This window comes from Streptosporangium sp. NPDC006013 (assembly GCF_040614275.1).
Lineage (GTDB): Bacteria > Actinomycetota > Actinomycetes > Streptosporangiales > Streptosporangiaceae > Streptosporangium.
On sequence record NZ_JBEXUE010000014.1, the window covers coordinates 1 to 51,350 of the forward strand.

At 69.1% G+C, this 51,350-nt stretch carries 43 protein-coding genes; 22 read left to right on the forward strand and 21 right to left on the reverse strand.

Annotated elements, in window-relative coordinates; genetic code table 11:
- Positions 1 to 186 precede the first annotated feature (186 nt).
- From ABZ260_RS04085 to ABZ260_RS04110, 6 genes are read left to right on the forward strand one after another with little or no spacing between them, the layout of a single operon-like run.
- The gene (locus ABZ260_RS04085) at positions 187 to 1,449 is read left to right on the forward strand and encodes an ROK family transcriptional regulator (protein WP_350953592.1); all 1,263 of its coding nucleotides are present in this window, start codon (positions 187 to 189) and stop codon (positions 1,447 to 1,449) included.
- Complete coding sequence (locus ABZ260_RS04090) at positions 1,446 to 2,375, forward strand: sugar ABC transporter permease (protein ID WP_355612715.1); 930 nt, start codon at positions 1,446 to 1,448, stop codon at positions 2,373 to 2,375. Before ABZ260_RS04085 ends, ABZ260_RS04090 begins: the two co-directional genes overlap by 4 nt.
- Positions 2,368 to 3,174 carry a carbohydrate ABC transporter permease gene (locus ABZ260_RS04095; protein ID WP_355612718.1) on the forward strand — a complete coding sequence of 269 codons (807 nt, stop codon included), beginning with the start codon at positions 2,368 to 2,370 and terminating at the stop codon, positions 3,172 to 3,174. The genes ABZ260_RS04090 and ABZ260_RS04095 overlap by 8 nt, the downstream gene beginning before the upstream one ends.
- 12 nt (positions 3,175 to 3,186) lie before the next feature.
- Positions 3,187 to 4,449, forward strand: a complete 1,263-nt coding sequence (locus ABZ260_RS04100) for a sugar ABC transporter substrate-binding protein (RefSeq protein ID WP_355612721.1) — start codon at positions 3,187 to 3,189, stop codon at positions 4,447 to 4,449.
- Between the two features lie 28 nt (positions 4,450 to 4,477).
- Entirely contained in the window at positions 4,478 to 5,560 is a 1,083-nt protein-coding gene (locus tag ABZ260_RS04105; protein WP_355612724.1) for a glycoside hydrolase family 15 protein, read from the forward strand.
- Entirely contained in the window at positions 5,557 to 7,872 is a 2,316-nt protein-coding gene (locus ABZ260_RS04110; RefSeq protein ID WP_355612727.1) for a TIM-barrel domain-containing protein, read from the forward strand. The genes ABZ260_RS04105 and ABZ260_RS04110 overlap by 4 nt, the downstream gene beginning before the upstream one ends.
- 87 nt (positions 7,873 to 7,959) lie before the next feature.
- Here ABZ260_RS04110 and ABZ260_RS04115 read toward each other — a convergent pair whose 3' ends face one another.
- From ABZ260_RS04115 to ABZ260_RS04130, 4 genes are all read right to left on the reverse strand, one after another.
- On the reverse strand, positions 7,960 to 10,452 hold the full coding sequence (locus ABZ260_RS04115) for an ATP-binding cassette domain-containing protein (protein WP_355612730.1): 2,493 nt from the start codon (positions 10,450 to 10,452) through the stop codon (positions 7,960 to 7,962).
- A gap of 71 nt (positions 10,453 to 10,523) precedes the next feature.
- Positions 10,524 to 11,693 (reverse strand): substrate-binding domain-containing protein, encoded by a 1,170-nt coding sequence (locus tag ABZ260_RS04120; RefSeq protein WP_355612732.1) that lies wholly within the window; start codon positions 11,691 to 11,693, stop codon positions 10,524 to 10,526.
- Between the two features lie 25 nt (positions 11,694 to 11,718).
- Entirely contained in the window at positions 11,719 to 12,765 is a 1,047-nt protein-coding gene (locus ABZ260_RS04125; RefSeq protein WP_355612735.1) for an ABC transporter permease, read from the reverse strand.
- A gap of 29 nt (positions 12,766 to 12,794) precedes the next feature.
- Positions 12,795 to 13,550: an SDR family oxidoreductase gene (locus ABZ260_RS04130; RefSeq protein ID WP_355612739.1), complete on the reverse strand. Its 756-nt coding sequence runs from the start codon at positions 13,548 to 13,550 to the stop codon at positions 12,795 to 12,797.
- 153 nt (positions 13,551 to 13,703) lie between these two features.
- Here ABZ260_RS04130 and ABZ260_RS04135 point away from each other — a divergent pair, with 153 nt between their 5' ends.
- From ABZ260_RS04135 to ABZ260_RS04150, 4 genes are all read left to right on the forward strand, one after another.
- Positions 13,704 to 14,567 carry a carbon-nitrogen hydrolase family protein gene (locus ABZ260_RS04135; protein WP_355612742.1) on the forward strand — a complete coding sequence of 288 codons (864 nt, stop codon included), beginning with the start codon at positions 13,704 to 13,706 and terminating at the stop codon, positions 14,565 to 14,567.
- 18 nt (positions 14,568 to 14,585) lie between these two features.
- Complete coding sequence (locus ABZ260_RS04140) at positions 14,586 to 15,560, forward strand: cyclase family protein (protein ID WP_344742881.1); 975 nt, start codon at positions 14,586 to 14,588, stop codon at positions 15,558 to 15,560.
- Between the two features lie 50 nt (positions 15,561 to 15,610).
- Positions 15,611 to 17,305, forward strand: a complete 1,695-nt coding sequence (locus ABZ260_RS04145) for a dihydroxy-acid dehydratase (RefSeq protein WP_355612745.1) — start codon at positions 15,611 to 15,613, stop codon at positions 17,303 to 17,305.
- A gap of 126 nt (positions 17,306 to 17,431) precedes the next feature.
- Positions 17,432 to 18,151 carry a GntR family transcriptional regulator gene (locus tag ABZ260_RS04150; RefSeq protein ID WP_355612748.1) on the forward strand — a complete coding sequence of 240 codons (720 nt, stop codon included), beginning with the start codon at positions 17,432 to 17,434 and terminating at the stop codon, positions 18,149 to 18,151.
- Positions 18,152 to 18,211: 60 nt separating this feature from the next.
- Here the strand turns inward: ABZ260_RS04150 and ABZ260_RS04155 are convergent, their stop codons facing one another.
- Complete coding sequence (locus ABZ260_RS04155) at positions 18,212 to 20,197, reverse strand: glycoside hydrolase family 32 protein (protein WP_355612751.1); 1,986 nt, start codon at positions 20,195 to 20,197, stop codon at positions 18,212 to 18,214.
- Positions 20,198 to 20,536: 339 nt separating this feature from the next.
- Between ABZ260_RS04155 and ABZ260_RS04160 the strand changes: the two genes are divergently transcribed.
- Positions 20,537 to 21,526 carry a LacI family DNA-binding transcriptional regulator gene (locus ABZ260_RS04160; protein WP_355612754.1) on the forward strand — a complete coding sequence of 330 codons (990 nt, stop codon included), beginning with the start codon at positions 20,537 to 20,539 and terminating at the stop codon, positions 21,524 to 21,526.
- Positions 21,527 to 21,619: 93 nt separating this feature from the next.
- Here the strand turns inward: ABZ260_RS04160 and ABZ260_RS04165 are convergent, their stop codons facing one another.
- Positions 21,620 to 22,603 carry a carbohydrate kinase gene (locus ABZ260_RS04165; RefSeq protein ID WP_355612757.1) on the reverse strand — a complete coding sequence of 328 codons (984 nt, stop codon included), beginning with the start codon at positions 22,601 to 22,603 and terminating at the stop codon, positions 21,620 to 21,622.
- Positions 22,604 to 22,776: 173 nt separating this feature from the next.
- Between ABZ260_RS04165 and ABZ260_RS04170 the strand changes: the two genes are divergently transcribed.
- From ABZ260_RS04170 to ABZ260_RS04185, 4 genes are all read left to right on the forward strand, one after another.
- Positions 22,777 to 23,793, forward strand: coding sequence for a sugar ABC transporter substrate-binding protein (locus tag ABZ260_RS04170; RefSeq protein ID WP_355612759.1), 1,017 nt, complete (start codon positions 22,777 to 22,779; stop codon positions 23,791 to 23,793).
- Positions 23,794 to 23,799: 6 nt separating this feature from the next.
- A complete protein-coding gene (locus ABZ260_RS04175) occupies positions 23,800 to 24,801 on the forward strand; it encodes an ABC transporter permease (RefSeq protein ID WP_355612762.1) in 1,002 nt (333 codons plus the stop codon).
- Positions 24,798 to 25,688 (forward strand): ATP-binding cassette domain-containing protein, encoded by an 891-nt coding sequence (locus ABZ260_RS04180; RefSeq protein ID WP_355612765.1) that lies wholly within the window; start codon positions 24,798 to 24,800, stop codon positions 25,686 to 25,688. Before ABZ260_RS04175 ends, ABZ260_RS04180 begins: the two co-directional genes overlap by 4 nt.
- Positions 25,689 to 25,869: 181 nt before the next feature.
- Positions 25,870 to 26,892, forward strand: a complete 1,023-nt coding sequence (locus ABZ260_RS04185) for a LacI family DNA-binding transcriptional regulator (RefSeq protein ID WP_355612768.1) — start codon at positions 25,870 to 25,872, stop codon at positions 26,890 to 26,892.
- Here the strand turns inward: ABZ260_RS04185 and ABZ260_RS04190 are convergent.
- From ABZ260_RS04190 to ABZ260_RS04200, 3 genes are all read right to left on the reverse strand, one after another.
- On the reverse strand, positions 26,825 to 27,040 hold the full coding sequence (locus ABZ260_RS04190) for a winged helix-turn-helix transcriptional regulator (protein ID WP_355612771.1): 216 nt from the start codon (positions 27,038 to 27,040) through the stop codon (positions 26,825 to 26,827). The genes ABZ260_RS04185 and ABZ260_RS04190 overlap by 68 nt on opposite strands.
- A 248-nt stretch (positions 27,041 to 27,288) precedes the next feature.
- Positions 27,289 to 27,663 carry a VOC family protein gene (locus ABZ260_RS04195; protein WP_355612774.1) on the reverse strand — a complete coding sequence of 125 codons (375 nt, stop codon included), beginning with the start codon at positions 27,661 to 27,663 and terminating at the stop codon, positions 27,289 to 27,291.
- Between the two features lie 24 nt (positions 27,664 to 27,687).
- Positions 27,688 to 28,707, reverse strand: coding sequence for a sigma-70 family RNA polymerase sigma factor (locus tag ABZ260_RS04200; protein WP_355612777.1), 1,020 nt, complete (start codon positions 28,705 to 28,707; stop codon positions 27,688 to 27,690).
- 111 nt (positions 28,708 to 28,818) lie between these two features.
- On the opposite strand from ABZ260_RS04200, the gene ABZ260_RS04205 reads away from it, so the two are divergent.
- Together ABZ260_RS04205 and ABZ260_RS04210 are read left to right on the forward strand one after the other, a co-directional pair.
- Positions 28,819 to 29,442: a maleylpyruvate isomerase family mycothiol-dependent enzyme gene (locus tag ABZ260_RS04205; protein WP_355612780.1), complete on the forward strand. Its 624-nt coding sequence runs from the start codon at positions 28,819 to 28,821 to the stop codon at positions 29,440 to 29,442.
- 217 nt (positions 29,443 to 29,659) lie between these two features.
- Positions 29,660 to 29,908 carry a hypothetical protein gene (locus ABZ260_RS04210; RefSeq protein WP_355612782.1) on the forward strand — a complete coding sequence of 83 codons (249 nt, stop codon included), beginning with the start codon at positions 29,660 to 29,662 and terminating at the stop codon, positions 29,906 to 29,908.
- Here the strand turns inward: ABZ260_RS04210 and ABZ260_RS04215 are convergent.
- On the reverse strand, positions 29,851 to 30,285 hold the full coding sequence (locus ABZ260_RS04215) for a hypothetical protein (protein WP_355612785.1): 435 nt from the start codon (positions 30,283 to 30,285) through the stop codon (positions 29,851 to 29,853). The two genes, ABZ260_RS04210 and ABZ260_RS04215, sit on opposite strands and share 58 nt — an antisense overlap.
- A 378-nt stretch (positions 30,286 to 30,663) precedes the next feature.
- Here ABZ260_RS04215 and ABZ260_RS04220 point away from each other — a divergent pair, with 378 nt between their 5' ends.
- On the forward strand, positions 30,664 to 32,952 hold the full coding sequence (locus ABZ260_RS04220) for a polysaccharide lyase 8 family protein (RefSeq protein ID WP_355612788.1): 2,289 nt from the start codon (positions 30,664 to 30,666) through the stop codon (positions 32,950 to 32,952).
- A gap of 479 nt (positions 32,953 to 33,431) precedes the next feature.
- On the opposite strand, the gene ABZ260_RS04225 is transcribed toward ABZ260_RS04220, so the two are convergent.
- From ABZ260_RS04225 to ABZ260_RS04260, 8 genes are all read right to left on the reverse strand, one after another.
- Positions 33,432 to 34,763, reverse strand: a complete 1,332-nt coding sequence (locus tag ABZ260_RS04225) for a DUF4407 domain-containing protein (RefSeq protein ID WP_355612791.1) — start codon at positions 34,761 to 34,763, stop codon at positions 33,432 to 33,434.
- Positions 34,756 to 35,880 carry a hypothetical protein gene (locus ABZ260_RS04230; RefSeq protein ID WP_355612794.1) on the reverse strand — a complete coding sequence of 375 codons (1,125 nt, stop codon included), beginning with the start codon at positions 35,878 to 35,880 and terminating at the stop codon, positions 34,756 to 34,758. Before ABZ260_RS04230 ends, ABZ260_RS04225 begins: the two co-directional genes overlap by 8 nt.
- Positions 35,877 to 37,907, reverse strand: a complete 2,031-nt coding sequence (locus ABZ260_RS04235) for a hypothetical protein (protein ID WP_355612797.1) — start codon at positions 37,905 to 37,907, stop codon at positions 35,877 to 35,879. Before ABZ260_RS04235 ends, ABZ260_RS04230 begins: the two co-directional genes overlap by 4 nt.
- Entirely contained in the window at positions 37,891 to 38,817 is a 927-nt protein-coding gene (locus ABZ260_RS04240; protein WP_355612800.1) for a hypothetical protein, read from the reverse strand. The genes ABZ260_RS04235 and ABZ260_RS04240 overlap by 17 nt, the downstream gene beginning before the upstream one ends.
- A 103-nt stretch (positions 38,818 to 38,920) precedes the next feature.
- Entirely contained in the window at positions 38,921 to 39,589 is a 669-nt protein-coding gene (locus ABZ260_RS04245) for a Crp/Fnr family transcriptional regulator (protein ID WP_355612803.1), read from the reverse strand.
- A gap of 568 nt (positions 39,590 to 40,157) precedes the next feature.
- Positions 40,158 to 41,375: an aminopeptidase gene (locus tag ABZ260_RS04250; RefSeq protein ID WP_355612806.1), complete on the reverse strand. Its 1,218-nt coding sequence runs from the start codon at positions 41,373 to 41,375 to the stop codon at positions 40,158 to 40,160.
- Positions 41,356 to 42,513, reverse strand: a complete 1,158-nt coding sequence (locus tag ABZ260_RS04255) for an MFS transporter (protein WP_355612809.1) — start codon at positions 42,511 to 42,513, stop codon at positions 41,356 to 41,358. The genes ABZ260_RS04250 and ABZ260_RS04255 overlap by 20 nt, the downstream gene beginning before the upstream one ends.
- Positions 42,510 to 43,034, reverse strand: a complete 525-nt coding sequence (locus ABZ260_RS04260; protein ID WP_355612811.1) for a helix-turn-helix domain-containing protein — start codon at positions 43,032 to 43,034, stop codon at positions 42,510 to 42,512. Before ABZ260_RS04260 ends, ABZ260_RS04255 begins: the two co-directional genes overlap by 4 nt.
- A gap of 940 nt (positions 43,035 to 43,974) precedes the next feature.
- Here ABZ260_RS04260 and ABZ260_RS04265 point away from each other — a divergent pair.
- Positions 43,975 to 44,832 (forward strand): hypothetical protein, encoded by an 858-nt coding sequence (locus ABZ260_RS04265; protein WP_355612814.1) that lies wholly within the window; start codon positions 43,975 to 43,977, stop codon positions 44,830 to 44,832.
- 202 nt (positions 44,833 to 45,034) lie between these two features.
- On the opposite strand, the gene ABZ260_RS04270 is transcribed toward ABZ260_RS04265, so the two are convergent.
- On the reverse strand, positions 45,035 to 45,289 hold the full coding sequence (locus ABZ260_RS04270; protein ID WP_355612817.1) for a hypothetical protein: 255 nt from the start codon (positions 45,287 to 45,289) through the stop codon (positions 45,035 to 45,037).
- A 255-nt stretch (positions 45,290 to 45,544) separates the two neighbouring features.
- On the reverse strand, positions 45,545 to 48,136 hold the full coding sequence (locus ABZ260_RS04275; RefSeq protein ID WP_355612820.1) for a collagenase: 2,592 nt from the start codon (positions 48,134 to 48,136) through the stop codon (positions 45,545 to 45,547).
- A gap of 222 nt (positions 48,137 to 48,358) precedes the next feature.
- Between ABZ260_RS04275 and ABZ260_RS04280 the strand changes: the two genes are divergently transcribed.
- Positions 48,359 to 49,312, forward strand: a complete 954-nt coding sequence (locus tag ABZ260_RS04280) for a LysR family transcriptional regulator (protein ID WP_355612823.1) — start codon at positions 48,359 to 48,361, stop codon at positions 49,310 to 49,312.
- 6 nt (positions 49,313 to 49,318) lie between these two features.
- Here the strand turns inward: ABZ260_RS04280 and ABZ260_RS04285 are convergent, their stop codons facing one another.
- Positions 49,319 to 49,549, reverse strand: a complete 231-nt coding sequence (locus ABZ260_RS04285) for a hypothetical protein (RefSeq protein ID WP_355612826.1) — start codon at positions 49,547 to 49,549, stop codon at positions 49,319 to 49,321.
- Positions 49,550 to 49,872: 323 nt separating this feature from the next.
- On the opposite strand from ABZ260_RS04285, the gene ABZ260_RS04290 reads away from it, so the two are divergent.
- Together ABZ260_RS04290 and ABZ260_RS04295 are read left to right on the forward strand one after the other, a co-directional pair.
- Entirely contained in the window at positions 49,873 to 50,655 is a 783-nt protein-coding gene (locus ABZ260_RS04290; protein ID WP_355612829.1) for a neutral zinc metallopeptidase, read from the forward strand.
- A 494-nt stretch (positions 50,656 to 51,149) separates the two neighbouring features.
- On the forward strand, positions 51,150 to 51,350 hold a 201-nt coding region (locus ABZ260_RS04295; RefSeq protein ID WP_355612832.1), incomplete at its 3' end, for a hypothetical protein.

The window sequence follows — 51,350 nt, forward strand, 5'->3', positions numbered from 1 at the left end:
GTGCCGACCCAGCTCGGCATCATCCCGCTGTACATGCTGATGGTGAAGCTGGAGTGGACCGGCACCATGTACGCGCCCCGGCCCGCGAGTGCGGGCCGGGGCCTTTCGCGTGTTTCGGGGGCTTGACAGCGACGTTTCGGGCGGTCATATTTTCACCACTAACTTTACCTCTATAGAAAGTCCCTCATGGCAGGCACTGACCGCGGCGACCTCACCAGGACGGCGATCCTCGCCCTCCTCGGCACGGTCGGCCCGCTTAGCCGGACCGAGATAGCTCGGGAGCTCGACCTCAGCCCGGCGAGCGTCACGCAGCTGACGCGCGAGCTCATGGGCCACGGCATGCTGGAGGAACTCGACCTCAAGCCGTCGCGCGGCGGCCGGCCCGCCCAGCGGCTCGGCCTGGTGGGCAGCGCGGGCCGGGCGCTCGGCGTGAAGGTGACGGCCGACCACCTGGTGCTGGTGGACGTCAGGCTCGACGGTGAGGTGCTCGGCTCCTGGGAGCGTCCGTTCGACCCCGCCTCGCTCGACGCGCTCGGCGACCTGGCCGACGCGGTCGAGTCGGTGATGTCGGCGGCTCCGGCGGCCGGGCAGGCACCGCCCCTGCTGGGCATCGGGGTGGGCGTCCCGGGGAGCGTGGACGACCAGGCGGTGGGCACGGTCAACGCGCCCACCCTGGGCTGGCAGGCCATGCCGGTCGGCGAGCGGCTGCGCCGCCGCCTCAACCTGCCGGTGCTGGTCGAGAACGACGTGAACGCGCTGGCCGCGGCCGAGCGGCTGTACGGCAGGGGCCGGACGCACCGCGACTTCCTGGTGCTGACGATCGGCCGGGGCGTCGGCGCGGCGATCGTGGCCGACGGCCGGGTGTACCGGGGTGCCAGGGGCGGGGCAGGCGAGTTCGGCCACCTCCCCGTCGATCCTTCGGGGCCGGTGTGCGGATGCGGCGCCCGGGGGTGCCTCGAAGCCTTCGTCGGCTCCGCGGGGCTCCTCGCGGCGGCCCGTGCCAAGCGCGACGGCGGCCGGCAGGACGAGACGGACCCCCTCGGCGCCGTGGCCGCTCTGGGGCGGGCCGCGGCGGGCGGGGACCGGGCGGCACTGGCCGTGTTCGCCGAGGCCGGGGCGATCCTCGGCCGGGCCACCGCCGGGCTGATCAACGTGGTGGACCCCGAGGTCGTCGTGCTGCTCGGCGAGGGGACGGCCGACTGGCCGCTCTGGCAGGCCGGGTTCGACCGGGCCGTGCGGGCGCAGCTGTATCCCGGGCGGCGCGACATCTCGATCGAGGTGGAGAGCTGGGACGACACCAGCTGGGCCCAGGGCGCCGCCGCACTGGTGCTGGCCACGCCGTTCGACGCCGCCGGAGCCGCCGGGGAACAGGGCCGCCTGGTCAGGGCCCGCCTCATCGAGGGCGGCCTGGTGAGCGCCCGCCGTACGAGTAAGGGAGCGATCGCATGACCCTCATCGCGGCCCGGCCGGAGGCCGGGCCCGCGCACGTGCGGCGGGCGCCGAGACGGCGGCTGCGGTACGCGGCCACCGTGGCGGTGTTCCTGCTGCCCAGCCTCGTCCCGCTGATCCTCTACACGCTGATCCCGATGATCTGGTCGTTCTGGACGAGCCTCCACGAATGGGACCTCATCACCGAGATGCGCTGGGTGGGCCTCGGCAACTACGCCGAGCTGATCGGGGACCCCCAGACCAGGGCGGCCTTCCTGCACACCCTGTACTTCATCGCCGGCTACCTGCCGCTGGTCTACCTGGGCGGGCTCGGGCTGGCCGTGCTGCTGAACCGGGCGATGGCCGGGCGGAGCCTGCTGCGCGGCGTGTACTTCCTGCCGGTCATCACCAGCTGGGTCGTCGTCGCGCTGATGTGGAAGTGGCTGCTCAACCCCGCCAGCGGGATCGTGAACTGGGCACTGGGCCTTTTCGGGATCAGCGGGCCCGGCTGGTGGACCGATCCAGGCTGGGCGATGCCGTCGGTCATCCTCGCCTCGGCCTGGAAGGACCTCGGCTTTGTGATGATCATCCTGCTGGCGGGCCTGCAGGCGATCCCGAAGGAGTACCAGGAGGCCGCCATGGTCGACGGCGCCACCGCGCTGCGCCGGTTCCGGCACATCACGCTGCCGCTGCTCTCCCCCTCGACGTTCTTCGTCATCGTGATCTCGCTGATCAACGGCTTCCAGGTGTTCGACCAGGTGAAGATCATGACGGGCGGCGGGCCGGCCGGCGCGACGCAGGTCGTCGTGTCGCAGATCTACGACCTCACCTTCCGGTACGGCAGGGCGGGCGCGGCCTCGGCGCTGTCGTGGCTGCTGTTCGCCGTCGTGCTGCTGGTGACCATCGTCCAGATCCGGGGCCAGAAGCGGTGGGTGACCTATGGGTAAGGCGATCCGCTACCTGCTGGTGTGGCTGGGCGCGCTGGTGATGCTGTTCCCGTTCGCGTGGGCCGTGATCACCTCGATCACGCCGAGCGACGCGGTGCTGGCCGTGCCGCCCGACTTCACCCCCGACAACGCGAGCCTGGACGCGTACGGCAAGCTCCTGGAGACCCTGCCGTTCTGGCGGATCGTGGCCAACAGCGCCTGGATCGGGGCCGCCTCGACCGCGTTGCAACTCGTCACCAGCGCGATGGCGGCCTACGCGTTCGCCAGGCTGCCGTTCCCCGGCAGGGGCGCGCTGTTCGCGGTCTACCTGGCGACGCTGATGATGCCGCTGCCGGTGCTGGTCGTGCCCCTGTTCATCGAGATGCGCACGTTCAACCTGGTCGACACCTACTTCGCACTGCTCGCGCCGACCATCGCCTCGGCGTTCGGGGTGTTCCTGCTCCGGCAGGCGATCAACCAGGTGCCGAAGGAGTTCGACGAGGCGGCCGTGCTGGACGGCGCCGGGCATTTCCGGATTTTTGTGTATGTCGTGCTGCCGCTGATCAGGCCCGCCCTGGCGACCTTCGCCATCTTCGGGTTCATGGCCAGTTGGAACAGCTACCTCTGGCCACTGATCATCATCAAGTCGCCCGAGTTCATGACGCTCCCGCTGGGGCTGGCCACGCTGCACGGCCAGTTCACCACCGAGTGGGACGTGGTGATGGCCGGCTCGGTGGTCAGCGTCGTCCCCATTCTCATCCTGTACGTCTTCGCGCAGAAGCACGTCATCGCCAGCGTCGCTCAGTCCGGGCTCAAGTAAAGGAATCCCCCCATGCACACCAGGAAGTTCCAGATGGCCGCCGTGCTGACGGCCGCGTTGCTCGCCGCCGGATGCTCGCAGGGCTCGGCGACGAGGACCTCGTCGGGCGAGGACGGCAAGACGACGCTGCGCTACTTCACCTTCTCGGCGGCGCCGGACCACGTGAAGGACCTCGACAAGATCGTCGCCGCGTTCGAGCGGGAGAACCCGAAGATCGACGTGGTCGTGGAGACCGCGCCCTACGACGAGTACTTCACCAAGCTCCAGACCAGCATCGCGGGCGGCACCGCGCCCGACACCTTCGAGCTCAACTACGAGAACTTCGTCACCTACGCCAGCGCCGGTTCGCTGCTCGACCTCGGCTCGGTCGCGGGCGACGGCGACCCGTCGGTGTACGCGCAGGAGTCGCTGAACGCCTTCAAGCGCGACGGCAAGCAGTACGCGCTGCCCGCCTCCTTCTCCACGGTCGTGCTCTTCTACAACAAGGACCTGTTCGAGAAGGCCGGGGTGGACGTCCCGACCGCAGACTGGACCTGGGCCGAGGAGCAGGCCGCGGCGGCGAAGCTGACCGACAAGAAGAAGGGCGTGTTCGGCGACTTCCAGCCGGTGCAGTTCTTCGAGTTCTACAAGACGCTCAAGCAGGCGGGCGGCGAGTTCCTGACGGCCGACGGCAAGAAGTCGGCCTTCAACAGCCCGCAGGGCGTCAAGGCGGCGCAGTGGCTGGTGTCCAAGGTGGGCAAGACCATGCCGACCGAGGCCGAGATCGGCGGCACCGCCGACTACGACACCAACCTCTTCAAGTCCGGCAAGCTCGCGATGTGGCACAACGGCATCTGGCAGTTCGCCGGGCTGAAGGACGTGCCGTTCGAGTGGGACGTGGTCGTCGAGCCCGGTGACGCCACCCGGGCCAGCGCGGTCTTCCACAACGCCGTCGCCGCGTCCTCCACCACCAAGCACGGCAAGGAGGCCTGGGCCTGGGCCCGCTTCCTGTCATCCTCGGGCACCGCGGCCACCACCCGCATCGAGTCGTCCTGGGAGCTGCCGCCCGTCTCCGACCAGGCGGTGCTGTCGGGCTACCTCAAGGACCCGAAGCCGGCCAACCGCCAGGCCGTGTTCGACGCGCTCAAGTCGATCGCGCTGCCGCCGGTCATCAAGCGCCAGCAGGAGATGCAGGACGCCGTGACCAAGGAACTGAGCGAGGCCGCGGCCGGCCGCAAGCCGGTGCCCGACGCGCTCAAGGCCGCCGCCGCAGCGGTCGACGCCCTGCTCGGTTAGTTTCCCTACTTCCAGGAGATACGTTCTCGTGACCCTCGTGTCGCACAGCCTCGACGTGATCAAGAGGTTCCAGTCCCACACCGGCGCGTACCCGGCGTCGCCCACCTTCTCCGCCTACCGCGGCTACTCGTGGCTGCGTGACGGCGCGTTCATCGCCGAGGGGGTGAGCCGGCACGGCGACGTGGCCGGGGCGGACGCCTTCCACGCCTGGAGTGCCGGAGTGCTCGGCGACCGCGCCGGCCAGGTCGACGCGCTCGTCGCCCGCGCGGCCCGCGGCGAGCGCGTCTCGCCGGCGGAGATGCTGCCCACCAGGTTCACCCTGGACGGCGTCGACGGCGATGACGAATGGTGGGACTTCCAGCTCGACGGTTACGGCGCCTGGCTGTGGGCGCTGCGCGAGCACTCCCTCCGGCACGGCAGGGCGGTTCCCGGCGTCGAGAAGGGCGTCAGGACCGCGGTCAGGTACCTGACGGCGTTCTGGCAGCTGCCCTGCTACGACTGGTGGGAGGAGCACGTCGAGCAGCGGCACGTGGCGACGCTCGGTTCCGTCCACGCCGGCCTGCGGGCGGCCCTGGCCCTCGGTGTCCTCAGCGGCCCCGAGGCGGAGGCCGCCGCCGAGGCCGTGGCGGGCATCGCCGCGCTGGTCGCGGCCGAAGGCGTCGTCGAGGGCCGCCTGACGAAGTGGCTGGGCACCGACGCGGTGGACGCGAGCCTGCTGGCCTGCGTCGAGCCGTTCGGGCTCTACCCGGCCGACCACCCGGTGGGCGCCGCGACGGTGGCCGAGGTGGAGCGGCAACTGGCCAGGGACGGCGGCGTGTTCCGGTACCTCGCCGACACCTTCTACGGCGGCGGCCGGTGGGTGCTGCTCGCCGGGTTCCTCGGCTGGAACCACGCGCGGGCGGGCCGGACGGCCGAGGCCACCCGGTACCTCGACTGGATGGCGGCCCAGGCGACCCCCGAGGGCGACCTGCCCGAGCAGGTGTCGGACATGCTGCTGGCTCCCGAACGACATGACGAGTGGGTGGCCCGGTGGGGCACGGTCGCCACGCCCCTGCTGTGGTCGCACGGGATGTACCTGATTCTCGCCGACGAGCTGGGGGTGCGGGCATGATCCGGCATCGTCCGTACGGGTCCGGGCATCCGTACGCCACGACCGAGGACCAGCGGGTGCCGGCTCTGCCGCTCGACGGTGAGACGGTGGAGCTGCGGGTGCGCGCGTCGGCGAAGGTGACGGCGGTGGTCTGCGAGTGGCTGGTGGACCACACCACCCGGGTCGAGCTCCCGCTCAGCCGCGCGGACGGCTCGACCGCGCGACCGGGCGTCCCCTCCACCGCCCCGGCCCCGGGCGGCGGGGGCACGGCCGTCGACGGGGGGCATCTGGCCGCCGCGCAGGCCCGGGCCGCGCGAGCGGCGTCCGGGTCGTGGGTGGTGACGACACCCGTGCTGCGCAGCGGGCATCACTACGCCTACCGGTTCGTGGCGACGCTGGACGGCGGAGGAAGCCGGCGCGGCAAGTGGTTCGAGGTGACGGCGGCGACCTGGTCGGAGACCGGCGGGGTGCTCCACGTGCGCGGAAGCGACCGGGTCGTACCCGGCAGCGTCCGATGGCTGGGCGACGGCGAAGGCGTGCGGCGGGTCCGGTTCGAGCTGGCCCTGGCCGAGGGCGAGCACGTGGTGGGCTTCGGCGAGCGCTTCGACGCCGTGGACCAGCGCGGACGCGAGCTCGACGCGGTGGTGTTCGAGCAGTACAAGACGCAGGGCGCGCACGGCCGCACGTACCTGCCGATGCCGTTCGCCCTGGTGGTGGGCGGCGAGGAGAGCTGGGGGCTGCACGTCGAGACATCCCGGCGCACCTGGTACGACGTGGGCGCGAGCACGCCCGGCCGGCTCCGGGTCGAGGCCGAGGTCGGGCCCGACGCCGAGCCGGCCCTGCGCGTCTACGACAGCGCGTCCCTGGCGACGGCTTCCGGTCCGACCCCCGACGGCGCGCCCCGGGTGACCCCCGGTGACGTGCTGCACGCCTTCCTCGACGATGTCGGGCGGCCCAGCGAACTGCCCTCCTGGGTGTTCCGGCTCTGGGCCAGCGGCAACGAGTGGAACACCCAGCAGCGCGTGCTGGCCGAGCTGGACCGGCACCGCGAGCACGGCATCCCCGTCGGCGCCGTGGTGATCGAGGCATGGAGCGACGAGAGCACGTTCACCGCGTTCAGGGGCGCCGAGTACGAGCCGTCGGAGGAGCCGCACCGGCTCGCCGACTACACCTTCCCGGCCGACGGGCCGTGGCCGGACCCCAAGGGCATGGTGGACGAGCTCCACGAACGTGACGTCAAGGTGCTGCTCTGGCAGATCCCGCTGCAGAAGACGCGCCCGCACCCGAGGCACCAGGCCGCCGTCGACGCCAGGCAGCTGGTCGAGCGCGGGTACGGCGTGCGGGAGGCCGACGGCAGGCCGTACCGCAACCGCGGCTGGTGGTTCCCGCTCGCGCTGATGCCCGACCTGTCGTCGCAGGAGGTGCGCGACTGGTGGACGGCCAAGCGCGCCTACCTGGTCGAGGAGGTCGGGATCGACGGTTTCAAGACCGACGGCGGCGAGCACGCCTGGGGGCACGACCTGCGCTACGCCGACGGGCGGCGCGGCGCGGACGGCAACGGCCTGTTCCCCGTGCACTACGCCCGTGCCTTCGGTGATCTGCTGCGCCGGCACGGCAGGGCTCCGGTGACGTTCAGCCGGGCCGGGTTCGCCGGGTCGCAGTCCCACGGCGCGTTCTGGGCGGGGGACGAGGACTCCACCTGGGAGGCCTTCCGCTCCTCGATCAGGGCCGGGATCACCGCGTCCGCCTGCGGGATCGTCTACTGGGGGTGGGACCTGGCCGGCTTCTCCGGCGAGGTGCCGAGCGCGGAGCTCTACCTCAGGGCGGCCGGGGCGGCGGCGTTCATGCCGATCATGCAGTATCACTCGGAGTTCAACCACCACCGCACGCCCAGCAGGGACCGCACGCCGTGGAACATCGCCGCCCAGACCGGCGACGAGCGGGTCGTGCCGGTGTTCAGGCGGCTGGTCGGGATCCGCGAGAGGCTCGTGCCGTACCTCGCCGAGCAGGCTCGCGAGGCGGTCGGTGGGGGAGCGCCGCTAATGCGCGGGCTCTTCTTCGACCACCCCCGCGACCCGCGGGTGTGGGACTTCCCGCTGCAGTACAAGCTCGGGGACGCGCTGCTCGTCGCCCCGGTCACCGCACCGGATATTTCGGAAATATCGGTGTACCTCCCTGAGGGGGAGTGGGTCGACGTCTGGACCGGCACGGTCCTCGGCGGCTCGCGGGTGGTGACGCTGCCCGCCCCCGTCGACCGGCCTCCCGTGCTCTGTGCGGCGGAACGCTGGCCGGGCCTCTCCTCCGTGTTCGAATCCGCTGTGCTCGAACCCTGAGAGGAGCACCCCCCGTGATCCGTTGAGGAACGCCCACGGACGATGCCCGCTCCCGGAGTGCGGCATCCGAACCTCCGACGACGATGCCTAGGCCCGCGCCGTGCGGGCCTGGGAGTAGACGGCCGTCGCCGCCAGGGCCATCAGGCCGAGCATCCAGTACTGCCACGACTGGGAGAGGCCGAGGAAGACCGTGGCGTTCTGGATGACCTGCAGGAGGATGACGCCGAACAGGACGCCGACGAAGCTGCCCCGGCCGCCGAAGATCGAGGCCCCGCCGAGCACGACCGCGGTGATGCTGGCCATCGTGTAGCTGACGCCGGCGGTCGGGTCGCCCACGCCGATCTGCGCCATCAGCAGCAGGGCGCCGACCACGGTGAACAGCGCGCTGGCCAGGTAGACCACGAGGTGGACGCGGGCCACCGGGATGCCCCGCTTCCGCGCCGCCTGCTCGGACGAGCCGGCCCCGCGCAGCCGGAGCCCCGTCATGGAGCGCCTGGACATCACCTCCAGCGCGACGAGGACACCGGCGCCGACGATCACCGCGTACGGGATGGGGCCGATGCGCGCGCCGAGCGCCTCGGTGACGGAGGTGGAGATCGAGCCTCCGGGCGAGTCCCGCATGACCAGGGAGAGTCCCTGGAGCGCGGTGTAGGTCACCAGCGTCGCGACCACCGGGGTCACCCGGGCGAATCTCACCAGCATGCCGTTGGTCAGTCCCACGCCGGTCGCCGCGAGGATCATCAGCAGGAAGCCCAGGGCCCACCATCCGGCGCCGTACCCGTCGAGGACGTAGAACGACGCGATGACCACGAGGGTCCCGCTCAGCGGGCCGACCGACAGGTCGATGCCTCCGGTGAGCATGACGATGAGCTGGCCCGCGGCGAGGAAGAGCACGGGGGCCAGCAGCCCCAGCATGCTGGCGATGTTGAACTCGGACAGGAAGCGGTCGCTCCGGGTCGCGCTCACCGCGGCCAGCAGCACGATCGCGACGGCGAGGAACGCGCTGGGCGCCTGCTCGCTGGAGAGCAGCCTGCGGAACCCGCCGAACAGGCCGGTGCCCCGGGCCCGCTCGGCGGCCTCGGCGCTCCGCGCCGAGGTCGCGGCGGTGAGGGACGCCTCGGTGATGGCGTGCTCGGAGATCTGGTCCCCGGTCAGCTCGCGGACGACCTCCCCCCGGGAGAAGACCAGCACCCGGTCGCAGAGCCCGGCGAGCTCGACGTTGTCGGAGCTGAGCACCACCACCGGCGTCCCGGAGTCGGCGGTGGAGCGGAGCCGGTGGTAGATGTCGGAGCGGACGCCGACGTCGATGCCCTGGGTGGGCTCGTCGCAGAGCAGCACTTTGGGCGCGGAGAGCAGCGACCGGCCGAGTACCACCTTCTGCTGGTTACCGCCGGACAGGTGGTCGACGGCGGAGTCGGGTGAGGCCACCTTGATGCCGAGTTTCCTGATCTCCTCGGCCACGATCGCGTTCTCCGCCGAGCCTCGTACCACTCCGGCGACCGCGGTCCTGCCGGTGGCGGCGACGCCCAGGTTCTCCTTGACCGACAGTACGGTGGCGACGCCCTCGACGTGCCGTTCCTGGGGCATGAGCACCACCCCGGCCCGCCGGGTCCGGCGGGGGCTGCCGAGTTCGACGGTCCGGCCGTCGACGGTGACGGCGCCACCGGTGACCGGGTCGGCTCCGCCCAGCGCGCGGATGAACTCGCGCTGCCCGTTGCCCTCCACCCCGGCGAGGCCGAGGACCTCGTTGCGGGCCAGCGTGGTGGTGATCCCGCGGAGCCGGTCCGAGCGCAGGTCACGGACCTCCATCACGACGTCGCCGACCGAGGAGGGGCGCGGCGGGAACAGCGCGTCGATCTCCCGCCCCGCGATGCGGGTGACGATCTCCTCCTCGGTCACCTCCGAGGCGAGGAAGGTGCCGCGGATCTGCCCGTCGCGCAGCACGGTGAGACGGTCGGACAGGGCCATCACGTCGGGCAGCCGGTGACTGATGTAGACCACCGCCATCCCGTCGGCGGCGAGCTTCCTGATCTGCTCGAACAGCCTCTCGATCTCGGCCACCATGAACGGCTCGGTGGGCTCGTCGAGGATCAGGACGCCGGGCTCGCAGGCGAGGGCCCCGCAGATCTCGACGGCCTGCTTCTCGGCGAGGGTCAACCGGCCGGCCGCGGCGGCCGGGTCGATGTCCATCCCCATGGGCAGCAGCTTTTCCCTGGCCCAGTCCTGGGCGTCGCCGAAGGACGGGCGGAGCCGTTTCGGCACGCTCAGCAGGAGGTTCTCGGTGACCGTGAGATCGGGGAGAAGCGCCGGATGCTGGAAGGCGATGGCCAGGCCCTGCTCCCGGGCGGCGATCGGGGACGACTGCCGCATCGGCGAGCCCGAGATCTCGACGGTGCCCGCGTCGGGTGCCAGCGCACCGGAGGCCACCGCCATGAGCGTGGACTTTCCGGCGCCGTTCCCGCCGACCAGGGCGTGTACCTCGCCCGGGTGCGCCTGGAAATCGACCCCGTCGAGCGCGACCACGCCGGGGAAGCGTTTGGTCACTCCACGGAGAACCAGTCCAGCGGTCGATTCGACCATGCGAAGGATCACTCCTTACTCCGGCTCAGTGCGTTCCGCCGGGCGCGTGCCCGGCGGAAGACGACAAGTGATCAGCTGTAGGCCTGCTTGAGCTGCTCCGGCGTGAGCTCGGAGGACAGGATCGCGCTGGCGGGAAGGGAGGGGTCGCACTTGGGGAGCTTCGACTTGTCGAGCGTGTTCTCGAAGATCGGGATGTTGATGATCTCCGGCTCGTCGTTCTTGATCCCCTGGTGCGCGGCGACGGCCTTGCGCAGCGCGAGACGGATGATCCAGGTACGCGAGGACACGGTCACGGTCTGGAAGTTCGGCTGCTTGCCCGAGTTGTCCTTCCAGGCGCAGGCGAAGCCGTTGAGGTCGTTGGCGGTCCACAGCGGCAGCGGCCGGCCGGCCTGCAGGAAGGCGCGGATGCCACCGAGGGAGGCGTCACCGGAGTCGGTGATCACGCCGTCGATGGTCGGGTACTTGGTGAGCAGCCCGGACACCACCTTCTGCATCTGGGCGGGATTCCAGTTGGTGTCGATCGGCTTGCCCGGGTCGTTCAGCAGCTTGACGGCCGAGCAGCCGGGGTTCTCCTTGAGCTCCTTCTCGATGCCGACCAGCTCGGTGAGGCTCTGGGTGTTGCCCGGCGTACCGCCGAGGAAGACCACGTTGCCGCCCTTGGTGCCGAGCGTCTCGCACATCCAGCGGGTCCAGGTCACGCCGTCGTTGACCGTGTTGTGGCCGACGAACGTCGTGTAGTCCGTGCCCGGCTTGCCACCGGGGTTGGCCGTCCACGGCACCACCTGGACGCCCGCCTTGTACGCCTCACGCAGGGTGGGCAGCAGCGCCTCGCCGGCGTCGGGGAAGACCACCAGGGCCTCCACCCCCTGGGCGACCAGGGCCTTGACGTCACTGATCGCCTTCTGCGGGTTGTTCTGGCCGTCGGCGTACGGCAGCACGGTGATGTTGGGACACTTGCTCGCCTCGTCCTCGAACTCGGCGCGGGCCGTCTTGCGGAAGGCGTTGTCGCCGGTGCCGTCGGCCAGGGCGACCTTCACCGGCTTGGTGCCGCAGAAGTCCGCCATGGGGCGGAGGGCGGAGACGTCTCCGGTCCGGGCCGCGTCGTTGTAGACGGCCTCGACACCGCCGTTCGCGGCGGCCGGTTCACCGGGGCCACCGGCGCAGCCCGCCGCGCCGAGGGCGGCGAGGGCCAGGACGGCGACCGACTGACGGGCCCGCAGACGGGTTTTGGTGAGGGGCATTGTGATCTCCTGTTGGGGGAGGCCTCTAGGGCGAGGACAGCGTGGAAGCGGGTTCGAGGGAGCGGCTTCGCAGCCGCGCGCGGACGGAGCTCCAGGGCACTCCGCGGGCCACCACGCTGAGCGCGAGCACGCCGGCCTGGACCAGGAGCTGGGTGGCGGTGGACGCGCCGGCGGCGAGGACCACCTGGTTCAGCTGGGTGAGGAACAGCGCGGCGACGGCGGTGGCGGCCAGGTTGGTGATGCCGCCGGACAGCAGGCTGCCGCCGAGGACGACGGCCGCGATGGTGGGGAGCAGGTAGGTGTCGCCGAGCAGGATGTCCGGGGTGCGCAGGTAGCCGGCCAGCAGGATTCCGGCCAGCGAGTAGCAGATTCCGGCCACCACGTAGGCGCCCACCTCGTAGGAGCCGGTGGGCAGGCCGAGCAGCCGGGCCGCGGGCCGTCCGGCGCCGACCGCGATGAAGCGCCGGCCGAGCACCGTGTGCCGGATGCCCCAGTGCGCGAGGCCGATCACCACGACCGCGACCAGCAGCAGGTTGGGGATACCGGCCACCGAGCCGACCGCGAACGCGCTCAGCGCGGGACCGGCCGACGCGGGGAAGCCCTTGGAGACCTGCAGGACCACACCGATGAGGATCGAGTTCACCGCCAGCGAGGCCACGAACGCCGCGATGGAGAGCCGGACCACGGCGATGCCGATGACCAGTCCGCCCAGCGCGCCCGCGACCAGCCCGAGCGCGACGGCCGCCCAGACCGGGACGCCCGACACCGCGGGCAGCTTGGTGGCCAGCACCGCGGCCAGCGCCATCCCGCCGGGTACCGACAGGTCGATGCCGCCGTGCGAGACGACGAGGGTCTGCCCGAGCGCGGCGATCGCCATCACCGCCGCGAACGGCAGCATCGACAGCACGGCGGATCCGGACAGGCTGCCGGGTGAGATCAGCGGGCTGACGGCGAAGAGCAGCAGCGTGATCAGCCAGATCGAGGAGAACCGGCCGCCTTTGAGGCGGCGCAGGTCGAGCAGCCCACCAGGACCGGCGCGCTCCGCCGGCGGCAAGGTCGTGTGCCGAGACATTTTCCGAGTCCCTTCCTGGAAATCCGTGCTCAGATGGCGGTGTAGCCGCCGTCGACGGCCACATCCGCGCCGGTCATGAAGCCGGCGGCGGAGCTCAGCAGGAAGGCGACCACCTTGGCCACCTCGTGCGGATCCGCCAGGCGCGCGATCGGGTGGCCGGCGATGAGGCTCTGCCGGGCGGATTCGGGATCGGGCTGGGACCGCAGGTAGGTGGCCAGCTGCTCGGTGGCCACCGAGCCGGGGCTGACCACGTTGCACCGGATTCCCGAGGCGGCGTAGTCGACGGCGATCTGACGGGAAAGCTGCAGCACCGCTCCCTTGGAGGCGCAGTACGCGGGCTGGTTGGGCAGGCCGACCGTCCCGGAGATCGAGGAGAGGTTGACGATCGCCCCGGGGGTCCGCTGGGCGAGCATCGCGGTCACCACGTGCTTGCACAGCAGGAAGGTCCCGGTCGCGTTGATGGTCATGACCCGGTTCCAGTCGTCAAGAGTGGTGTCGACCAGCGGTTTCGCCACGATCGTGGCGGCGCAGTTCACCAGCCCGTCGATCCGGCCCCACCGGTCGACGGCGACCCGTACCGCATGGGCGACCGCCTCCTCGTCGGTGACGTCCAGCCCGTGTGCCACGGCGTCGGCACCGTCGGCGCGGAGTTCGGCCGCGAGCCGCTCGACGAGCTCGACCCGCTGATCCGTGAGCAGGACGGACGCGCCGGCTGCCGCGCATTCGCGGGCCGTCGCGGCGCCGATCCCGCCTCCGGCGCCACTGAGGATCACTACTTCCGGCACGACTCAATCCCTCTCAAGCACAATGTCCGATTTGGTCGGCCAGACTGGCATGCAGCACGCTGCATGTCAATGATGAGTACTGCGTTGACGTGCAACATGTTGCATGCCACTCTGGGGCATATTCAACTCACGGCGGACCCAAGGGGTGGCACTTTGCCCGGCGCAGATACCGAAACCGGCATCCGGATCGGCGTGGCTCAGGTCGGCGTCGACCGAACCGATGTGGCGGCGAACGTCGATCGGGTCGTCGACACCCTGCGTGAGGGTGCCGCGACCGGGCAGCGACTGGTGGTCTTCCCGGAATGCGTGCTCACCGGGTACCTGCTCGGCTCCCGGGCCGAGACGCACGCCGCCGCGATCAGCGCGGGGGACCCGAGGATCGGCCGCATCGTGGACGCCTGCCGCGAGTACTCCACCCACGCGGTGGTGGGCCTGCTGGAGGAGGCGGACGGACGCGTCCACAACACGGCCCTGGTGCTCGGACCCACCGGGATCATCGGCAGGTACCGCAAGCAGCACCTGCCCTACCTGGGCGCGGACCGGTTCGTCGACCCGGGCACCGACGCGGCGCCACGGGTGGTCGACACCCCCTTCGGCCGGGTCGGCGTGATGATCTGCTTCGACCTGCGCTTCCCCGAATCCGCCCGTGAGCTCGGGCTGCAGGGCGCCGACGTCATCGCGATGCCCACCAACTGGCCGGAGGGAGCGGACATCCTCGCCGACCACATGGTCCGCGTGCGCGCCCTGGAGAACCTGGTCCATCTCGCGGTCGCGGACCGCGCCGACTCCGAGTCCGGAACCCGCTTCATCGGCAGGAGCCAGATCATCGCCCCCTCCGGGACGGTGCTGGTGGACGCGGGGGAGAAGGAAGGGCTGTTCGGGGCGGCGATCGACGTCCGGGAATCCCGGACGAAGAGGCTGATCATCAAGCCGGGCGAGTTCGAGCTCCCGGTGTTCTCCGGGCGGCGCCCCGAGATGTACGGCGAGATCACCCGTCCGGTGAACCCGGACCGGTAACAGGAAGGCGGACACCACATGTGCGGGCCGGCACTCATCAGTGAGGCGACCAGGAACAGGATCGCGGCGTACTGCGCGAAGTTCCGCGAGGTCACCCGTAGCCCATTCGGTCCCGACGACGAGATCGGCATGCTGAACCTGCTCACCCCCGAGGCGTCACGTGAGGTGCTGCGGCGGGCGGACGGCGGCAGCGTCATCGACCTGTCGGTCGACTACTTCGTCGGGATGCCCTCGTGGACCAAGGCCGGCGACCCGGGCTTCCAGCAGTGGATGACGCACACGCCCGCCGGCACCGTCCTGGACGACATCACCGGAATGGGCCGCGCGCAGAACGAGCTGGTCTCCTACTCGGGTGACGCGATCTCGATGTACACCCACTGCGGGACGCACATCGACACCCTCAACCACTTCGGGTACAACGGCCGGATCTGGAACGGGTTCTCCGCCGAGGAGCACATCACCTCCCGGCACTGGACCAAGTGCGGCGCCGACAAGATCCCTCCCATCATCGCCCGCGGGGTCCTGTTCGACATCGCCGCGCTGCACGACGTCGACGTGCTCCCGGACAACCACGGGATCGGCGCGGACGACCTGCGCGAGGCCATGCGACGCCAGAACGTCGAGTTCCGGCCGGGTGACGTGGCGCTGGTGCGTACCGGCCGGATGCGCGCGTGGCCGAAGATCGACGCCTACATCGACAACAGCCCCGGCCTGAACCTGGAAGGGGCGCGGTTCCTCGCCCACCTGGGCGCGTCGGTCATCGGCGGCGACACCCTCGCCCTGGAGCAGATGCCCGCCGCGGACGAGGAGAACTGGCAGGTCGTCCACACCTATCTGCTGGGGGAGGCGGGCATCCCCATCATGGAGGTGGTCGACTGCGAGCAGATCTCGGCCGAGCGGCTCTACGAGTTCGCCTTCGTGGCCGCCGCCATGAAACTGCGCGGCGCGACCGGCGCCCCGATGCGCCCGCTGGCCATGCCGCTCCGCCCCTGACGCGGCCCCATTCTTCCCTGATCGGATTTACCCCCGGAGGCATTACCACCATGCACGCCAAACCCACTGAATCGGTCATCGACCGGAGTCGTACGTCCTACGGTGATGACGGTTTCAGCAAATATCTCCGGCGTGCTTTCCTGGCCTCCAGCGGGTACGACGACGAGGCGCTGGACCGGCCGATCATCGGCATCGCGGTGACCAACTCCGACTACAACACCTGCCACCGCGACATGCCCGCGCTGCTGGCGGCGGTCAGGCGCGGGGTCCTGGAGGCCGGCGGCCTGCCCATGGAGTTCCCCACCATCTCGCTCGGGGAGATCCTGACCTCCCCGACGACGATGCTGTTCCGCAACCTGCTCGCGATGGACACCGAGGAGATGATCCGCGCCCTCCCGATGGACGCCGCGGTGCTGCTCGGCGGGTGTGACAAGACCGTGCCGGCCCAGCTCATGGCCGCGGCCTCCTCGGACAAGCCGGTACTGCTCGAGGTCGTCGGCCCGATGATGACCGGCAGCTGGCGGGGTGAGCGGCTCGGAGCCTGCACCGACTGCCGGCGTTTCTGGGGCAGGCACCGGGGCGGGGAACTCGACCAGGACGAGATCACCAGTGTGCGCAACGAGCTCGTGACGACCGCGGGCACCTGCGCGGTGATGGGAACCGCCTCCACCATGGCCTGCGTCACCGAGACCCTCGGCATGATGCTGCCGGGCGGCGCGACGCCCCCGGCCGCCACCGGTGCCCGGCTCAGGCACGGCGCCGAGACCGGCCGCCGCGCCGTCGAGCTCGCCCGGTCGGGCGGCCCGGTGCCCAAGGAGATCATGACCCCCGCGGCGTTCCGCAACGCCATCCGGGTGCTCTCGGCGATGAGCGGCTCGACGAACGCGCTGATCCACCTGCTCGCCGTGGCCCGGCGGGCCGGCGTGGAGCTCGAACTCAGGGACTTCGACGTGATCGGTGCCGAGGTGCCGTTCCTGGTCGACTGCAAGCCCGCGGGCTCGGGGTACCTGGAGGACTTCCACCGTTCCGGAGGGCTTCCCGCGCTGCTGAAGGTCCTCGAACCGCTGCTCGAACCGGAGACCGTCGGGGTCTCCGGGGACAGCCTGAAATCGCTGCTCGCCGAGACCCCCGTACGGGAGGACTGGCAGACGACGATCCGCCCCCTGGAGGACCCGCTCGGACCCGCGGGAAGCCTGGCCGTGCTCCGGGGCACGCTGGCCCCGGGCGGAGCGGTCATCAAGACCGCCGCCGCGAGCCCCCACCTGATGAACCACACCGGCCCCGCCCTGGTCGTCGACTCGGCGCAGGAGGCGCAGCGGATCCTGGACGATCCGGATCTGGACGTCACCCCGGACCACGTACTGGTGCTGCGCAACGCGGGCCCGATCGCCGCGGGCATGCCCGAGGCCGGTGCCCTGCCCATCCCGGCCAAGCTGGCCCGCGCCGGGATCCGGGACATGGTGCGGGTCTCCGACGCGCGGATGAGCGGCACCTCCTACGGCACCGTGGTACTGCACTGCGACCCGGAGGCCGCCGCCGGGGGGCCGATCGCGCTGGTCCGCAACGGCGATCTCATCAGGCTGGACGTCGAGGCGCGACGGCTCGATCTGCTGGTGGACGAGGACGAGCTTGAGCGCCGCCGGGCGGACTTCACCCCGCCCGAGCTGCCCGAGCGAGGCTGGCGGCGGCTGTACGCGCAGACGGTTCTCCCCGCGGGTGAGGGCGCCGATCTGTCGTTCCTCTGATCCCGCAGAGTGGTAATGCTGCATGTTGCATGCTGCACTACTGCGCGCGTGGTACCTTTTTGCCCAACCAGGGGCGCCTGATCATTCAGTCGGGCGCCGGACCGATCCCCCCGGGAGTCTTGTCGGATGGAACAGATTTCGGTGGACCAGGCATCGCTGACGGCCCGGACCTTCGAGGTGGTTCGCCGTGCCATCATCACCGGCGAGCTGGCTCCCGGGACGCTGCACTCCGTGGTGGGGATAGCGGCCCAGCTCGGCGTGTCCAGAACCCCGGTCAGGGAGGCCCTGCTCCAGCTGGCCACGCACGGAGTCGTCAGATTCGAGCGCAGCCGCGGTGTCCGGATCCTCAAGATGACCACGCGTGACATCGAGGAGATCTACTCGCTCCGCTTTCTGCTGGAGGTCCCCTCGGTGTACCGCGCGGCGACCATGATGGACGAGGTCCAGATGGCGCTGGTCGCCGCGGCCCTGGAGAAGATGCGCCAGGCGGGCGAGGCCGGGGACGAGCGCCTCTTCCAGGAGGAGGACGTGAAGTTCCACCAGCTCATCCTGGAATCGGCGGGCAACGCACGGGTGACCCAGTCCGTCGCGACGACCCGCGCCCAGATGTCCGCCCGGGGCCTGTCCACCACCCAGACGCGGACTCTCGCCGACATCTGGCGGGTCCACGAGCGCATCCTCGACAACATCCGGGCCCGTGACAACCAGGGCGCCGCGCAGGCCATGCACGACCACCTGCTGGAGACCACCCGCCTGCTGCTGACCCAGTCCACCGGCGACCCGCAGACCGGCGCCGACTTCGAACCCCCGACCCTCCCCACCTTCCCGCACCAGGACCGCACATAGCCGGTTCACCTGCTCCCGGGTGCACGGGAGCAGGTGAACGATCGGGGATGTACGGAGGCGTCAGCTGACGGTGGCGTTGCGGATCGTGCCGGTGCTGTTCCACACGTTGATGCCGAAGTAGCCCTCGGCGGCGGCGGTGTCCGTCACGTCGATCACCGGTTCCGCGCCGTTCTCGAAGTACACCTGGATTCGCGACCCGAGAGTGACCACCTTGAGGTGATACGAGGTGCCGGGCGTGATGGTGGTGCGGTGGTCGCGGAGGACGGCGCCCGGCCGCCACAGTCGTACGAAGCCGGCGGTGTCGACGTTGACGGTGTAGTGCATGGCCAGGTCGGCGCTGGCCCTGAAGGTGAGCGCCGCGGCGGCGCCGGGCGCGTCGGGACGGAGATCTCCCTCGTAGGTGAAGTCCGAGCCGGTCTGGCCGCTCAGGTAGAAGGCGTTGCCACCGGGGGTGGTGCCCGTCTTACCGTCGGCCAGGCTGGTCCAGGTGCCGCCGACCGGGCGCCACGGCCCCGCGAGATTGCTGCCGGGGTTGGTGCCCGGAGTGGACGGCGGCCAGATGCGCTTGAGGTCGTGGTACTTCAGCGAGACCAGCTTCACCGTGCCGCCGGTGGCGTAGACCGAGATGCCCTGACTGTCGGGCCCGGCCGTGAAGTTGACGTTGTCGCTGTGGGACAGCCTGCCGTCGTTGCCGAAGACCTCAAGCTGGCCGCGGTCGACGAGGACGCGCATCGTGACGCGTCCCTTCTCGGGCGCGAGGGGTGAGCCGTACAGCGTCTGGTCGGCCCGGTTGTAGGCGACCTTGCGGTCGTGGCTCCCGTCGGCGCGGGTGTGCAGCAGCAGGCCGAACTCGGACGCGGTGGCACCGGCCGCGTCGAACTCGGCGATGATCTCGTAGGTGTCGTCGGAGATCCCGGCGAGCGGGTTGGAGGCGGGGCTCTCGGTGATCGTTCGCTGGGCCCAGGAGCGGCTCTTCGCGCGGATCTTGGAGATCTCACGGACCGGGTTGCGGACGACGCGCACGCCTTCGGGGAAGGTACGGAGACCCAGCTCGGCGGGGAAGCCGGCATTGCCGGTCCACGAGGAGCCCCGGTTGCCGGGCTGCCAGGTGACCTGGACGATCCGGTTCTTCGGCATGTTGTTGAAGGTCAGCGGGGCGTAGACGGTGCCGCCCGGATCGCTCCTGCCCTGGTCCATCCGCTGCGGTGCGGTCCAGTCGGTGGTGAACCTGGTGCCGTCGAAGTCACCCACCACGTACTCCATGCTCGCGTCGTTGAGTACCCACTTGACCGTGCGGCCGCCGTCCAGCGGTAGCGGGTACATGTCCGGGCACTCGAACAGCCAGTCGGCGGCGAAGCGGCTGGCGAACGTCCAGTCGAGCAGGTTGCGGGAGGTGTGGATGTCGACGCCGTTGCCGCCCTCGTTGGACCAGACCACCATCACCCACCTGCGGGTCGCCTCGTGCCAGAAGACCTTGGGGTCACGGCTCTCCCCGCGGGGGGTCACCACCTTGCGCCCGTTGTCATAGGACTTGAAGGTCTTCGCCCCGTCGGTGCTGTAGTTGACGGTGACCCCGTTCGTGCCGGTGAACACCACGATCGGGTCGTCCTTCTTGCCGGTCTTCAGCCCGGAGGTGTTGTCCTTGTCCACCACGCCGGCTCCGGACCACAGGTCACCGGGGTGCACGCCCGGTTCCAGCGCGATGGGCTGCTGGGTCCAGTGCACGAGGTCGGGGCTGGTCGCGTGTCCCCAGTGCATGGTGTCCCAGCCGAGCCCGTGCGGGTTGTGCTGGAAGAACAGGTGGTAGGTGCCCTTGTAGTACAGCGGGGCGTTGGGGTCGTTCATCCAGCCGGTGCGTGGGCTGAAGTGGAACTGGCCCCGGTAGGGCTCGTCGTAGGCACCCTCGCTGGTGGTCGGGTACGGGTACTCGGGATAGTCGGCCGGGTCGCCGGCGGAGGCGGCGGAGATGCCGGAGACGCCGGGGATCAGGAGGGCCAGCGTGGCGAGGAGGGTGAGGACGAGCCGCGAAGGCGACGCTCGACGCATGGATCTTCCCTTCGGGGGTGAAGGCTGGGGGAGAACCGGCAGGTCGGCAACATGGCGTTGCCGCCTGAGAGAAAGGGGACAGCGGACAGGTGGAAACCGCTGAGCGCGGGGCCGCCGCGGCACTGTTGCGCGCAGGTTAAGGAAACGTTTCCTCGATTCGCTGGCAAGTATTGATCGACGCCCGGGAAAAGTCCAGAGGGAGTACTCCGGAAAATCACGGTGCACTGGACAGTGCCCGCGGGGCAGCGGAAGATGACCGGGTGGCGCACGGCCGCCCGGCAGCGAGGGAGACGACAAGTGGCCGCACAACGCGGGCGTGCAACGGGGCGGTCGCCGACGATGAAGGACGTCGCCGCGCTGGCCGGCGTCGGGCTGGCCACCGTTTCCCGGGTCATCAACGGCACTCCGGTCGACCCCGTGCTGGCCGCTCAGGTGACGGAGGCCGCGAAACGGCTCGGGTACCGGCATGATCCGACCGCGAGCAGCCTGCGGCGGTCGGACCGCCGGACGCGCACCATCGGGCTGATCCTCGAAGACGTGGCCAACCCGTTCTCCTCCCTGCTGCACCGGGCCGTCGAGGACGCCACCAGCGAGCTCGGGCTGCTGCTGCTGGCGGGCAGCAGTGACGAGGATCCCGAGCGGGAACGGAGCCTGGTCGAGACCTTCCACGCCAGACGGGTGGACGGGCTCATCGTGGTGTCGACCGGCCAGGTCAACGACGAACTGCAGGCGGTGCGGCGGCAGGGCATGCCGATCGTGTGCGTGGACCGGGGCGCCGAGCTGGACGGCGTCGACACCGTCACGGTGGACAATGCCGAGGGTGTCGGCGACGCGGTCCGGCGGCTGCACGCGCTCGGGCATCGCGAGATCGCCTTTCTCGGAGATCAGACCTCGTTGTGGACCGCCCAGCGGCGCTGGGCGGGGTTCGTCGCGACGATGGCCGCGCTGGCCTGCCCGCTGAGGGAGGACTGGGTGCGCCGCGACCTGCACGGTGAAGCGGCCGGAGAGCGGGCGGCCCGTGAGATCCTCACCGGCGACCCGCTGCCCACCGCCCTGGTGACCAGCCAGAACCTGCTCACCATCGGTGCGCGGTGCGCGTTGCAGGAGCTCGGGCTGCATCATGCCGTCGCGCACGTCGGCTTCGACGACTTCGAGCTGGCGAACCTGCTGAGCCCGCCGCTGTCGGTGATCGCCCAGGACCCGAAGGCGCTGGGTCGCCGTGCCTCGGAACTGCTCCTCTCCCGGCTGGACGGCTACGACGGGCCGGCGCGCCACGTCGTGCTGCCGACCCGGTACGTCGCACGCGGATCCGGCGAGATCGCTCCCTGAAGGACCGGGGCGCCGCCCGGCGATCCCCGGACCGCGGCCCGGCACCGGTGACGCCGGTGCCCTAGCGGATGTGGCGATCCAGCCCTTTCGCCGTCAACCGGATGCCAGAGCCGCAGGTCCCTGGGCCGGTGGGTTCTCCTCGGTGAGATCCCCGGCCCAGGGGGGATTGGCGCCGGCGACCGAGCAGGTGAGCGCGGCGACCCGGGCGGCGAAGGTCGCGGCCGACACGGCCTGGGCGAGATCGAGGGCGTCGAGTCGCCCGCCGAGCGATCCGGTGGCGTGCAGGCGGTGCAGCAGCCCGGCGGTGAAGGAGTCGCCGGCCCCGACGGTGTCCACCACGTGCGTGGCGGGCGCGGGCACCTCCGCCCGCTCGCCGTCCACCGAGACGACCGCGCCGTCGGGGCCGCGGGTCACCACGACCAGGCGTACGCCCGCGGCGTGCCAGGTGTCGCACGCCCGGTCGATGCTCTCGCCGGGGTGAATGTGCGCGAGGTCGTCGTCGCTCAGCTTCACCAGGTCGGCCAGCGCGCACCAGCGCGGCATCCGGGCACGGTAGACGGCGGGGTCCACCAGCGCCGTACGTACGTTGGGGTCGATCGACACGGTGGCGTGACGGGCGGCGGTCGCCAGCAGCGCCTCGATGTGCTCGGCGCCGGGGGCGCGGACCAGCGCGAGGGAGCCGGTGTGCAGGCAGACCGCCCCGCCGAGCCGCTCGACGGTCAGCTCGGCCGGGCTCCACCGCCAGTCGGCGGTGCCCTCCGAGTGGAAGAAGTAGGCCGCCTTGCCCTCGCCGTCGACGGTGGCGACGGCGAGCGTGCTGGGTTCGGGGGCGGGCACGGAGCCGGTCAGATCGACCCCCGAGGCCGCCAGGTGACGGCGGAACAGGGCGCCGAAGGCGTCGTCGGAGATCCGGCCGAGGAACCGGGCGGGCGTGCCGAGCCGGGCGAGCGCCGTCGCCGTGTTCGCCGGTCCTCCACCGGGCAGCACGCGGAGGGCCAGTTCGCCCGGATCCGAGGTCTCGACGACAAAGGCGTCCGCGACGCACTCGCCGAGCACGGCGACCTGGGTAACGGGCATGGCCTGGCCTTTCTGCCGGAAGGTGTGGGATACGTGGCGACGTTGCCAACTCGTTACAGGTCAAAGGCATTGACGTTTCGTTCTGCGGAGTTCATCATCGCATCCCAGCGGATGTCAACGTTGACATATATCAACGTTGACATCACCCCCCGCCATGGAACCAGGGAGTGCTCATGTCTCGTAGCATCCGTACCCTCGGTGCGCTCGCCGCCTGCACCATCGCCACCACGATCGGCCTGACCGGATGCGGCGGAGACGACGCCGCGACCACCGGCGGCGCGGGAGGTTCCGCGCCGGTGAAGGTGGGGCTCATCACCAAGACCGAGACCAACCCCTTCTTCGTCAAGATGAAGGAGGGCGCCGAGTCCGCCGCCAAGGCCGAGGGCGCCGAGCTGATGACCGCCGCGGGCAAGTTCGACGGCGACAACGCGGGCCAGATCACCGCGATCGAGAACATGGTCGCCGCCGGGGTGAAGGGCATCCTGATCACGCCGAGCGATTCGAAGGCGATCGTGCCCGCCATCCAGAAGGCCCGCTCGGCGGGCGTCATGGTCATCGCGCTGGACAGCCCGACCGAGCCGCAGGACGCCACCGACGCGCTGTTCGCCACCGACAACCTCAAGGCCGGAGAGCTCATCGGCCAGTACGCCAAGGCCGCGATGGCCGGCAAGCCCGCCAAGATCGCGACGCTGGACCTGGCCCCCGGTGTGGCGGTGGGGCAGCTCCGCCACGACGGCTTCCTCAAGGGCTTCGGCATCGCCGAGGGCGACCCGTCCATCGTCTGTTCCCAGGACACCGGTGGCGACCAGGCCAAGGGCCAGACCGCGATGGAGAACTGCCTGCAGAAGGCCCCCGACATCAACGTCGTCTACACCATCAACGAGCCCGCCGCGCTGGGCGCGTACACCGCGCTCAAGGCGAAGGGCCGGGAGAAGGAGGTGCTCGTCGTCTCGGTGGACGGCGGCTGCACCGGCACCAGGGCGGTGCAGTCCGGCGAGATCGCCGCGACCTCGCAGCAGTACCCGCTGAAGATGGCCGACCAGGGTGTCAAGGCCGTCGTCGCGTTCGGCAAGAGCGGTACCAAGGTCTCCGGGTACACCGACACCGGGGTCACCCTGATCACCGACAAGCCCGCGGACGGCGTCGACGCCAAGGACACCGCGTTCGGCCTGCAGAACTGCTGGGGCTAGGTCGACATGACCACCACGACGACGGCTTCGAGCACAGGGGCGGCGCCCACCCCGTCGCGGCTGCGCCGGGTACTGACCACCCCCTCGGCCGGCCCCTTGGCGGCGCTGCTGCTCGCCTGCGCCTTCTTCTCCCTCAACACCGAGCAGTTTCTCAGCGGCGGCAACTTCTCGCTGATCATCCAGCAGGTGATGGTCGTCGGCACGCTGGCCATCGGGCAGACGCTGATCATCCTCACCGCCGGCATCGATCTGTCCAACGGCGCGATCATGGCGTTCGGCGGCATCGTCATGGCCAAGCTCGCCGTGGACGGGGCCGTGCCGCCGCTGGTCGCGATCGCGATCGGCCTGCTCGTCTGCGCGGCGTTCGGCGCCGTCAACGGGCTGCTGGTGACCGCGATCCCGCTGCCGCCGTTCATCGTCACGCTGGGCATGCTCAACGTGGTCTTCGCGCTGACCCACATCTACTCGGCCGACCAGACCGTGGTGAACCTGCCCGCGCCGCTCACCGCGCTGGGCGACACCTTCGCGGTCGGCGAGACCAGGGTGACGTACGGATCGCTGCTGACCATCCTGCTGTTCCTGCTCTTCGCGTACCTGCTGAGCCAGACCGCCTGGGGGCGGCACGTCTACGCGCTGGGCAACAGCCCCGAGGTCGCCCGGCTCACCGGGATCCGCACCGGCCGCCTGACCGTCGGCGTCTACACCGTGGCCGGTCTCGTGTACGGCATCGCGGCGCTGCTGCTGGTCTCCCGGACCGGTGTCGGTGACCCGCAGGCCGGGCAGACCGACAACCTGGACAGCATCACCGCCGTGGTGCTCGGCGGCACCAGCCTGTTCGGCGGCCGGGGTCTGGTCATCGGCACCCTGCTCGGTGCACTGATCGTCGGCGTCTTCCGCAACGGCCTGCAGCTGATGGGCGTACCCTCGATCTACCAGACCCTGATCACCGGTGTGCTGGTCATCCTGGCGGTCACCGTGGACCAGATCTCCCGCAGGAGGATCCGATGACCGACGTCCCGGTGCTGCAGGCCCGCGGTCTGATCAAGCGGTACGGCCAGGTGACCGCGCTGGACGGGGCCGACTTCGAGCTGATGCCCGGCGAGGTGCTCGCCGTCATCGGCGACAACGGCGCGGGCAAGACAAGCCTGATCAAGGCGCTCACCGGCGCGATCCAGCCGGACGAGGGCGAGATCCTGCTCGGCGGGAAACCGGTGCGGTTCCGGGATCCACTCGACGCGCGCCGCCACGGCATCGAGACCGTCTACCAGGACCTGGCCGTCGCCGCCTCGCTCGACATCGCCAGCAACATGTTCCTCGGCCGCGAGGTCCGCCGTCCCGGCCTGCTGGGCTCGGTCTTCCGGATGCTCGACCACAGGCGCATGCGGGAGGAGTCGGCCCGGTACATGGCCGACCTCAAGATCGGCCTACGCTCGCTGACCCAGCCGGTGGAGTCGCTGTCCGGCGGGCAGCGCCAGGGCGTGGCCGTGGCCAGGGCGGTCGCCTGGGCCCGGCACGTCGTGGTGATGGACGAACCCACCGCGGCGCTCGGTGTCAAGGAGTCGGGGCAGGTCCTCGACATGATCCGCCGGGTCCGTGACCGGGGCCTTCCGGTGATCCTGATCAGCCACAACATGCCGCACGTCTTCGAGATCGCCGACCGCATCCATGTACAGCGGCTCGGCCGCCGGGTCGCGCAGCTCAGGCCGGGCGACCACGACATGGCCGAGGTCGTCGCCATCATGACGGGCGCCCTGCGGGTGGAGTCCGACGGAGCCCCAGGTGGCGCCTTGGAGGACGCTTTGGGGGACGCCTCGGGGGACGCAGACCTTCCCGGTGACGACGCGCCCGAGCCGGAGCGCCTCCAGGGAGGGCGTACCGCGGGTGGAGCCCGGTGACGCCGCCCCTTCAGAAGATCATGTGTCCGGCTCGGTGCGCCTCCGTGAGGGGCGCGCCGCAGGGTGACGCGGGCTTCTCATGGTGATCATGCACCTGTGTGGGAGTGCTCCTACGCTGTCCTCGACACGACGATTGCTACAAGCAGAGCGGTGACCCATGTCCAGAGCGCGCCGGGCAACCATGAGTGACGTGGCCCGGGAGGTCGGCGTGACCGCCAAGACCGTCTCCCGGGTCGTCAACGGCGAGGGGCCGGTGTCGGAGGAGACCCGCGCACGCGTCCTGGAGGCCATGGCCAGACTCGGCTTCCAGCCCAACCTGATGGCCCGTAACATGCGGGTCGGCGCACGCGACTCCACCGTCGGACTGGTCATCCCCGACATGGGCAACCCCTTCTTCGGCACCGTCGCGGGCGGGGTCGAGAGCGTCGTACGGCCCCGCGGCCTCACCCTGATCGTCGGATCCTCCGAGGAGACCCCCGAGCGGGAACGTTCCCTCATCTCCACCTTCCTGGCCCGGCGGGTGACCGCGCTGCTGATCGTGCCCTCGGCCGGCGGCGACCACCGCTCGATGCGCGCGGAGCGGGCGGCGGGCCTGCCATTGGCCTTTCTGGACCGCCCCGCGAACGGGCTCACCGCCGACTCCGTGGTCAGTTCCAACCGCGAGGGCGCGCGCTCCGGGGTCGCGCACCTGATCGCGCATGGGCATCGCCGGATCGCCTTCATCGGCGACGTGCCCGCCCTCTACACCAGGCGGGAGAGGTTCCAGGGATACCGCGACGCGCTGGCCGAGGCGGCCATTCCGTACGACAGGTCCCTGGTGGAGACCGGACACAGCCACGAGGCCGCCGCGGCGGCCGTGGCCCGCGTGCTCGCGGTCCGGAACCCGGCCACGGCCGTCTTCGCGGCCAACAACTTCGCGGCGACCGGAGTCGTCCTCGGCCTGGCCCGGCTGCGCCGCCGCGACGTGGCCCTGGTCGGTTTCGACGACCTGCCGCTCGCCGAGGTACTGGAACCCGCCCTGACCGTGATCGCGCAGAACCCCGCCGCCATCGGCCGGGCCGCGGGCGAACTGCTGCTGTCCCGGCTGGACGGCGACCGCTCCAAAGCCCAGTCCGTGGTCGTTCCCACCCGGCTGATCATCCGAGGCTCCGGCGAGCTGCCGCCCCGCGCCGCCGTCGCCCAGGAGCGGTCAGCTCATACTTGACCCGGGGTGGGTTCTCGTCGTACGCGGCGCGGATGACCAGGCCGCCGCGTTCCATCGCCCGCAGGGTCTGGGTGAGCACTTTCGGGGTGATGCCGCGCAGCGGTTCCCATACGCGGCCAGATCGGAGTGACATGAGCGGCATCGTCATCTTCGGGGCGCGCACCTGAGTGCGGACGCGCTTCAGTCAGACATGAGACGAATGCCGAAGCCGGCATGCCCAGCGAAATGAGATCGGTCAGACAGACGCCCGGCAATGGCTCCGCACGACCACCCTGACCTGAAAAAGAGAACACCGACTCGGCGGCATCGGCTCCGGGGCCGCCCTCCGCTGCTCCGTTGTTCCGCCCCTGGTCAGAGTGGGGTCGGCTAAGGATCCAGCGCGCGCCCTCGCCTGAGTTATCCGGCGCTTTCTTGGAGGTACTGGGTCAGGTTGACCATGTTTCCGTCCGGGTCGTGGATGTGGGCCACGCGTTCTCCCCAGGGCATGTCGGTCGACGGGCCGAGCGCCCGTCCGCCGGCCGGCGCGACCCGGTCCAGCAGACCGTCGACGTCGTCGACCTGCACGCGCAGCAGGATCCGCTGCGGGGCGGACAGGTCGGTCGCCGCCTCGTTGACCAGTCCGAGTTCCGAGTCGCCCAGCTTCAGGCTCACGAAGAAGGTGGGCCCGTCGTCGGGGAAGCGGCTCACCTCCACCGCGCCGAGCAGGCGCTCGTAGAAGGTTCGCAGTCGATCCAGGTCGGATGTGATGATGATGGGCTGGACAGTCGTCATGTCCGCTTCTCCGGTCTGCTGTGACTAGCCGTCCATGGTGATACGCCGTGGCGTCACGAAACTCATCGGTGTGCGGGAGGACTCGGCCGGAGCGCCGAAAAGCGGGATCAGCCGGTCGGCGTCCAGGTATGTGGTGATGCCGCTGATCAGTCCCTCGGACACGTCCAGGAGGACCAGCCCGAAGGGCACGTGAACGCCGTCGGGGCCGGGTCTGGTCTGCCAGAACGCCGGCGAGCCGTTCGCCGCGGCCGGGACGAGGCGCGCGCCCGCGCAGGACGCGTTCGGGTCCAGCAGCGCCTGCTCGATCCGGTCGCGGCCGCGAAGCCACCAGGTGAAGGGAGGCATCGACATTGTCGCGTCCTCGTGCAGCAGGGCGACGAGCGCGGTGATGTCGTGACGCTCGAACGCGCTGCAATAGCGGGCGAGCAGTTCGCGCTGGCCCGGGTCGGACGGCCGGAACGGCTCACCGGGCATGACGTCGACCGTCTTGAGCGTCGACCTGGCCCGCTGCAACGCGCTGGTCACCGACGCGACGCTGGTCTCCAGGAGGTTCGCGACCTCCCCGGCCTTCCACCGCAACACGTCGCGCAGGATCAGCACCACCCGCTGCCGGGGCGGCAGGTGCTGCAGCGCGGCGACGAACGCCAGCCGGATCGTCTCCCGCCGCACGGCCAGCTCTTCCGGGTCGCCGTCCATCGGCAGTACGAGAGCGTCTGGAACCGGCTGGATCCAGATCCGCTCCGAGACCGGCTCACCGATGCTCGGTCCGCCGTCCGCGGCCCGGCTGAGATCCATGGCCAAGGCCCGGCGTTGCGTGCTGCGCAGCATGTCGAGACAGATGTTGGTGGCGATGCCGTAGAGCCAGGTACGCAGCGACGCCCGTCGCTCGTCGTAGCGGTCGAACGCCCGCCAGGCACGCAGCAGCGTTTCCTGCACCGCGTCCTCGGCCTCGAAACCGGAGCCGAGCAACCGGTAGCAGTAACCGGTCAGTTCGGCCCGGAACGGCTCCAGCCGGGAACCTGCACCGGTCAGTGTCTCCGCCATCCCCTGACCATATGTGCCGTCACCGACACATCACGCTGGGGAGACCGATGACTTTCCGGCTCCGCGCTCGTACTCATACCGGGATCACACCGTGAACGTATGGAGGCTCTGATGACCGAAGATCACCTTCGGGACGCACTGGTGACGGAACGCGGCGAACAGGCGGACCTGCTCGCCGCCCTGCGACCCGAACAGTGGGATGCGCCCACGTTGTGTGACGGCTGGAGGGTCCGCGAGGTCGTCGCCCACACGACGATGCCCTTCCGTACCTCACTCGGAAGGACGCTGCTGGAACTGGTGAAGGCGCGTGGGGACGTCAATCGCATGGCCGACCGGTGCGCGCGCCGCGACGCCGCCGGGTTGCCGCCCGAGAGGCTGCTCGCCTCGCTGCGGGACAACGTCGCACATCCGTGGACACCTCCCGGCGGCGGCGTCCGCGGGGCGCTCGCGCACGACGTCATCCATGGACTCGACATCACGGTGGGTCTGGGACTCGACCGTCAGGTTCCGCCCGAACGGGTGGCCATGGTGCTGGCCGGGATGCGGCCGAAGAACATCGCGTTCTTCGGAACCGACCTCGCGGGGGTCACGCTGCGGGCGACCGACCTCGACTGGAGCCACGGTGAGGGAACACCGCTCCGGGGCCTGGCTCAGGACCTGCTGCTCGTCCTCTGCGGGCGACGCCTGCCGCCGGGCCGGCTCACGGGGGAGACCGCGACGCGGTTCTCCCGATAGTTCCCGAAGCTGGTGACGGCGGCGGAGCAACGCTCGACCGGCGCTTTCGGCGTACCGGAGACAGGTCCGAGTGATCAGCGGGTACGGTGGCCGGCGATCCACTCCGCCAGGGCGAGCAGAGTGGACTCCGCGCTGTCGGCCATGTGGTCGCGCAACCCTGCGCATTCCCATCCGCTCCGGAAACCGTGCGGGAACGCCGCAGGTCAAGGCGTCGGGCATGGTCGGTATCGACGATTTCGTCTTCACCGGCCGCGGCGACGAGATCCTCGCCGCCCTCAACGGCCCCAACACGGTCGCGCGCATCCAGCCCGACGGCACCAGCACCACCGTTCTGGACGCCGGCGACGGACTTCAGAACCCCAGCTCCGTCGCGCTGCGCGGCAATGACGTGTACGTGCTCAGCGTCGCCTACACCACGACCACCGACCCCAACCTGCTGCGCGCACGCCTGCGCGACCACCGGTAAGACCCAGCACCATACGAATACGGGAGCACACCTCGTGACCCGGATCGAGGAGCCGCACGGACCGGCCGTCGGCGGTCGACGGTGGTACGGCGGGCCCGCAGGCGCGGAGATCTCGGGGAGGATCCGGCGCGGCTCGGCCGCCGCTTGGAGCCCGTCGAGCCGCGGCCGGCCGTGCGGCCGTAACCCGCGGCGTACACGACCTGGTCGCCCTTGGTGACCGCGACCAGGGCACCGGGCAGCCGGGTCCGCTCGATATAGTCGCGCATGTGCTGGTCGATCGCGGTCGCGCTCAGCCCACCGGTCTCCGCCGCTTCCGCCGTCGTCACTCCCATAGCGAGCAGCACACCGATGATCGCCGCGACTTTTCGTACCGTCATCGGGGGCACTCCGAGGTCTTCGTTCGCATGGGAGGAACGCTAGGAGTCGGCGGGAGGGCCACACAGCGTACGATCGGCCGGACCTCACCTGACTTTCGTCAGGTCCTCCTGGGTGGCTACGCCAAATGCGTCGACGACTGACTCCCACCCCCTCCCTGAGGCCGTGTTGTCGGCCAGGCAGGCCGGCGGTTTGCGGATACTCCAGCGGGTGAGACGCCGTCGGCTGATCGGTCCGGCCTGTCACCGCCTGAGCCGGGTACCGCGCGTTCCCTGCGACGTTCGTACGCCCACTCACCGTCAGAGGAGTCGGATGATCCATCCACATGCCGACTTATGATCTTTTCATCTGATATTTGCCCTATTGCCGAAAGGGCCTTCATGACCCACCCCCTCAGTCGGCGGTCCGCCCTGCTGAGCGCCGCGACAGTGGCCGGTCTCGCCCTGTGGGACAGACCGGCCGAGGCGGCCGGCACCGCCGCGTTCGACGCCGCGCGTGAGCGGTGGGTGAGTCTGCTGGCCGGCGGGTCGTACAACTCCGCTTATACCGACAGGACGCAGGCGGTCGAGAGCTCGGCCAATGCGGTGCTGCGCAAGCTGAAGCCCGCTCCCGATCGCCCGAGCCTGTGGCCCGACCTGCCGCTGTCGGACCCCAGGACGGGCAACTTCAACCGCGCCTACAACCGCATGCGCACACTGGCGCTGGCCTGGGCCACGCCGGGCACCGCCATGCACCGGGACAGCCAGGTCGCCGAGACCGCTGTCAGGGCGCTGGACTTCCTGTACGAGCACGCGTACCACGAGGGGCTCGACCGGCGGGGCAGCAACTGGTTCTGGTGGGAGATCGGCGTCCCCCGCGCGCTGACCGACACCTGCGCCCTGCTGTACGACGGCCTGCCCGCAGAGCGCCTCGAACGCTGGTTGCGCCCCTTGCGCCGCTGGTGCCCCGACCCGGAGCGCCGCGTCAGCCACCCCGGTGTCGTCGAGACCGGCGCCAACCGCGCGGGCAAGGCCATGGCGGTGGCGATGCGCGGACTGCTCACCCACGACGCACGCCTCGTCAAGCGGGCCAGGGACGCGGTCTCCGACCTGCTGCGGCCGACAAGGGGCCCAGGCGACGGCTTCTACCGTGACGGATCGTTCATCCAGCACGACGTGTACCCCTACACCGGCAGCTACGGCGTGGACTACCTGGAGAGCGTGGCCAAGCTGATCGCCATGCTCTCCAGGTCACCGTGGGAGATCACCGGAATCGGCAACGTCTACGACATCGTGGATCGCTCGTTCGTGCCGTTCGTCTTCGACGGGCTGATGATGGACTGCGTACGCGGTCGGCAGATCTCGGTGCAGGGCCACCGTGACCACCACTCGGGACAGAAGACGGTCGAGGCCATCCTCACCCTGCTGGAGACGGCACCCAAGCGCCATGCCCAGCGTTGGCGACCGCTGGTCAAAGGCTGGCTCACCCGCAACCAGGCCATCCCCTACGGCACGCTCGCACCGCCGGCGAGCATCGCGAGAGCCACGGCCCTGCTGGAGGACCCGTCAGTGCCGGTCGGCCCGCGCACGACGGGCACGTACGTCTTCGCCGACATGGACCGGGTCGTGCACCGCCGTCCCACCTGGGCGTACGCGATCGCGATGAGCTCGGAGCGCATCGGCGCGGCCGAGGCCATGAACCGGGAGAATCTGCACGGCTGGTACACCGGCGACGGCATGACCTACCTCTACACCGGCGACCTCACCCACTGGAACGACGACCTGTGGCCCACGATCAACCCGTACCGGCTGCCGGGCACGACGGTCGACACCCGTAGACGCGCCGATCTCCCGCACGACCACCGTCGCCTGCCACCCACCCCGTGGGCGGGCGGCGTGGCACTCGACGGCGAGTACGGCGTGGCCGCCATGAAGCTGATCGCCGGTGGCTCCTCGCTACGGGCCAAGAAGGCGTGGTTCCTGCTCGATGACGCGGTGATCGCCCTCGGCGCCGGCATCACCGCCTCCGACGGCCGCCGTATCGAGACCATCGTGGAGAACCGCAACACCCACGACCGGCATCCAGCGCTGACCCGGGGCGACGGCTGGATCCACCTGCCCGGTGTGGCCGGCTACGCGCTGCTCGACGGCGCCGACGCGAAGGTGATCCGCAAGAAGCGCACCGGCCGCTGGCGGGACATCGACAGGGGCGCCACCACCGGAGGCGACACATCCCCTGTCACCAGGCACTACACGACGATCCTCATCGACCACGGCATCGATCCCCGCAAGGCGCGCTACGCCTACGCCGTACTGCCCGACGCCTCCATCGCGCAGACGGCGGCTTACGACGGGCGGATCGAGATCATCGCAAACTCCGGAGCGGTGCAGGCCATCGCGCGCGACGGCGTGCTCGCCGCCGTCTTCTGGCGCGCGGGGACCGTCGAGACCGCGGATGGACCGCTCGCCGCCGACAGCCCCTGCACGCTGCTGTTCCGCCGCGACGGCAAGCGGGTACGGCTCGCGGTCTCCGACCCGTCCAGGACCACCGACGAGGTGAAGATCACGCTGCCCTGGCCGGTGAGATCGATCAAGAAAAGCGACCGCAGCGTGCGCAAGGCCAGGACCGCGCTCAAGGTGGAAGTGGGCGGCAGCCGCGGGCACGCCCACACCGCGGAGGTGTGCGTCTGACTCCGAGGCGCTGGAAGCCGATGGGGTACGAGATCGACGAGCGAGCCACGTACAGGATCACGACAACGAGCACCCCGATGAGCTCGGCGGAGTCCTCACATGCCGTTTGAACTGGCGTGGCCTCCTTGCTGGTTGTCCGCCGTCCCGTTGGGGACGATCCCCACCCGCCATCCGGACGCGCGTAGCCCTGTCAGCGCGGCTATGACTTCGGGGTGGCACTCGACAAGGCGGGGCATCCGGCGGCGATACGCGGCCCACAGGTTCGCTGCCGAATCAGAAGTTGGCGCATCGTCGGGGTGGGGCGCCGGGTCGGGTGCAGTGGTTTGTCGTCCGCTGTGCGTGGGAGCAGGCGTACCGTCACGTCCACCGTCCAGACGGCGATCGCCTGGCGTACCCCGGGGTGCCACACGGCGTCCTCCGCCAGTGCCGGGTATGTCGCGGTGACCTCCGCGCGGGCGAGGGGATAGAGTCTCCGGTCCTTATCGGTGCGTAGGCATCGAGCTCATGAAAGTACGGGCGAGGCGATCGATTTCGTCGTCCCTGGAAGCCTCGTCCACGCGCTGATCTCGGTCGATCCGGCCGCGTTCGGCTTTCAGCCGGCGCTCTTCCTCGCGCAGTCTGATCTCGTACTCGCCGGTCCTCTGCCGGGTGGTGAAGTTCAGTTCGGCTTCGTGGCAGGCTGAGCCCGCGCGCAGCTCCTGAGTGAGAAGGCGGTCATACTCGGTCTTGCCGTTCAGCATCTTTGAGATGATCGGCATGCAGTCGAGCAGCACGAAGATGATGCGCAACAACCAGTGAGCGAAGTTGACCATGCCGCTCTGGCCCGCGACCGTGCCCAAGGCCTCCCATCGGTCAAGCAGCCCGATGTCGGTGTAGGCCCGTTTCTTCTCCTCGACGCGCTCGGCGATCTTCTTGCTGAATACCGCCGCGCGTTTCGTTTCCGCACTGGCGCGATCGGCCGCGAGAGAGCCGAGCTCCGCCCTGAGTCTCGCCACCTCCGTCTGCTGCCAGGGGATGTCATGGTTGGCGACGAAGGTGTCGAACTCGTTCTTTCTGACCTTGCACTCGGGTCCGTCGCCGAACACGCCCGTGGTCTGGCCCAGGACCTTGATGCCGTAGCATTCCCGGTCGCTGCGTCCCTTCAGCTTCTCCTTCTCCTTCATGTCCGCTGCCAGCCGATCTTCCGCGGCCTTGAGGACGCTCTGCCTCTCCGTCATGTTGTCTTCGACGGCGGTTGCCTGATCGCCGCCGTCGAGGATGAAATCGGCGCAGTCGACGCCCTCGGGAGCCGGCCCCTTGAGGGGGTTGCACTGCTTGTACCGGCTCTCCGTCAGGCTGATCACCTGGCCGCGTTCTACCATGATCTGCCGGTCGAGCCGCTCCTGAAAGATCTTGAGAGTCAGCGGCTCGGCGATGAAGACGCCGATGACGACGGCGAGGGCGAGCCGGATCAGCAGGTTGCCCCAGCGGGACCAGCCGGCGCTGTCACCGGTAAGGCTGGTGATCAGAAATCGGTCGATGTTGGCGATGATCAGGCCCCACAGCACCGCCACCGGCAACAGATACAGCGGGGACGCCTGCGAGAGCAGTGTCAGCGCGCCCAGCAGGGAGGTGCCCGCTATGAGCGCGGTGCTGACCACGATTCCGCCGAGACTGGTGTAGCGGGAGCGTTCCTGAGGAACACTCGCGAGGATTTTCTCGTCGACTCCGGTGAACCGGCGGAGGAACGTCCCAAGATTGGGCTTCTCCCGACGCCGAGGGTGCCGTCTGTGCTGCTCGGCCGCCTTGGAACCGTGGAGGATGTCAACCACGGACGTCCTCCTCCATGAAGAAGTCGTCGTCGGTGTCGCCTGCCGTCACCTCGGCACGGGCCTCGTAAGTGGGTCCTTCGAGGTGCTTCGCCTCCGCTTCCGGCTCGACTTCGTCGAAGGTGGCGAGCAGTTCCTTGCCGGTCGTTTCGTTGAACAAGCCCTGGGCGATCGCCGCCCGAACGACATCGGCCCGGGCGCGGGCCTGAACGACCTGCAGGTCGTGCTCCATCTGGATTCCGCGCTGGATAGCGCTGTATTCCCGGTCGCCCAGGGCGGCGTAACGTTCGGCGACCTGCTGGTCGCTGAGACCGCGAACGGTGACGTACAGGCCGTCGGCGGCGCCGGGACCGCTGTTGAGGAGGTCCCTGATCTTCGTGGCCTCGGTGATCTGCTGATCCCGGTCGAGGGCCGCCTCCTGCCGGGTGAAGTCGTTCGCACCGTGCCCCTTGGTGTGCAGAAAATCCTGTTCATCGAGTTCGAAGTCACGATCGAGCCTGCGTTTGACGTCGCGGAGGCCATGTTCGCCCTGGATGTTGTGCAGGCTGGTCTCGTAGCGTCGCCGCCCCTGGGCGATCTCGTCGGGGGCGTACACGTTGAGGCCGGAGAACTCGGCCGTCATGCCGGGCAGCACACAGGGCACCACGGTCGTGTACGCCTTCACCTGGGCGTGCACGAGCGTCCACAACTCGTGGACCTCGTGCAGCCCGTAGCCGCGGCCGAGTTCGAAGAGCTTGTGGTAGGCCTGGATGTAGGTGACCAGGTGCTCGGTGACGTCGGTCAGACCGGCGCGCACCACCTCGATCGGTTCGTCGACCGTGCAGCGGAACTGGACCGCGACGGTGAAGTCATGGGCGCCGGAGGAGTTGATCGGCACCTGGATCGTGGTGGGGTGATCCCCGGCCACGTCCACGACGCTGACGCTGGTGGCGTGCAGCACGTGCGGTTCGTCGCCGCGCAGCAGCCGGTCGCCCAGCACGAACGTGCCGTCGTACTCGAAGACGAGCCGCTGGTGCGGAAGCTGTCGGGGGAGGCTGGAGATCGGGCGCCGGGGTTTGCTCAGGAACCCTTGCTTGGCGACAGGATCAAGGGAGATCTGGCTGATCATGGGGTAGCTCATGGACGCTTTCCGATGGTGTCGAGGGACAGAACAGCCGGGCTCAGGAAGACCCGGAGCAGCGACAGGAGAATCTCCAGCCGGTTCTCGTCGGTGTCGCGGGAGATGGCATAACGCCGCAGGTCGTGGGCGAGTAGCGGCCGTTCCTTCGCGGGGAGCGTCTCCACGAGCGCTGCGAACAGGGCATGAACATGGTCGCGGTCATCGCCGTCGCGCTCATCGAAGGCGCAGACGGCGTCGTACAGGGCGGCCAGCGCATCCTTGCGGTGAGGGCGTTTGACGAGAACCGCAGACCAAAGTTCGGCGAGGGGGACAGCGGAACCAGGGCAACTGCGCAAATGAGCGGTGACTGTGGGAGGCCCGACGCCATCTGCGCGAGCCGACAGGACACTCAAGATCGCCCGAATCAGCGGATCGACCGCACGGCCGATCCGCCTGTCGTTGCCGATCTGACGCGCCAGCCAGTCGAGCATCGGCAGGGCGTTACCGGTGGCCTCGGTCAGCGCTGCGAACAGACGGGCGAGCGCGATCTCTGCATGCCGGACAGGCTTCTCACTGCCTCTGATCTGTATCCAAAGCATCCGGACCGCCTCCAGCGGGAACCGGATGCCCAGTTCACCGGACCAGGCGAGGGTGGCGGTGAATTTGGGTCTGGCGGCGGACGCCCTCGTCCACAAGCTGACGGTACGCAGCACCTCCGGACGGGTCGTCTCGTCCAGGCACAACCATGAGATGGCCATCGCAGCGGTGGCCTGGCTGCGCATGACGCCTCTTCCACGGGCCCATGGGGTGAGAAAAGTGCTTTCGACGTACGAGTAGTCCGAGACAGAGGCAAGAACCGCCACGCCCCTGGCGATCTCCGCCTGTGCACTCGGGTCGCGTAGAGCCGCGCACTCATGGAGCCATTCGGTGACCGGCTCCCACAACCGCATGCCGTGTCGCTGGTACAGCTCTCGCATCACATGCGTTCGATGACTCGGGACCTTGAACTCCAGCCTGCGCCCCGGCGACAGGCTGAAAAGCGAGCCTTCTGCCACCCGAAGCAGGCGGCGGCTCGGCATCGGATCATCCGCAGAAACGGCGACCGCACCCTCGGCGCCGATACCGGCGATCGACTCCAGTCGGGCGAGCAGCGACTCGAAGCCGGCTTCTGGAAGGCCGGGGGTGAAGGCCATGGCGGCCATCTCGAAGAGCTCCCCTCGAGTACGCGAGCCATCGAACCAGGTGACCACATCGCGCCGCCCGGCGGACTCCAGCCTGCCGAGTGCATTGTCCAGCGGAATCCCCGAGGCCAGGTCACGCGCCAGTGTCACCACGTCGGCCATGGCATGGTCGGTGGTGATCTGTGCGGCCGCCTTGTCAGCGACCTCGGGCGCCACCTGGTGAGCCAGCAGGACGTCGCGGGCCGGCGGCGGTAGCCAGAGAATCTGGTCTCTTTCGGGCAGCGAGGTTGCCGTCGTCGTGATCACCAGGTAGGCCCCGGCATCGCGCACGCGGCGCCTGATCTCCCGTACGTGAAAGTCAGCGATGCTTCCGTCGATGTCGTCCTTGGGCCAGTCGCACAGCAAGTAGCCGTGAGCCTTCCGGTATTCGCGGGCGGCCAGCTTCTCCAGCGTGTAGGCCGGGCTGAGTTCCACCACCTCGCGCCGTCCCTCGACGAAGTCATGAAGCAGATTGAGCGCCGCCGTCCGGCGGCCGGTGCCGGCATTGCCGATCAAGGCCACCATGTTGCATCTGCCCAGCTGTTCGGCGGCGGCCTCGTAGGTGGCATGGCGCACGTAGCAGGTGCGGGCCTCCGCCATTTCGTCAGCGGATACGGGTCCTGCGGTGCGGCGGGACCTGGGGCGGGAACCCGAGATGCCGAAAGAGGCGTCCCCCACGTTGCCGTGAATGTGGTTGATGACGGTCTGGACCTGGGAGACCTGCGCGAAACTTTCGTCCGTCGCCTCGGCCTGATCAGTCAGATCCACCGGGGTGGCTGCCTCGCCGATCAGGACGCCATCGGGCGGCGAATCAGTTTCGGATGCCAAAGTTGATCTCCTCACCGGAAATGGGAGCGGTGATCAGGTTTATGGTCATCTGCTCGGCATTGAACTGCTGCGCGAACTGCTTCGCAGTGGGGTCGACTCGCACCAGCTTCTCCAGGGACTCCAGCAAGTCGTCGCGCGACTCCGGGGCGGCCGGTTGGCCCTGCTCGGACCGGAATTTCTTGATCTTCGCGAGCAGTCTGCGGGCTCCACCCAGGCCGGTCTCGGTGCCGTAAGCGCCGAGACGTTCGATGGCGCCCCCAGCGATTAGGGCCCACAGGGTGTCTGCGACCTCGGGCAGGTTGTCCATGTCGAGAGTTCCTTTCTGATCCAGGTCTTCGGAAGGAATCCACATCCAGGCGATTTCGGTGCGTTCCTTGGTCGCTACTTCCAACCGAGTGAACGACTCCGGTTGGTAGGAGGTGTGGAGCTGTCGGACGACGTCCTCATAGAGCCGATCGGTGAGGATCAGCACCAGGTCGGCGCGCGGGTTCACCTTCAGGGCGGTACGGGCGGCCTTCGCGTCGAGCAGCCGGCTGGTGGTCACCACGACCTGGCCGACAAAGCCCATCGCGCCGCGTTTCACGACGCCGTGGCCGATTGCGATGCGTATCCGCAGGCGGGCGTCGTCTCGGCGTTCGCGGTTGTGGTCGTGGAGCGCCTTGCGCACGCGGCGAACCAGGTCGTCGATGACCCGAAGCTCGCCCTCCCTTTCGGGAAGGACAATGACCTCACCGTCGCCGGCTTCCTGGCGGGCCCAGGTCTCGCGGCGCAGGCCGGCCTCTCGTGCGCCACGGTCCATGACCTGGGCCAGGCCCGACTGGATCGAGTCGTGCCGTAGGTCATCGCCGCGGCCGTATCCCTCCGCATCGACCGCCATGACCAAGCGGCGGCTGAAATCAGAATCGAGCATCACGTCACCTTGTGGTTGCGAGAAAGGTCCACCAGAGCGGTGGGGAGATCGCCGGGGATGAGTCTGGCGAAGATCGCATCGCCTCAAGACGTACCAGTACGCTTTACCGGTAATTGGCCAGACCGATTGGGTCGATGACGAGCTTCCTGCGATGACCGGGGTCGATCAGTTCAAGCTCCTTGAAACGTCGGATGGCCTTGAAGACGGCGTCTTTTCTGGCCCCGACGAGATTGGCGATCTCCTCATGGGTAAGATCGACTCCCAGGTCCCGTTTTCCGTCTACCCTGTCGACTCCATGCCGGCCAGAAAGTTCCACGAGCACGTTCGCGACCCGTACGGGAACGCTGAACTGGGCGAAGTCGGTTCTTCTGCGGTTGGCCCAGTCGAGCTGGTCGGCGATCATCCTGGCCAGTGCATTCCATGCCGCCGGATGGCGATCGAGGAAGTCGGTGAACGCCTCTGCGCGGATGACGTGCACCAACATCGGACTGCACGCGGTCACCATGGCCGATCTTGGCTCTCTGCGCAGAGCTGCCAGTTCGCCGACCACATCGCCGCTGACGCGGATGCCCAATATGGCCGCTCCGCCCGATTCCAGGTAGGCCGTCACCTTCACGCACGCCGTGAGCCGCTGACCTGGGACGGATCTCAGTAGATAGACCTCGGACCTCTCTCGATCTCCTTGATATATGAGTGGTTCGCCGGCCTGTCGAGGGGACGACGGCACGAGACCCAGAAGTTCCTTCCGCTCCTCTGGGCTGAGTCTGTCCATGAGGGTGCCAATGGGCCACCTGACGGGGATTTGATCATTTATCACGGATTAAGCGCCTTGAGTCATCGATGTGAAGCTGTTAGAAGCTGCACCCTGGAATATGTGGTTGCCAGGTTAGATGGTTATCGGTGTAGATATATGGCGTTTGTCCGGCTTACCTAAAAGGGCGGGGCGAAATTTCCGGGAGAGCGGAACAATATTCCTGTGATTGGCGTGACCTGGCGGAACATCAGGCATCTCCTCTGGGATTGCGCTGTTGTTCGGGACGCTTCGTCTTTGCGTACGGGAAGCTGTCGGCAAGTCGGGGTCCTAATAAAGGCTCGGCTGGTGATCGCGATGGGAGGCCACGCGAGACGCACCCGTAGGGCGAGGCTGTCGCGGGGCTCCCTTTCGAAGGTGGGCGTGCATCACAAGTAAAGCGTATCGTGAACTCAGTGCACAATAGATATTCTTGTGTTGGTTGGTCCATGGCGCGTCCGTTGGATGCGACGCACGATCTTTCGGACGCCGGCAGCACGAGACCGTCTGGACCCGGCTCCGTGACCGGATCCGCGGACTCGTCTTCGACTCAGACCTGCCACTCGTCGTCGCGGAGCAACTCGATCGCGCCGCCGTCGTGCCCGATCCCCGTGACGGTGACGTCGGGACCGCCCACCATGAAGTCGACGTGCACACCGGAGAGGTTGACCCCGGCCGCATCGAGCCCGGCGGCGTCCCGCTCGCGCAGGTGCTCGGGCACGCCCGGAGGCAGGCCGGCACCCCAGGCCAGATGGCAGGTGGCGTTCTCGTCCAGCAGGGTCTCGAGAAAGGTGAGGCCCGATCGCCCGACCGGCGACGAGCCGTCGACCAGGGCCAGCTCGCCCAGGCGGGCCGCGCCCGCGTCGGTCGCCTGGTGGGTGCGGACCACGTCGGCGCCGGCACTCGCCCTCACCTCCGTCACCACCCCACCGGTGAAGGTCAGCTCCAGGTCGCGAATGACGCTCCCGTTGAGCGCGAGTGGCCGCGTCGAACGGACGGTGCCCTCCACCCGGCGGTGGTCAGGCGTGGTGAACACCTCCTCCGTGGGGAGGTTGGCCTGGAAGCGGTGCCCCCGCACGGATTCGAGGCGCGCCGCGGTCCAGTGCGCGTCCGGGAGCAGGCCGATGGTCAGGTCGGTGCCCGGCCCCTCGAACCGGACGGCGTCGAGCCGCATCCCGCTCAGCACCTCCGCGCGGCCCAGCAACTCGGCGATCCGCTGCTCCCAGGCGGCGCGGGGATCGGGCCGGTCCAGCCGCAGTATCGGGCGCAGGTGCTGCCAGAGGCGGGTTCCGTCCGGCTCCCCGAAGACCGCGCGCGCCCATTCCGCGGTCGGGCAGGGGACCATCGCCCAGCGGACGAGGTTGCCGAGCTGCAGCCGCTGCCTCGACGTGAGGTACGGCATGCGGTCCAGGCCCGCCCGTACCGGGTCCTGCCCGGCGAGGAGATCCGGTGCCGCGACGCCGCGGATGTTGAGCAGGACGCCGCAGTGGCGGGCCAGCTCCTCGTTGCGCGCGTCCAGCCAGGCCGGGACCTCGTTCAGGGTGGCCGGGTCCGCGTGCTGGACCCGGGATCGCTTCGCGTAGGGGTCGAAATACCAGATGTCGGCATAGCGGGCACCCCGGGCGTATGCCGCCTCGGCCAGGGCGCGGGCGAGCGGGGCGTGCTCGATCTCGGCGTTGATCAGCACCCGGTCGCCGGCGACGACCGGTACGGCGACGTCGAAGACGACGTCGGCGTAGCCGGCCAGCTCAGTGGTGGGAATGGTCATGGCTGTCTCCTTGGGGGGATGTCCTGCGGGCCTTGCGAGAGCGGGAGAGGAACAGCAGCGGCGCCAGGGCCGGCACACAGCCCGCGACGGCGAAGCCGTAGGCCAGGCCGGACGACTGCACGATGGCGCCCAGCGCGAGCGCGGCCGTCATGAACCCGAGATCGAAGAACGCCGTCGTGGTGGCCACCGCCGAGCCGCGCTGCGCGGCGGGCAGACCGGTCACCGCCATCGTGAGGAACGCGGGAAGCCCCAGCGCCTGCCCGGCGCCGATCACCGCCGCGGCGGCCAGCGCCCCGGTCACGGACGGCCAGGCGACGAGCAGGGCCAGCCCGGCCGCGGTGACCAGCAGGGCCGCGGTCGCCGTCCCCCGCGGGCCGATCCGGTCCGTCCATCGTTGGCCGCCGAGCCGCACGGCGAGCAGCACGCAGCCGTAGACGAGGAAGTGCGGGCCGCTGCCGCTCCCGCCCAGCGCGGCGACGTGCAGCGGGAGGAAGGCGCCGAAGGCGGTGTATCCCCACACCGACGCCCAGTACGCCAGCCCGGGACGCAGTCCCGCGCGATGCACGAGCGGCCCGGCCTTCCTCGTGCCGGCGGGATCGCCGGCGACCGCCGGGCCCGCGGGCAGGAACAGGCAGGCCACGAAGGCCGCGAGGGCGACGGCTCCGGACAGCGCCCATGTGGCCCGCAGGCCGGCGACGGAATGGCCGGCCTCGGCGAGCGCCGGTCCGGCGAGCAGGCCGGCGTTGACCGCGATGGAGAAGCGGTTGATCGCGGCGCCCGGACGGTCGTGATCGCTGGCCGCGGCGGCCAGACCGACATAGGTCAGAGCCTCCCCCGCTCCCGCGACGGCCCGGCACGCCAGGAACAGCGGCAGCGACTCGGCCATGAGCACGGCGAAGGAGGTGATCGCCAGCAGTGCGGCGCCGGTGCAGGCCGCCGCCCTGCGGCCGCGCCGGTCGGCCAGCCGACCGGCCAGCGGGCGGAAGAGCACGGCGCACCCGGCCGTGATCGCCAGGCAACCGCCGACCAGGCCCGGCCCCTGGTCCAGCGGGCCGGTGACGTACTTGGGGATCGTTGGGATGAGCAGCCCGAGCGACAGGAAGCACGCTCCCGCGCACGCCATCAGCAGGCGGGTCATCGCACGTCATCGAGTTCCAGCAGGATCGCGGTCATGCTCACCTTGACCCGGTCGCCGGAGCGGGGCGGCCCGGCCTTGTCGTGGGCCAGCGCGACCGCCTGCTCGATCAACCCGACGATCTCCTCCCACACGGCGCGATCCAGCCATACCTCGGCGTCCATGGACATGCGCTGCAGCCTGGTCTGGGCGAGGCGTCGGGCCAGGTCGGTGGCGAGCGCCTCGTGCAGGAGCTGCCGGCCGTTCGCGCGGTCCAGCCGTATGCCGCTGGAGGGGTCGTAACGGTAGAGCCGGCGGGGTCTGCCCTTGCCGCCCGGTGGCGGTCGCTCGTCCACCTGCTGCAGGAAGCCGGCCTCGGCCAGCTGGCGCAGGTGGTAGCTGGCCGAGGCGTGGGCGATGCCCAGCTCCTCCGCGACCTCGGTGGCCGACATGGACGCGCCGGTGAGCAGCGACACGATGCGGATCCGGAGCGGGTTCGCCAACGCACGCAGCGGCACCAGGCCGTCACCCTTTTCCCAAGACATGTTGGGATTATGACATTTCCAACATATCTTGGGAAAGGGGTGACGGGCACCGCCTTGGCATCCCACCGAGTTCGCGGTGCCGAGTGGTGACGGGGCGGCATGACCGCCGAGCGGATGAGGGCACGGCCGGCGAGCCGCCCGGATCATTTCGGGCGGCGGAAACCGCGGCCGTGAACCGCGTGACCGGCCGAAGCGCTGTGTACTCGTCGAGGACTTCGAACGGCGTCCGGTGACCGACAGGCGAATAAAGTCGGCGCCGATCGTGGTGGCCATCGATATAACGGATCGCGGCCCGGTAGGTCCTTGCCCGGCCGGTGAAAAAGTACCGCCTCGGCCATTCATTCTTCAACGCCGAAAAGAACGATTTGGCCATGGCGTTACCGTGACATGCGCCGGTACGGCCGACGGGCCTCCAGGTGTTCGATCCCTTCGGCGATACCGAATTCACCGGACGTGCAGTTCGAGCCCCTGTCGGAGCGGAAGGTCGCGTCCTTTTCAATGGTGAAGGTCCGTGCCGCGTTCTCGATCGCTTCGGTGCGGTAGTGATCGGCCGTCGCCCACCCCGCCGCGGCTTCTCCCTTGGGCTTTTACAGCCATATCAAGTGATTTGTCCGGAATCTCTGGGGTGTCTCGGCCCTACTGGGAGGCCGTTCTCATGTCAACCCACCCCGGTGCGCTTTTTTGTGGTGGTCTGCGCCATCGGGTCGGTGGAGCCTCGATAAAGCCACCGTGTGCCGATTACCGGCGGACCGGCAACGCTTTTATGTCTGATGATAACTCCCCGGCCCGCCGACCCGAATTTTGAGCATAACAAAAAGTGGTAACAATATTGAAAGTCCGGCCGTGGCGGCACACACTCGGCGTTAAGAAGGCCACCCCCCAGGTTTTTGGAGTCACAATGGACCGAGCCGTAACCGGAATTCACGGGCGTAGAAAACCGATGCTCCGGCGCCTCACATCCGCCGTCGTCGCGGTGCTCGCCGTGGCATTCCTCGGTGTGCCGCCCGCCACCGCCCTCGCGCTGCCGACACCAAAGGATCTGACCGCCTTCCTCGACCTCGAATGCTTCAAGACCAACCCGTACCAGCCGCCCGCCACCACGCTCACGCTGCGGCACATCAATCCCGTGCTCAGTACCCTGCCGGTCGAGACCGTCACCCTCGGCCAGCGCGAGCAGTTGTGCGTCCCGGTCGCCAAGAACACCCAGACGCCGCCGTCGCCCGCGCTCGACTTCATCAAGTACATCGACCTGGCCTGCTACAAGATCTCCGGCACCACGGTGACCACGGGCCTGGTGCTCAGCCACCTCAACCCGCTGTTCCAGAGCCTGCCGCGCACGCAGATCTCCATGAACACCCCGCAGCAGCTGTGCGTGCCGGTCATCAAGAACAACGTGGCCCCACCCGCCGAGGTGCTGTCGCTCGTCCGCCACATCGACCTCAAGTGCTACGGCATCACCCCCAACAACCCGCTGAACCAGCAGGTGTCCCTGCGCCAGCTCAACCCCGTCCTGACCCCGGTGATCCCCACGCACGGCGCGCAGGTCCTCTACGCCCGCCAGCTGTGCGTCCCGGTGCAGAAGGCCGGTGACAACATCCCGGGCGAAGTGTTCAACATCGTCCGGTGGATCGACCTGGAGAAGTTCGACATCGTCACCCCGGCCCTGCCCACGGTCTCGCTGACCCTGCGGCACATCAACCCCGTCCTCGCCGGCCTCCCGGTCGAGCAGGCCACCCTCAGCGGCGCCAGCCAGCTGGCCCTGCCGGTCGCCAAGAACGGCAACCTCCCCCCGGGCTGATCCCCTGACCCGGAGCCCCTCCACCCGTGCCGGTGGAGGGGCACGGCCGTCGGTGGCCCCCATGCCCGGTGAAACGACCGCCACAAGAGAGCTTTCCCCTGCTCTGTCCTAAGGCTTCCCGAACCGGGAGGAAAGAGAAATCATGCGGGGGAGCGTCCCGGCCGCACAGCCCGGCTCCGGTCTCCACCGGAGATGAGGGCGCTCAACCCCGGTCGTTCAGGGCAGCCAGATCCAGGACGTGGTAGCCGTCCGCCGTCTTCCAATGGAGGTACCTGGCATTGGAGATGCTCACCTTGTCCGTCTCCCGGCCTGGCAGGCGCACCGCGGTACGTGTCCGGGCGTCGAGAAGCCATCCGGCCCCGCCCTCGCGCCACGCCGCGAAGCGTCCGTGCCGCGAGACATCGACGTTCTTGGCACGCGGGCTCAGGCCGGCGACGGTGCCGTCGCCGTATTCCAACGGCCGCGCCCGGCTCCGCCTTGAACGTCGCGAGCGTCCGGTAGAGCAGGCGGATGCCGAAGTCCACATATGAAATCGCAGAGCCGGGACCGGCGTGAGCCGGTCCCGGCCGGGGTGTGTCGGTACTGCGTAGTGCCGGTGCCGCGGTGAAATCTCTGTGGCGTCGAGACCCGGCCGGCGGTGCCGAGGGCCGGGACCGGACGTGGGGACCGGTCCCGGCATGGATGATCAGCCGTTATGAGGCGGCGGTGAGCGTCAGTACTCGGCCTTCACTGAGGCCCCGGAGAATGCGGTGGTGGCGTACAGGCTGATGTAGTGGTAGCCGGCCGCCGGGTTGGTCATCGTCAGGGTCTCGCTGTTGCCGGAGTTGGTCGACCGCTGCGTGTACGCCGACTTCGTGGCCCACGTGCTGGGGCTGTAGTAGAGGTCGGCGTTCCCGGTGCCGCCAGACGACGTGATGACGATCCTGGTAGTGCCGGCCGGGAGGTACAGGTAGAAGTAGGCGTGGTTACCGGCGGTCGCGGACACGTTGCCGCGCTGGCAGTTCTTGCCCAGTTCCCTGGTGTCGGACGAGGTGCACTCGGGCAGGGTGCCGCCTCCGGACGTCACGGTCACCTGCTTGGTGGTCGACGCGGTGGCTCCGCCGTTGTCGGTGACGGTCAGCTTCACCGGGTAGGTGCCCGCCGCGGCGTACGCGTGGGTGGGGTTCGCCGCGGTCGAGGACGTGCCGTCGCCGAATTCCCACGAGCGCGAGGCGATCGTGCCGTCGGAGTCGGTCGAGGTGTCGGTGAAGGTCGCGTTGAGGCCGCTGACGGTGAAGGTGAAGTTCGCGGTCGGCGGCTTGTTCGTGCTGCCGCCGCCCGAGCAGGAGCCGGACGCGCAGGCGGTGAGCCAGCTCGACCAGTCACTGTCGTAGCGGGTGCCGATGGTGCTGGTCAGGAAGGTGCGGGCGCCGCTCCAGTTGCCCGCCCGGTAGTTGCCGAGGACGGTGGTGACGTCAGCCGGGTGCTTCTCGAACATGTATCGCACGGCCAGGTAACCCCAGCGGTAGATGCGGGTCGTATCGTGCGAGTAGTCGGTGTCGAACAGCGTCCTGAGCGTGTACGTCTTCTTGGCCGCCTCGGTGATCGCCGCGTCGTAGGTCACGTTCCGGTAGGAGTACGACACGTACTCGGCGAAGCCCTCGATCCACCAGATGGTCGGGGTGGTGATGCCGGCGGTGAAGTCGCCGTACATGTCGAACCGGCCGTCGAGGTAGTGGGTGTACTCGTGGTTGAGGTTCCAGATCTCGAACGCGGGCCGCAGCCACTCCGCCTCGTAGGCGATGAAGCGCGGCTGGTTACCGGCCGCGGCCGGGTCGCCCTCCAGGTACATGCCGCCGTTGTTGGTGTCGATGCCGAACATCGTCCCGGCGTAGTTCTGGTAGTCGGTGCTGGAGTGGAAGACGACGACTTCGATGGTGGTGTTGTTGTCGTTCGCCACGGGGCGGTTGCCGTCGTTCACCAGGTTGTGGAAGTACGTGTCCTGGCTCTTGAGGCTGTTGCAGGCGGTGGTGAGCTGCGCGGAGGTCAAGGCCTGCGCACGGATCGTGATGCTGGAGCTGCAGGTGTACCGGATCGGCAGAATGGCGGCCGCGAGCCGCGCCTGCAGGTCGCAGGTGTCGTAGTAGGAGCAGTTGGCCTTGTCGTAGTAGTCGGTCATCTCAGCGACGCCGACCCACATGGGCGCGGTCGTCCCGGAGATGTCGCCGCGGTCGAGCAGGGCCTTGACCATCGGCCGCACCTTCGACCGCAGGGCGGTTTCCTGAAGGAAGCGGGCCATCTCCCGGCCGGCGTTCGACGCCAGGTAGCTCTGGTCGGTGCCGAGCAGGTTCCAGTTGTTGTCGGCGAAGCCGTACAGCGTGTCGATCACGCTGGGGTCCGCCTGGACGGCGGTCACGAACGCCGGGAGCTGGTGGCCGCGGAAGAGCACCGTGTAGACGTTGTTGACCGCGTTCAGCATCCACCAGCTCGCGTTGTAGGAGCTGTTGTAGCCGTTGAGCAGCCGCTTCACCACGTAGAGGTAGCGGTCGTTCTCCTCGGCGCTGTCGATCAGCGTGACCGCCTCGGCCAGCACCTCGCCGTTGGCGTCGCTCACCGTCGAGGACTTGGAGTTGCCGAAGAAGGCGTCCAGGCCCGCCTCGATCGCGGTCTTGAGCGACGAGCCGTACGTGCCCACGGTGGACGCGTTGTACCAGTGCACGTAGTAGCCGGCGCGCAGGTAGAGCACGAGCTGAGCGGTGCCGGTGGAGTTGTCACCGGGGTAGTACGACCCGTTGTCACGCAGGCCGTACGCGACGCTGCTCATCTGCGCCTCGCGGAAGGCGTAGTAGGCGTCGCTGCCGGTGAGGCTGAACAGGGTGTTGACGCAGTCGGTCGTGGACGACTTGATCTGCTGGACCAGGGCGCTTCCGGTCCGGCTGGTGAAGTCGCTCACGTTGCACGCGGCCGCCTGCACCGTGGCGGCGGACTTCGCCTTCTCCTTCATGGACGGGCGCGGGTGCGCCGGGGCGGGCTCGGGCCGGTCGTAGTCATGGCGCAGCCGCTCGTTGGAGGAGGGCATCGGCGCCCGTTCGCTGACCGGGAGCGGAGAACGCTGGACGTGGTCGGTGCCGTCGGTCGCGAGCAGCGCCGGCGCGGGGGGCGGCGTCCTACCCGCGGATGCCGTCACGACGGGCTTGGCGATGGGCTCGGTGGCGGCCGATGCGGCCGCCGGCTGTAGGGCGAGCCCCAGGCCGAGGACCGGGACGAGGACGAGCGCGGTCAGTGACGATTTTCTGAGCGCGCGCAGGGGTGGGGTGATTCCCACGAGCAACCTCCGGGGGGTGTGGAAGAACGAGCGTGAGGTTGGATGTGACAGGGGATGCCGCGGCGGCCGGAACGGGCCAGGACGCGGCGGGGGCTCCGCCGGGTCCTGTCGGACCGGCGGGCCACGTGGCTCAGGGATCTCGGAGAGCGAAAAGGTGTTGCCGCCCGTAGTTTGGTGACGAAACCAAATCAGCGGTCATAAAAGCACGCATAATTCTTGGTTATGGATCTCGATATCCGTCATCTCCGTATGATCTGTGCGATAGCGGAGTCGGGCAGCCTGACCAGAGCGGCGGCCCAGGTGGGGCTTTCCCAGCCGGCCATGACGAACCTGCTGCGCCGGATAGAGACCTTCGTCGGGGGCGAGCTCTTCGTCCGCAGCCGCTCCGGGGTGGAGCCGACACCGCTCGGCAGCCAGGTCATCGCCCGCGCCCGGATCGTCCTGTCCGAGGTCGACGCGCTGTTCGGCGATCTGCATGGGCCGTCGGAGGCCCGATCCCTGCGGCTGGGCTCGGTCCACGTCGGTTGCGTAGGCAGCATCGTCAACCGGGTCGGCGACGTCCTGCCCGGGCGCGAGATCTCACTACGGATCGAGCCCTCCACGGCGCTGCTGGCGGAGGCGCTCACGCACGGGCGGCTCGACGCGGCGCTGCTCGGCGTCATCGAGGGCTTCGAAGTCACGCTGGCGCCGCCGGTCACCAGTCGGGCGCTGGTATATCGGTATCCGATATTCGTCGCCCTGTCGGCGGGGCACCCGCTTGCGGGAAACGAGGAGATCCGGCTGGCCGACCTCAAGGACGAGGCGTGGATCAGCCCTCCGGGAGCCGACGACGGCTCCCTTGCCGCGCTGCGGGCCTCGTGCCGGGCGGCCGGTTTCGAACCCAGGTTACGCTTCGAGGCGCCGAGCGGTGCCGGCCGCCCCTTGGTGGCGGACGGGCACGGCGTGCGGCTGGTCGATCCCTGCTGGACCGAGGCGCCGGGCACCGCCGTACGACCGCTCATGGGAGAGCCACAGGTGGCACGGCTGCTCGTCGCGTGGCACAGGGACCGCCTGGGCGATGCGACCGCCGGGGCGCTCTATCGCGGCCTTGCCGCGGCGTTCATCGACCATGTGCACGACAATCCTCTCTTCGGACGCTGGTGGGAGGCACACCCCGAGGTGCATCCGCTGGTGTGAGGCCGCTCACCTGGGGACGCGCGTCCTCCATCGCGCACTCCCATGCTCGGCCTCGGCCCTGCCCTCCGCGATGGTGTCGAGGGTCCGGTAGTCATCGCCGAACATGTCGGTTTCCCGCTGGAAGCCGGCAGGCGTCTGCCCGCCGTCGAAGAGGACCGTGCCGATCAGGGCGGGGTTCGCCCGTACGGACTCCAGCAGTTCGACATCGATCTTCGCCAGGTTCAGCCGCATCGACACGATCATGAATGGTAGCCGTGCCGGTCGAGGCCGAGACACGCCTGGCGGAGACCTGCTCCCAGTACGGCCCCGAGCACTTGGTCGGCCAACCGCGGCCGTGCGCGCCGTACAGGCCGCGTTAAATCGCTTCCCTGCCCATCTTCATGGTGCTGTGCTGCTCAAGAGATACGTATGACGCGCATAGGTCACAACGCCTTGCCATGGGATCAGTGAGCGACCCGGGGGTGATGCAGCCCAAGTTGCTCATTTCCGAGATAAGGGAAGGAGCGGACATATGTCAAACACCTACCACTTCTAGACATATACCCCTAATGTTCATCGCCATGAAGACTCGTGCGATCATGGTGGCTGCCGGGGCGTCCGTCCTGCTCTTCTCCGGTACGACCAGTGCCTACGCATATCCGGTCAACGATGCCCCGGACTTGACCAACAACTCTCTTTACGCCGCCGGTAAGCTCCCCGGCGCGGCATGCGCGAAGAAACCCGCCAAGGGAAAGACCCTGGCCTCGGTCACGAAACACGTCAACGCGATCATCTCCTGCCTGAACAACACCTGGGGTTCCTACCTCAAGGAAGCCAACCTGCCGTTCGTCCCGACCCTGGTGGAGATGAAGGGCAAGTACAAGACCGACTGCCGAGGGCGGACGCTGAGCCCGAAGAAATCAGCGGTCTTCTACTGCGGAGGACACGCCAACTTCATCGTGCAGATCCGTGCTGACTGGATCAAGGCGTCCGACGACGTTCAGATTTTTGCGCAGTTGAGCTCGGCGTACGGCGAGCACGTGCTGAACATGGTCGACATCGCCGAGGCCTACAACGCCCTGCACGCCGACGACGGCACTGAGATGTCCGAACAGCTTCGCCGCTACAACCTGCAGGCACAGTGCATCAGCGGAGTGACCGCCAAGAGCCTGTGGCCCGCTCTCGGCTACCCCGCCAAGGATGCCAAACGCCTGGCGGGCCTGGCGAAGGCCGAGGCGGACAAGAGCAAGTTCGACATATTCGGTAAGGGTGCCAACCTGGCCTACTGGTTCAATCGGGGCCACTCCACCGGCAACCCCAAGTCGTGCAACACCTGGACCGCCCCGGTCGGCAAGGTCGCGTAGCCCGTCGCGGCGGAGTCCTGTTGCCGCCGTTTTCCCGTTCGACGGCACGGCTCTCACTTCGCGGGCGCCGTGCCGGACCTGGACGGGCTACCGGTGCACGCTCATGCCGATGAGCGTTGCGACACGAGGTCTGAGCTTCCTTCTGTAGTCCGGACACCGGTGGTGTGTCATCAGGTCATTCGACGCCCAGTGCCTTCTTCACCCGGAGGGCGACTTCGTCGACGCTCCTCATCGCCTGCCACTCGCCCTCCTCTTCCTGTCCGCCCACGAGCTTCGAGCCGTTGGCGAAGGGCGGTGACGGTGCGCCCGGCCGAGGTGCAAGATCGCGCCGGGGCCATCCCCGATGGGGCCCGGGAGACCCCAACCCCGGCAGCCAGATCAAATCCTCGCCAGGGGCGAGTTGCGGGAGGCTCCTCCTGCGCCCAACTCGTCGTGAGGAGGCGGGGAACCCGTCGAGAAAGCCCCACGTCTCAACAGTTGTGATCAACCAAGCGATGGCAACAGTAGTGGTGATCGGATCGCTGCTGGGCGGAACCGGCGTGGCCCGCGCGGGCGCCGCCGAGATCCCCAAGGGGTTCCTGCTGACCGAGCCCGCAGCGACCGCGGGACCGATCGTGGAGGGCGAGGAGTGGTGGAAGATCAGCAACAGTCTGTCCCGGCAGCTCGAACTCAATCCCTGTGGCACGAAGGGGAAA

What these genes read in the sequence shown, in the direction of transcription:
- ABZ260_RS04085 (WP_350953592.1), top strand. Translation starts at nt 187, where the DNA reads ATGGCAGGCACTGACCGCGGCGACCTCACCAGGACGGCGATCCTCGCC.
- ABZ260_RS04090 (WP_355612715.1), top strand. Translation starts at nt 1,446, where the DNA reads ATGACCCTCATCGCGGCCCGGCCGGAGGCCGGGCCCGCGCACGTGCGG.
- ABZ260_RS04095 (WP_355612718.1), top strand. Translation starts at nt 2,368, where the DNA reads ATGGGTAAGGCGATCCGCTACCTGCTGGTGTGGCTGGGCGCGCTGGTG.
- ABZ260_RS04100 (WP_355612721.1), top strand. Translation starts at nt 3,187, where the DNA reads ATGCACACCAGGAAGTTCCAGATGGCCGCCGTGCTGACGGCCGCGTTG.
- ABZ260_RS04110 (WP_355612727.1), top strand. Translation starts at nt 5,557, where the DNA reads ATGATCCGGCATCGTCCGTACGGGTCCGGGCATCCGTACGCCACGACC.
- ABZ260_RS04115 (WP_355612730.1), bottom strand. Translation starts at nt 10,452, where the DNA reads ATGGTCGAATCGACCGCTGGACTGGTTCTCCGTGGAGTGACCAAACGC.
- ABZ260_RS04120 (WP_355612732.1), bottom strand. Translation starts at nt 11,693, where the DNA reads ATGCCCCTCACCAAAACCCGTCTGCGGGCCCGTCAGTCGGTCGCCGTC.
- ABZ260_RS04125 (WP_355612735.1), bottom strand. Translation starts at nt 12,765, where the DNA reads ATGTCTCGGCACACGACCTTGCCGCCGGCGGAGCGCGCCGGTCCTGGT.
- ABZ260_RS04140 (WP_344742881.1), top strand. Translation starts at nt 14,586, where the DNA reads ATGTGCGGGCCGGCACTCATCAGTGAGGCGACCAGGAACAGGATCGCG.
- ABZ260_RS04145 (WP_355612745.1), top strand. Translation starts at nt 15,611, where the DNA reads ATGCACGCCAAACCCACTGAATCGGTCATCGACCGGAGTCGTACGTCC.
- ABZ260_RS04150 (WP_355612748.1), top strand. Translation starts at nt 17,432, where the DNA reads ATGGAACAGATTTCGGTGGACCAGGCATCGCTGACGGCCCGGACCTTC.
- ABZ260_RS04155 (WP_355612751.1), bottom strand. Translation starts at nt 20,197, where the DNA reads ATGCGTCGAGCGTCGCCTTCGCGGCTCGTCCTCACCCTCCTCGCCACG.
- ABZ260_RS04160 (WP_355612754.1), top strand. Translation starts at nt 20,537, where the DNA reads ATGAAGGACGTCGCCGCGCTGGCCGGCGTCGGGCTGGCCACCGTTTCC.
- ABZ260_RS04165 (WP_355612757.1), bottom strand. Translation starts at nt 22,603, where the DNA reads ATGCCCGTTACCCAGGTCGCCGTGCTCGGCGAGTGCGTCGCGGACGCC.
- ABZ260_RS04170 (WP_355612759.1), top strand. Translation starts at nt 22,777, where the DNA reads ATGTCTCGTAGCATCCGTACCCTCGGTGCGCTCGCCGCCTGCACCATC.
- ABZ260_RS04175 (WP_355612762.1), top strand. Translation starts at nt 23,800, where the DNA reads ATGACCACCACGACGACGGCTTCGAGCACAGGGGCGGCGCCCACCCCG.
- ABZ260_RS04180 (WP_355612765.1), top strand. Translation starts at nt 24,798, where the DNA reads ATGACCGACGTCCCGGTGCTGCAGGCCCGCGGTCTGATCAAGCGGTAC.
- ABZ260_RS04185 (WP_355612768.1), top strand. Translation starts at nt 25,870, where the DNA reads ATGAGTGACGTGGCCCGGGAGGTCGGCGTGACCGCCAAGACCGTCTCC.
- ABZ260_RS04190 (WP_355612771.1), bottom strand. Translation starts at nt 27,040, where the DNA reads ATGACGATGCCGCTCATGTCACTCCGATCTGGCCGCGTATGGGAACCG.
- ABZ260_RS04195 (WP_355612774.1), bottom strand. Translation starts at nt 27,663, where the DNA reads ATGACGACTGTCCAGCCCATCATCATCACATCCGACCTGGATCGACTG.
- ABZ260_RS04200 (WP_355612777.1), bottom strand. Translation starts at nt 28,707, where the DNA reads ATGGCGGAGACACTGACCGGTGCAGGTTCCCGGCTGGAGCCGTTCCGG.
- ABZ260_RS04205 (WP_355612780.1), top strand. Translation starts at nt 28,819, where the DNA reads ATGACCGAAGATCACCTTCGGGACGCACTGGTGACGGAACGCGGCGAA.
- ABZ260_RS04210 (WP_355612782.1), top strand. Translation starts at nt 29,660, where the DNA reads ATGGTCGGTATCGACGATTTCGTCTTCACCGGCCGCGGCGACGAGATC.
- ABZ260_RS04215 (WP_355612785.1), bottom strand. Translation starts at nt 30,285, where the DNA reads ATGACGGTACGAAAAGTCGCGGCGATCATCGGTGTGCTGCTCGCTATG.
- ABZ260_RS04220 (WP_355612788.1), top strand. Translation starts at nt 30,664, where the DNA reads ATGACCCACCCCCTCAGTCGGCGGTCCGCCCTGCTGAGCGCCGCGACA.
- ABZ260_RS04230 (WP_355612794.1), bottom strand. Translation starts at nt 35,880, where the DNA reads ATGAGCTACCCCATGATCAGCCAGATCTCCCTTGATCCTGTCGCCAAG.
- ABZ260_RS04240 (WP_355612800.1), bottom strand. Translation starts at nt 38,817, where the DNA reads ATGCTCGATTCTGATTTCAGCCGCCGCTTGGTCATGGCGGTCGATGCG.
- ABZ260_RS04245 (WP_355612803.1), bottom strand. Translation starts at nt 39,589, where the DNA reads ATGGACAGACTCAGCCCAGAGGAGCGGAAGGAACTTCTGGGTCTCGTG.
- ABZ260_RS04250 (WP_355612806.1), bottom strand. Translation starts at nt 41,375, where the DNA reads ATGACCATTCCCACCACTGAGCTGGCCGGCTACGCCGACGTCGTCTTC.
- ABZ260_RS04255 (WP_355612809.1), bottom strand. Translation starts at nt 42,513, where the DNA reads ATGACCCGCCTGCTGATGGCGTGCGCGGGAGCGTGCTTCCTGTCGCTC.
- ABZ260_RS04260 (WP_355612811.1), bottom strand. Translation starts at nt 43,034, where the DNA reads ATGTCTTGGGAAAAGGGTGACGGCCTGGTGCCGCTGCGTGCGTTGGCG.
- ABZ260_RS04265 (WP_355612814.1), top strand. Translation starts at nt 43,975, where the DNA reads ATGCTCCGGCGCCTCACATCCGCCGTCGTCGCGGTGCTCGCCGTGGCA.
- ABZ260_RS04280 (WP_355612823.1), top strand. Translation starts at nt 48,359, where the DNA reads ATGGATCTCGATATCCGTCATCTCCGTATGATCTGTGCGATAGCGGAG.
- ABZ260_RS04290 (WP_355612829.1), top strand. Translation starts at nt 49,873, where the DNA reads ATGAAGACTCGTGCGATCATGGTGGCTGCCGGGGCGTCCGTCCTGCTC.